A 57,671-nucleotide genomic window follows, 5' to 3' on the forward strand; every position below is an offset into this window, starting at 1 on the left:
TTTAGTGTCGAGTGTAAAGTGTCGAATTTTAGTGTCGAGGTTAGAGTGCAGAGTGTCGAATTTTTTCAGTTTTGACTTTTTCTATTCGACATTCTATACTCTGCATTCGACAATTTTTAGTGTCGAGTGTAAAGTGTCGAATTTTAGTGTCGAGGTTAGAGTGCAGAGTGTCGAATTTTTTCAGTTTTGACTTTTTCTATTCGACATTCTACACTCTGCATTCGACAATTTTTAGTGTCGAGTGTAAAGTGCAGAGTGTCGAATTTTTTCAGTTTTGACTTTTTCTATTCTACATTCTACACTCTCCATTCGACAATTTTTAGTGTCGAGGTTAGAGTGCAGAGTGTCGAATTTTTTCAGTTTTGACTTTTTCTATTCGACATTCTACACTCTCCATTCGACATTTCATAAATGTCCCTCCGTCACTGACCAGCCTCCGTCAACGGCGAGGACTTGGCCTGTTGTAAAAAGAGCATAATCAGATAAAAAATAGAGAGCAGCGCCATCTAAATCAGCGGGTTGCCCGTTGCGGCCGCCGTCGAGGGGTTGTTTGGTTTTAATAAAATCCATGATGAGCGTGTTTTGAGAAGCACGCTGGCTCATGGGGGTTTCCACCAATGCGGGGGCAAGCACGTTGACGCGTATGTTGTCTTTGGCGTAATAGGCCGCAATGGATGTACTAAAGCCGATAATGGCTGATTTGGTCGCCGCATAAGCGTGGGTGGTAAAGTAGGTAGGCGAAGGTGAAAAACCGAGCACCGAACCCACATTCAGGATAGAACCACCCGTTTTTTGGGCTAAAAACTGACGTATCGCTGCTTGGTTGGAAAGCATGAGCGAGGTAAGGTTCAACTCAAACGTTTTGTTCCAACCCTCCAACGTAAGCTCGTGCAAGGGGCCATCGCCAAACTTTCGTCCACTTCCTCCAGCCACATGGTACAGTCCATCAAAGCGCCCGAAGGTATGAATCGCTTGGGCAATGGCGTGGGGAGCCGTACTTTCGTGCGTGGCATCAGCCGAAATGACCACCGCCGAAGGCCCCAATTGCCGTTGGGCTTCTGCACAGCTTTCGGGGTTACGACCAACGACGACCACTTGGGCGCCGTGCCGAACAAACGCACTCGCGGCCGAAAGCCCAATGCCCGTGGTACCGCCAATGACGACAATTGTTTTCTGGTCGAGCCATTTTTCCGTAACCATGCCTAATTTTGCGTTATTGTACTGTTAACTTATTATAAAGAGTTGAATGGTTAGTTTTCTAATCAAACATTCGTCGAAAACTTAAAAGAACTTGGTAACACAAACGCGATTTGAGGAGGAAGTGAGGGCTTTTTTGTCTTTTCAACAAGACCAAGAGCTACCCATTTTTGGGGAAAGGTTTTCCTGTCCAGTGCTTTATTATCCTGAACGTTTACTGGCGATTCACCTCATTTCGTTGGAAAAAACAAACCTACTTTTACCCGATACTTTTGTACAATTGAGCGATGCTTTGGCAGCGGAAGGCATCAAAGTAATTCATTTGTGGGAAGATGTGTGGTATTCCAAAAAAGCTGTGGTTCAGTCGAGGCTGCGGGCGGCGTTTGGTATTTCTCAACGCATTCCTGCCCGACTTACAAAGGTTCGCCGAATTGATAAACCTACCTTAGAGTGGTTTATGGACGTTCATCACTTGCAAGTTTCTACCAATGCGAAGTTTAAATACGGTCTTTTTTTGCCTAAAAATTACCAGCGCATTTTAAAAGATGACAGTCCTGCAACACCGTTTTTGACCCAACAAATGACGATTCAAGGAGAAGCTTTGGTGGCTGTGGCTTCGTTTAGCGGGGGAAAAAATATCCTAAGAGAAGGGAAAACGTTCCGCTCATTTGAGTTGATTCGTTTTGCCAATCATCTTGACTGCACGGTGGTAGGGGGATTGGATAAATTGCTGAAAGCTTTTGTGACCGAACTACAACCCGACGATATTATGACTTACGCCGACCGCGATTGGTCCGACGGTAGAAGTTACGAACGATTAGGTTTTGAACGAATGGGAGCGACACCTTCGCATACTTTTTGGGTCAATCCTGACACCTGGGAACGACACTATGCCGAGCGACTTTTGCCCGACGACATTGGAGTTCATTGGGTAAAAGTATATAACTCAGGGAATTGGAAGTTTTTGAAAAAAATGATTTGATATTTTTCTCGCAGATGTTCTGTGGGTAAAAAACTGTGCTAAATTTTTTATGCCAACGCATGGCCTTTGAGTGGGTTATTTAACGTATTTTTAGGTGTTTATCTAAACCCCTAGAATTCTCCTTTTTTGTTATGAAACGACTGCTACTCTTTTGCCTTGTACTGCTTCAATTTCAGGCCATTGCCCAGCTAAAGTTTGCCCGCTTATTTTCAAATCACGTGGTGCTTCAACGCCAAAAACCAATTCCTGTTTGGGGGTGGGCCAAGCCTAAGGAAAAAGTCACGGTGACGTTGGCTAACCAAAAACTTTTGGCTACAGCCGATGACGCAGGAAAATGGAGCGTAAAATTCAAACCCATGGAAGCAGGCGGCCCTCATCGGTTGGTGGCTACTACGCTGACGGGCAAAGCCGAAGTAGAGGATGTGTTGATGGGGGAGGTGTGGTTGTGCTCGGGGCAGTCAAACATGGAATGGCCCGTCAAACAAGCCGATAATTTTCGCCAAGAGAAGAAAAATGCCAATTTTCCCCAAATACGCCATTTTTACGTAGAACATAACGTAACGATGGACATTCAAACTGACCTTGCCTCGGGCGAGTGGAAGGTGAGTGACGAAGAAAACGTGGGCAATTTTACGGCTGTCGGGTTCTTTTTTGCCAGAGAATTAGCCCAAAAGCTGAACGTACCCATCGGCTTGCTTCATTCGTCGTGGGGAGGTTCGCAAATCGAAGGGTGGATTAGCAAAGAAGCCATGCAAACCAACGATGAACTGAAACCCTACGCCAATGCCCTCCCCAAAACGTGGGAAGAAGCCGATGCACAACTCGACCGCCAAACGCGCAAACAGTTGCTAGGCAGTGAGGCGGAGGTTACGATGGCGGATGAAAAAAAATATACCGAAGCGGGATACGATTTCTCGAAATGGCGCTCGGCGGGAAGTCCTTTGGGGGCGTGGGATTGGAAAGGAATTTGGATGTTTAGGGGCAAAGGGTTTATGGCCAAAACCATCGACATCCCTGAAGACATGGTAGGACAAACCACGACGTTGGGGTTGGGCATTCAAGATAGTTTCAACGAAATGTACATCAATGGCAAGCTGGTCTATGCAGGTATGATGCAAGGAGTCCGCAAAATAGCCCTTCCTGCCGATGCGTGGAAAGCTGGCGCCAATCGGCTTGTCATAAAATTTGGGAATATGGTTGAGCATCCGTGGTATGGTTTGGGGGTAAATGGCACGCCTGACGATTTGTTTGTTAGCTCCAAAACCGCCAAAGTAAGCATTGCTTCCGATTGGTATCTTTTGCCTTCTTTTGCCGAACCTCATACGTATAACCACAGTTGCAACAACGTCGGGACGACGATTTATAACGCCATGATTGCACCGCTCATTCCGTTTGGCATTCGGGGGGCACTTTGGTACCAAGGCGAGTCGAATGCGGGGCGGGCGTACCAATACCGACAGTCGTTTTCGTTGATGATTGATGATTGGCGGCAGCGGTGGGACGACGATTTCTCGTTTTATTTTGTACAATTATCAAGCTACGGTGGCTACCAAAACAGCAACAACGGAAGCAATTGGGCCGAGCTTCGTGAAGCACAAACCCTCGCACTTTCACTTCCCAAAACGGGTATGGCCGTAACGATTGACGTTGGAAACCCGAAAGATATTCACCCGACCAACAAACAAGATGTAGGCCACCGCCTGGCGCTTAATGCCTTGAAAATGGATTTTGGGCAAGATATTTTGCATACTGGACCCGTGTATGATTCGGTAAAGTTTGACGAAGACAAGGCCGTTGTTTCTTTCAAAAACGTGGGGGAAGGTCTGATGGTAAAAGATAAGTTTGGGTACGTCAAAGGCTTTGAGATTGCGGGAGAAGATAAAGTGTTTCATTATGCCAAAGCCGAAATCATCGGCGATAAAGTAGAGGTGTATCATCCCAAAGGTGTGAAACCTATTGCGGTGCGTTACGCTTGGGCTGACGCTCCCGAAGACGCCAATTTGTTCAACCTAGAAGGGCTCCCCGCAGGGCCTTTCCGCACCGACGATTGGAAAAGTAAAACCGAAGGGCAGAAATTTCAATGATAAACGCGGGGCGAACATACCGAAATTCGTTATTCGCCCCGCGTTATTCCAACAACCTCCGATGGTAATTGACCTGCCCCAAATGATAACCAAGGTGAGTCGCTAAGTGGATGAAAAAGTACTCAGTGGTGGTTTTGGTTTCCAACACAAGTTGCGGGTATTCGGCTTGATAGTCTTCGTCGGTGAGGGTAGCCAACGATGTTCTGATGACGTCAATGGTGGCGTCGATGTCGTTGATAATTGTTTCTCTGGCTACGTTTTTGGCGCTAAATTCCAACGGACGGTTGCGAACGTAGCCCGTTTTTCCAATTTCAGCTCCAATGTACGTATTGAGATTGCCAATGAGGTGCAGCGCCAAATTTCCCGCCGAATTTGAAATCTGCTCAGCGACTTTCCAGATATTTTCTTCGTTTTTGTAGGCCAAAAGCTCCGCCTTCAGTCGGCGTAAATCCCGCTCAAAAAGCGCTGTTAATGTTGTTGAAAGCATATCGGTATATGGTTTTGTGGTTTGGTCGGGTTTTGAGAAACCCTTTGCACGTTTTATAAGTCTTCACGGGGTTATAAGTAACCCCTGTTTCGGTTGTGAGCAACCGAAAACACACTTCGAGAGCAACCGAAAGCACATTTGGGCGTTTGCCCTTTGCCCCTTCCTACTTTCCACTTCACGGGGTTATAAGTAACCCCTGTTTCGGTTGTGAGCAACCGAAAACACACTTCGAGAGCAACCGAAAACACATTTGGGCGTTTGCCCCTTTGCCTCTTTGCTTTTTGCCCCTTTGCCTCTTGCTATCTTGCCCCTTGCTACTTTCCACTTCGTTTAAAATACACATAAGCACCGCCGCCTAAGGCCAAAAATACCAAACCTGCGATGGCTTGTTCGGGCTTTTCGATCAATGTATTGACTACCACAAACGCCGACATGGCCATAAAAACCAACGGTGTGATGGGGTAGGCCAACGTACTGTAATTGCGGGAAAGTTTACGCTTGCGAAAAGAAAAAATAGTAGCCGCCGTCAAGAAGAAAAAGGCCGTATCAACAAACACAACGTAAGTGATGAGGTTAGAGAACGTTTTCCAAAAGATAAGCAGCAAAATCGTCCAAAACGACTGAAAAATAATGGCCCAGAAAGGTGTTTGGAAACGGGGGTGAATTTGGGCAAATTGCTTAAAAAATAGCCCATCTTCGGCCATCGCAAAGTAAATACGGGGAGCGGTAAGAATATAAATGCCAATCGTGCCGAGTACCGAAAGTACAATGAGAAAAGAAATAAACTTCGCGCCTAAGCCCCACACGGTCGAAATAGCTTCCGAGGCGACGCCCGTTGACGCTGCTATTTTTTCGATGGGGAGGAGTTTAAGGTAGGCTACGTTGATGGTGACGTAGGCCAAACACACAATGCCGATGCCGAGCAACATCGCCCTGGGTACCACGCGGTCGGCGTCTTTTACTTCGGCCGCAATGAAGGTTGCGTGCTGATAGCCGCCGTACGAAAAAGAAACCCCAATAAGGGCCAGTCCAAACGACGAGACAAGGGGTAATTGGTAGGAATTGGTGGTCCAAGTAAAATCAAAAAGACTGAAGTCTTGAGTGGCCATCAAAAAACCAATAAAGACCACGATGGCAATACCGATAAGTTTGGCAGAGGTAAAAACCGACGCAAAAAAACTTCCCCATTTGACCCCCAGCACATTCATAATGGTCAGCAGCGTGATGGTCAGAACGGCCACAATGAGCTGCGAACTTTCTGAAATCGGAATGAGCTCATTAAGGTAAGAAGTAAACACCAACGAAAGGGCCGCCAACGACCCCGTATTGATGACCAGTAGCATCGACCAGCCGTATAAAAATGCAGGGAGGTCGCCAAACGCTTCCTTGAGAAAAACGTAAAACCCGCCTGCTTTTTGGAAGGAAGATGAAATTTCGGCGAAGGTAAGCGCCCCACAAAGTGCTACGAAGCCTCCCACTACCCAAACGCCCAACATCCAGCCTGTGGTGGGTAAATAACCCGCAATTTCGGACGGTGTACGAAAAACGCCCGAGCCTATACTCGACCCGACGGCAATCATGGTAAGACTAAAAAGTGTGATTTGTTTTTGTAGTTGTTGAGACATGGGTCTAAAGGTTTGTTTCGCTGCTTTTGACGCAGTCACTCATCTAAGGAATCATTGCTAAAAAACTACTATGAGACTCATTAAGGGGTTTTTAATTCAGAATTAATGACAAATTAATCTTTCAGCCGCAGTTTTGCCTCGAATCTTTTTAGACCAAAATGAGGCGTACACTGTTCATCGCAGCTTTTTTGCTGCCTTTTTATTGTTTTGCCCAAGACGCTCTTCGGCTTTCACTCAAGCAAGTCGATAGTCTTTTTTTACAAAATAATCTCATTCTTCTTTCGGAGCGATTTAGGATAGAAGCCAGCAAAGCAGCTGTCATTCAAGCCCGTTTGTGGGATAACCCGACCCTTTCTACGGAATGGAATGCCTATAATCCTGATAAAAAACGGGTGTTGGACGTGGCCAAAGGCGGACAAAAAATCGTGTCGATTGAGCAAGTGTTGCTAACGGCGGGTAAGCGTAGTAAACAAGTGGCCTTGGCCATCGAAAATGCCCAAATGACCGAATACGAATTTTTGGACTTGCTTCGTACGCTCAAATTTGAGTTGAGGAGCAGTTTTTTTGAAGTGTTTTTTCTTCAAAATACCCTCAATCGTTACCAGCTTCAAATCAATACGTTACAGACGACGGTCACTGCTTTTGAAGAACAGTACGAAAAAAACAACGTTTCCTTGCGGGAGTTACTTCGTCTCAAAGCCCTTCTATTTCAGCTTAATAACGACAAAACTGAACTTCTTTTTCAAATTGCGGAGAAGCAAAAAGGGTTGAAAACACTGCTCAATACCAACCTTCAGGTTGTGCCATTGGTGAACGAAGTGGAGCTGAATCGCTATTTCCTTAATAGCTATACGGTGACCGCGCTAAGTGAGTTGGCACTTCAAAACCGAGGCGATGTCAAAGTCGTGGAATCGCTCAAGCGGCAGGCTGAGTTAAACTATACGCTCCAGAAATCATTGGCGGTGCCAAACCTCCGTTTGGGGGCGGTGTATGACCAATCGGGCAGTTATGTGAATCATTATACGGGCATCACCCTTGGGGCTGATTTGCCTTTTTTCAATAAAAACCAAGGGAATATCAAAACGGCAAAAAGCCTGATTGAGTACCAAAAAGGAGTGCAAAGCCAGAAAACCAACGCAGTTTCTAACGAAGTAGCTGAGGCATTTCAGAAGGTGCGCTACGTCGAAAACATGGTGCAAAGTGTGGATAGTAAATTCACCGACCAATTTGAACAACTCAACAAAGGTGTCGTCGAAAACTTCCAAAAACGCAACCTTACGCTGCTCGAATTTATCGACCTCATCGAAACGTATAGTGAGAGCGTTAAGGAATTGAACCGCCTTAAAGCCGACCGAATAGGGGCATACGAAGAACTTAATTTTACTGTAGGACAAGAACTTTTCAACTAAGAAAAATGAATAAAGCTATCATAGGAGTACTGGTGCTGGTGGGTGCTGTTGTGCTCGTTTCGTGCGGAGAGAAAAAAGAAGCTACGGAAGAAAAAAAGGCATTTTCATTGTCGGATACGATGATGAAACGCATTGAGTTGGCCGATGCGGGCATAGCGCCTGTTCGTAGCGAACTGACACTGGTAGGAAAAATCAGTGCCGACGAAAACCGCGTCATTAAGGTCTATCCGTTGGTGGGTGGAAATGTGGAGTCGGCTACTGTCGAACTCGGCGATTATGTCCGTAAAGGCCAAGTGTTAGCCACAATTCGGTCGGGGGAAGTGGCTGATTTTGAGCGACAAATGATTCAGGCGCAGTCAGAAGTGTTGGTGGCAGAAAAAAACTTAAAAGCTGCTGAAGAATTGTTTGAAAGCAAACTCAACTCGCAACGGGAGGTCAATGTTGCCAAAAAAGAAGTTGAAAATGCCCAAGCAGAATTGAACCGCATCAAGGAAGTTTTTCGCATTTATGGCCTTGGAAAAAGTACGCATTACATCGTAAAAGCACCGATTGACGGTTTCGTGATTAGCAAAAATATCAACCCAGGAATGCAGCTTCGTTCCGACAATGCCGAGCAGATTTTTACTGTGGGTCAAATCAGCGAAGTGTGGGTAATGGCCAACGTAAACGAAAGCGATATTCCCAAAGTGAAGTTAGGGATGATGGCTGACATTCAGACGATTAGTTATAAAGATGAACTCTTTCATGGTAAAGTAGATAAAATCTACAATGTGCTTGATCCCGATACTAAAAGTATGAAAGTGCGCATCCGACTCGACAACAAAGGGTACAAACTCAAGCCCGAAATGCACGCCACGGTGTCGCTCAAGTTTGACGAAGGAGGGAGTATGATGGCCATTCCAGCCAGTGCAGTCATTTTTGACCGTAGTAAAAATTGGGTGATGGTGTTTAAGAGTCGCACCCAAATCGAAACCCGTGAAGTGACTGTTTACAAAATGCTAAACAACGTGGCTTATGTACAGGCAGGGCTGAAAGAAGGGGAGAAGGTTATTTCAAAAAATCAATTATTAGTGTACGACGCACTGAACGACTAAATTATGAATAAATTCATTCGAGGAATTGTAGGTTTTTCACTCAAAAACCGCTTTTTCGTCTTTTTTATGACGGGTATTTTGGTCATTTCAGGTGTGGTAAGTTATCTCAATACACCGCTTGAAGCATTTCCCGACGTAACCAATACGCAAATCATTGTAGTAACAGAATGGAACGGACGAAGCGCCGAAGAAATCGAGCGTTTTGTGACGGTACCAATCGAAGTTGCCATGAACTCCGTGCAGCGAAAAACCAACGTACGCAGTGTGACAATGTTTGGGCTGAGTATCATCAAAATCATTTTTGAAGACGACGTAGAAGACTTTTTTGCCCGACAACAGGTGAATAATCAACTCCGAACGGTATCGCTGCCCGACGGCGTTGACCCCGAAGTGCAGCCGCCTTACGGGCCTACGGGGGAAATTTTTCGCTATACGTTAGAAAGCAAAGACCGTGATAGCCGCGAGTTGTTGACCCTCCAAAATTGGGTGGTAGATCGTCAGCTCCGAAGTGTGCCAGGCGTAGCCGACGTGGTGGCGTTTGGGGGGCGCGAAAAAATGTACGAAATCCAAGTAAATCCTACGCAACTCGCCAAATACGACATTACGCCGCTCGAAGTCTATGAAGCCGTGACCAAAAGCAACGTCAACGTGGGGGGCGATGTGATTGAGAAAAACGGTCAGGCGTACGTGGTGCGCGGGATTGGGTTGCTCAATTCGATTCCCGACATTGAAAATATCATTGTCGAATACGTGGATGATAACCCTGTTTTGGTTAAAAACGTGGCCGACGTCAGAGAGTCGAACCTCCCTCGCGTGGGGCAAGTAGGCTTAAACGACAACGACGACGTGGTGGAGGGGATTGTGGTGCAGCGCAAAGGCGAAAACCCCAGCGAAGTGCTAACGCGGGTGAAGGAAAAAATTGAGGAATTGAATACCAAAATTCTGCCTCCTGACGTCAAAATGGTCACTTTTTACGACCGCGACAACCTCATTACGTACTGTACCAACACCGTACTGCATAACTTATTTGAGGGAATTATATTCGTTACGGTCATCGTGTTTTTGTTTATGGCCGACTGGCGTACCACCATCATTGTGTCCATTATCATCCCGTTGGCGCTGCTGTTTGCCTTTATGTGTTTGCGGCTCAAGGGAATGTCGGCCAACTTACTCTCGATGGGGGCGGTTGACTTTGGTATTATCATCGACGGTGCGGTGGTGATGGTGGAGGGAATGTTTGTGTCGCTCGACCACCTTGCCCACAAAAAAGGCATGGAGCGGTTTAATAAACTGGCCAAATTAGGGTTGATTAAGAAAACGGGCGGAGAGCTTGGGAAGGCTGTGTTTTTCTCCAAACTGATCATTATCACGGCCTTAATTCCCATTTTTAGCTTCCAAAAAGTAGAAGGGAAAATGTTTAGCCCGTTGGCCTATACCCTTGGCTTTGCGTTGTTGGGGGCGTTGCTTTACACCCTTACGCTGGTGCCCGTGTTGTGTTCGTTTTTATTACGGAAAAACGTTCGGGAGAAGAACAACCCAATTGTCAACTTCTTCGACCGTGTTGTTTCTAAAGGATTCGAGTGGTGTTACCGAAGCAAAAAAATGAGCGTTTTGGCGGCCATGATTTTCTTGGGAACGACCTTGTTTTCGGCAAAATGGCTCGGTACCGAGTTTTTACCCCAACTTAATGAAGGTGCACTGTGGGTAACGGCCGAGTTGCCCATGAGTTATTCGCAGAACGAAAGTGTGAAAATAGCGAAAGTCTTGCGCGAAAAAGTGGCCAAACACAAAGAAGTACGGCAGGTGCTTTCGCAAGAAGGGCGCTCCAACGACGGCACCGACCCCAACGGTTTTAACTTTCTCCAGTTTCAAGTCGATTTGAAGCCAAAAGAAGAGTTAGGAGGTAAAACAATTGACCAAATTATCGAAGAATTGAACGATGATTTGTCTGAAATACAAGGGATTACTTTTAATTATTCGCAGCCGATTATCGACAACGTCGCCGAAGCAGCTGCGGGGATAAAAGCCTCGAACGCCATCAAAATTTATGGCGATGATTTGGATAAATTGGATGAGTTGGCCGATGAGGTTTTAGGAAAGATAAAGGACGTTCCTGGCGTAAAAGACGCGGGTATCTTGCGCAATACGGGCCAGCCCGAAATGAGTGTGATTCTGCACGACCACAAAATGGCCATGTACGGCGTCAGCACTGCCGATGCCCAAGCGGTGATAGAAATGGCGATTGGCGGAAAAACGGGTTCTATTTTGTACGAAGGCGAGCGTAAGTTTGACATTCGTTTGCGTTACCAAGAACCGTATCGCCGAACCGAAGACGACATTCTTCGCTTGATGGTACCGACCTTGAAAGGCAACAAAATTCCGTTGAAAGAAATCGCTTCGCTGCGTAAAGTCACAGGGCCTGCGTTTGTCTATCGAGAAAATAATAAGCGGTTTATCGGCGTAAAATTCTCGGTACGTGAGCGCGATTTGGGAAGCACCATTGCCGAAGCCCAAAGCAAAGTTGCGCCCATCTTGAAAGCATTGCCCAAAGGGTACTCGATTGACTGGACGGGGGAGTTTGAAAACCAAGTGCGTGCGACTCACCGCCTTGGACAAGTAGTGCCGATTAGTATTGTGGCCATTTTTGTCCTTTTATTTATCACTTTTGGCAACGCCAAAGACGCGGGGCTCGTATTGGTCAATGTACCGTTTGCGTTGATTGGGGGAATTTTGGCCTTGCACGTTACGCACATGAACTTCGGTATTTCGGCGGGGGTTGGGTTCATTGCCTTGTTTGGGATTTGTGTCCAAAATGGGGTGATTCTGATTTCGGTATTTAGCAAAAATACCTCCGAACGAATGCCGCTCGACAAAGCGATTCGAGAAGGTGTAAAATCGAGGATTAGGCCCGTTGTGATGACGGCGATGATGGCGGCCATTGGGTTGCTACCAGCGGCGGTATCGACGGGGATTGGCTCCGAAACCCAGAAACCCCTGGCCATTGTGGTCATTGGTGGGCTCATCACCGCTACTGTTCTGACTTTGCTGATATTCCCGATTATTTATCGGTTTTTCTATCGACATCACGTACATACCATCAAAGATTTAGAATAATGAAACTCAAGACACGTTCAGGCTATATGCTCATTGGTTTGCTGTTAAGTAGCCTAGTTGCTTTTGCCCAAAACAGAACCGATTTTCAGGTATGGCCTGGCGTGTCTTTAGAATTGGATTTGCCTAAAAAGTGGCTAGTAACGGTGCAATACCGAAGCCGATTTATTGATAACGCAACTTATTACAAAGGCTCGTATCTGTTTGGTGCTGTGGAGTATGAGTTTAATAAACACTTGAAGGCCATCACTAACTACCGCCTGGCGCTGGTCGATGAAGGTGTGTATCATCGGTACTTTCTAGGAGTGTCGGCCAAGGCAAAAGTAGGTGACTTTACGTTGATGGTACGCCCCGCTATTCAGTACCAAAGCCAGCGTTTTACGGGCGATGATGAAATTCGGACGGATACCGATACCTACTTTCGTCCGCGTTTTACGGTTAAGTACAAACTGAATAAAAAATGGGATGTTTATACGTACTCGGAGCCGTTTTTTGCCATTACCAACAAGGGTACCAAAATTGATAACATTCAAAGTTCCATTGGCCTCAAGTACGAATACCTCAAAAACCAACGTCTGAATCCCTATTTCATTTGGCAACCCGATTATTCGCACAAAAAATACCAGCTGACCAACTACATTGCGGGATTAGACATGGAGTTTTCGCTCAAGCCGTTTAAATACTTCAAGAAAAAGAAAAAAGCAGCGGACAAAAAATCACCGTCGAAATCGCATCCTCAAGGCCAATGGCCACCCAATTAGGCAAAGTATCGCTACGCAACGGCGTTTTTATTGAGCGTGAGGTATTCAGACGGCGACACGTTGTACTTGGCTTTGAACGCCCTGGCAAAATAATTGGGGTTAGAAAACCCGACCGAATACGCGATTTGGGCTATTTTCATGTCGTTTTTTTGTAAAAGCGACAGCGCCTTTTTAAGCTTCAAAGACCTGACGTACTCGACGGGGCTTTCGCCCGTGATGTTCAACACCTTGGCGTATAGTGTACTTCGACTGACAAACATGGCTTTGCTCAATTCCTCAATCGAAAGGTTGGGGTTCTCGATGTTCTCTTCGACGTAGCGCGTAAATTTCAACAAAAACTTTTCGTCTTCCGATTCTACCTCTATTTCGGGCGTTTCTAGCTGAATGTGTTTGCTGTAGGTGTTTTTTAGCAAGCTGTTCAAACTGAGCAAGTTCTCGATTTTGATGCTCAACAAATGGAAGCTAAAGGGCTTGGTCAAATAGTCACTTGCTCCCGCTTCGAGCCCTTTTAGCTGCTCGTTTTCTTCCGACAAAACCGTCAGCATAATCACAGGAATGTGTTTGGTTCGGGTGTCATTTTTGATTTTTCGAACCATTTCCACCCCATCAACCCCTGGCATATTGACATCGCTAATGATGACCTGAGGGTGGTTGGCCAGCGCTTTTTGCCAACCTTGCCGTCCGTCAGATGCTTCGATAATTTTATATTTGGTTTTCAAACTTTGCACCAAATAGGCCCTCAAGTCGTCGTCGTCATCAACGATTAAAACAACGGGTTTCTCCAATTTTGGTGGCTCTTTTTTGGCAAAACTTTCTACCGAGTCCAGTTCTTCTTTGGGTAGGTGCAACGGGGTCGATTGCTCAAAAGTAATGGGAGTCAGCGGAAGGGTAATGATAAACGCACTACCAACGCCCTCTTCGCTTTCCACTTTGATGGCGCCTCCGTGAAGTTTAACAAATTCTTGGGCGATAGACAGCCCAATGCCACTGCCCTGATTGAGAATATCGGCGTGGTTGTTGGCCTGAAAAAAGCGCTCAAAAATCTTGTCTCGGATGTCGGCGGGTAGCCCAATGCCCGTATCCCGTAAAATCATTTTTACGCCCGCCTCGCCGTCGCCAGTGATTTGAAGACTTACGTTTCCGCCATCGTTCGTAAATTTGATGGCGTTGGAGAGTAGGTTAATCAGGATGCGTTCGAGTTTGTCCTTGTCGAATGACGTATTGTAATTGTTGAAGGCACTTACAAAATGTAAGGCAATGTTTTTTCTTACAGCGATGTACTTAAAAGCATCTACAATTTCCTGAATAAACGTCACCAAATCTCCTTCGGTTTTGTGCAGGGTAAGTTCATTGGCTTCAATTCTCCTGAAATCCAACAACTGATTGACCAAATTCAGTAATCTTTTGGCGTTTCGGCTGATTAAATTCAACATTTCGAGTTTTTCAGTACTGTTTTCCTGAAACATCAAATTTTCGATGGGATTCAAAACGAGCGTAAGCGGCGTTTTTAACTCGTGGCTTAGGTTGGTTAAGAACTTGATTTTGATTTTCTCAAGCTCCATTTTTTGTTCGGCGTCGTGGCGTTCTTTTTCAATCAAATGCTTCATTTCTAGGCGTTCTTGCTTTCGCATGAAGTCATTTTTTAGCTTTTGAATGGAGCTTCTTCTAATAGCCCAAATCGCAAGGAGTGTCAGCAGAAAATAGCAAAAATAGGCGTAGTAAGTACTCCAAAAAGGCGGCTTTACGGTGATATTGATGATTTTTTCGGGCGTTTCCCACGAGCCATCTTCGCTGTGGGCTTTGAGCCTAAAGACGTACTCTCCTGGATCTAAATTGGTATAAACAGCGGTGTTTTTGGTACCAACTTCGTTCCATTCTTTGTCAAATCCATCAAGTTTGTACGAATACCTGTTTTCGTGCGGGACGGTATAATTTAAGGCAATAAAATCGAGGGAAAAGTTTTGTTTATAGCTCAAAACCATCTCTTTGGCCGTTAGAATAGGCTCCGTTATTTCGGCGTTTTCAGTCGCATTTACGTGCTTATTATTGATTTTTAAGACCGTTGTGACCAAAGGAGGAGTATTTTTTCTCTGAAAAATATCGGCAGATTTGAAGTAATTGAAGCCGTTGAGTCCTCCAAAAAACAACGTTTTATCGGCCGTGATAAAACCAGAGCCAATATTGAAAGTGCTTTGTTGGATGCCGTTGTAAGGCGTGAAATTTTTAAATATTTTTTTTGCGATATCAAAAGAGCTGATTCCCTTGTTGGTACTGACCCAGAGTTTCCCTTTTTCGTCTTCTACAATTTTATAAATAACATCATTTGACAACGAAAAACTTTCGTCGAATCGCTCAAACGATTTAGTATCAGGTTTGTATAAACACAGTCCGCCGCCCAAACAGCCCACCCATACCCTGCCCATTTTGTCGCAGTGAATGGTCTGAACTCGGTCGATTGGAAGGCCGCTGTTGCCATAATTGAGCACTTGAAAACGATTTTCAAGGGGAAAGAAAACGGCAATCCCCGTTCCGTTTGACCCAAACCAAACGTTGCCCGATTTGTCTTGTTCGATGGCAGTGACGAAGTTATTGAGGGGAAATTTGGTGCCCGAAAGCCCGAAAATCTTTTCATGGCCTTCTATTTGACGCGTAGCAGGGTCGTAGCGAACCACCCCAATCCCGTTGGTACCCATCCAGACTTTGCCGTCGTTAGCGGTTTTAAAACAATTGACTGGTACATCTTTGGTATCGCTATTACTTCTTGAAACATGAAAGTACGTAGAAGCGCCCGTGGCGAGATTCACATTGTACAAACCACCTTGGTACGTGCCTACCCAGAGGGTGTTTCCACTTGTTTCGAGGGCAATCACAGACGATACATTGGCCTGTTGCTGGGCTAATCTAAAGGGTTTAATTTGCCCCGTTTTTCGGTTGAAAATATTGATTCCCGTTCCTTCCGTTCCGATAAAAATATCGCCCGAAGGGCTTTCAGCAAAGCACATGACCGAGCTGCCCGTTAGTCCGTTGGGGTCAAATTGTTTAAAAGGTTTATGATTAAAAAAGGCGAGATTGGTGTCGTATTTATTGATTCCGCCTTGGTAAATGGACACCCAATAGATGCCAGTATCGTCAATATAAACATCCCGCACCGACCGCCCCACGATACTTGGGGTAAAACTTGATTGTTCGATAAAGGTACTTTTTACGCGGGTTACGTTGCCCGTTTTGGGGTTTAGAATGTCGAGGTTACTTTCGGTGCCTACCCAGAGTTGTCCTTCTTTGTCGAACGCCACTTTGTGGATGTGGTTATTGGAAAGGGTATTGGCATCGTTGGCATCTGATTTGTAAGTGGTAAAACTATTTTTTGACCCCTTCATCACATTCAGCCCATCTTTGGTGGTACCTACCCATAGTTGCCCATTTTTATCTTCCGTAATGCAGGTAATAAGATTGCCCGAAATGGCATCGGGGCGGTTTGGGTCGCTGAGAAATCGGGTGAATTGGTCGTTTTTGTGGGTATAAAGGTGCAGCCCATTGTCGGTGCCCACCCACATGGCGTGGCGGCTGTCCTCAAAAATACACCTGATAATGTTTGAATTTAGCTTGGTGCGCTTGGTAGGGTCGGCTTTTAAAGCCTTGATGGTTTTGGTATCGGGGTCAAAAATAAAAAGTCCAGCGTAGGTGCCTACCCATATTTTGCCAGTGTGGTCGGCACATAGGCTGATAATCCAACCTAATTTTGAAAAATCATAATTGATGAAAGAATCGAGATTAAGGTTATAAACCGACAGGGTGATGTTGGTGGCCAACCAGATTTTACCCGCTTTGTCTTGGGTCATTGCCACGACGGGCCCGCGGCCAATGCTCGTACTGTCGCGGTCGTTGTGGTGATAGGCAACGAAGTTTTGGCCATCAAACCGATTGAGCCCATCCTCCGTTCCGAACCACATAAAGCCATGTTTGTCTTTGAGAATGGCATTGACGGAATTGGACGTTAGGCCATTTTTACTACTAAAATTAATGAATTTATACTCCTTCTGTTGCCCACGTAGCAAGTGGACAAGGCCCAAAAAGACGAATAAAAGGAAAAGCTTCTTCATGTTCATACCTAATGAAAGCAATCCCCCATCATTTTTTACATGTGGGGGATTGAAAAAGACGTCGTACTTTGACGATTACTTCATATTGGCCTTAACCGATTCCGCCACTTGCGAATAGGCTAATTTTCTCACGTATTGTTGGGTCCAAAGTCCTACGGGATCGTCGGCCCTCCAGCTTGAACTGGCGGGACTATCCAACGGACTCCAAATGGTGATACCGTAGCGTTGGGCGGCTGGGATAATCTCAAAGTACTTATCAATCACGTACTTGTACATTTCGGCTTGTGCCTTGTAATGTTCTTGAGTGGCTGCCGCCGTTTTTACGCCCGCCATACCAATATCTAATTCCGAAATTTTAATCAATTTGCCCGTACCAGCCAATAGCTTAAACATCTCCGTAATCTTGGTTTTGTCCGAGTTGATGTCGATGTGCATTTGGGTTCCGATACCGTCCACTTTTGCCCCTTTACTTTCGATGTACTTCACATACTCGATGATTCCTTTGCACTTATCCAAATTGTACTCTAGGTTGTAATCGTTAATGAAAAGAATATCGGTAGGATTGCCGTATTTTCTTGCCAATTGAAAGGCCGTTACGGCATAATCTTTACCCATGTAATCTTGCCAATAAAATTCGTCACCTTTGAGGGTTTTACCTACGCCCGTTTTTAATTCAAATGGTTTGCCGTCGTCCATTGGTTCATTTACCACATCCCACGCTTTTACGTAAGGTTTGGCTACAGTCATCATGCCCGACATCCATTTATCCAAAGCGCTGGTAATGAGTGTTTTCTTTAGTTCAGGTGTTTTTTCCTTTGTCTGAACACTTCCAGTTGCATTGTACTTTGTCAAAGAGAGGTTATCGAAATAATAATTCGTGGCCGTTTTGCCAAGATTAAAAGCAATGGCGCCACAGGTAGCCATGTCAGCGGTAACGGTAATCTCTTTGGTATAAGTCGTCCAAGTAGGCGTAGCGGCAATCGTTCCAAAAAAGTCCCAGTGTTTGTACGCACCGGGCGTCACGTGGGCTTGCGTTGGGTAAGAGGTGGCCACATCGGCCTTCACGTCCATTTTGAGGATGTATTTTTCTCCCAACACGGCCGCAGGAGCAAATCGTACGAAAAATTGCGCTTCCCAGTCGTTGGCGCGCACGCTGGCATTGGTGATTTTCAAAGCCCTACCCACTCCGTTGGCACCTTGGCCAGCGGCAGTGTAGGATATAACGGCATTGGCGTTACTCTGGAAATTAGTGGCGGCGTCGGTTTCAAAATCAGCGCCAGTGATTAAATCCCAACCTGGCCCCGTTGATGACAGAATATCAGGGGCAATGACACTCTTCAAATAAGTCGCATTTTGGTTGGCGTGCCAGCAGAGCGTATGTCCATAGACCGATGTTCCTGCGGCTTTGGCGGTTTCCAACAGTTTGCCCACGTTGTCGAGGGCTAAATTACCGTTTGACTGCACAACAGCCCCGTGTTTCATTTCGTAGCCAAGGACAATTTCATCGAAATTTTTATTAGCCAACCGATACATCACGTTTTTGTTGTTGTAATCGGCCAAAGAAAGGGCAACTCCCAACTTAAAATTTGGATGGGCACTGCGGTTGATGTAGGATTTTAATGCGGGATAAGCATCAATATTCTCCTGAATTGCCACACTTTCGGGCTTGTTGACGTTGAATTCAACGGGCTCAAAAGTGGTACATGAGGCTGCTACACAGGTGGTAACTCCCAGTACGAGTTTATGTATTTTTTTCATAAGATTACTGTTCTAATGGGCTCAAAAGTTATTTTGCCACGGGTGTAAAAGTTTCCAATGCCACCGTGCGGTCGCGCATCACGAGGGTGTCGGTGGTGGCTACTTTCATACCTGCCATGGTAATTTCATATTTGAGGTACAATGCATCGCGGTCTTTGCTACCCCAGCTGTTTTTTTCGCCTTTTTTGACAAAAGTGCCGCTTCCACTTGCGGTATAGCTGGTCGAGGCCGACGTAATGGTGCATTTGTTTTCTCCCTCAAATCGCATCAAGAGCGTAACATTGACGTTTTTGCCGTCTTTGTCTTTGATGACCACAGGAAATTCAAGCTCACTCATCGACTTGGTTGAGAGCTTATTTACTTCGTCTTTTTCAACAAACTGCGCGTGGCGAACGATGGTCTGGTTTACGCTTCCCGTCACAACGTCCGTGCCGCGTCGGAGGTAGTTGCCATGCCAAGGGTTGACGTATTTGATGGCATACAAAACAAAATTCTTGGTGCGAAGAATAGAGTCCGCATCGGTTTGGGTGATTTTCAACGGAATAACGTAGGTGTTTTTGATGGATTTTGGGTCAGCAAAAAACGCATCGGTTAGCTGCACGTCCACCCCGCCTGACAATGCTCCTTTTGGAATAATAATTTGATCGGAAGCCAACGTGAAATAGTTGGCTGGCATGGCAAGAATTTCGTCTTTGCCCGCCCCAAACAATAGCCCATTTTTTAGCAAGGAGTTGTCAACCGCTATTTTGACCGATATGTTTTTTCGGCTTTCATAAACACCACCAGTTGCCGCAAAAATTTGGCATTTACGCTGGTTGTCTAAGTCGGTATTGACGTAGGTGTCTTCGCCAAAAGTGATGGTTCGTACGGGATATTGGTAGGCAAAATAGACGTTTTGGAATTTGTAATCAGGAAAAATCTTTTCCTGATTACAAGAGGCAAGCCCAGCGGTGAACAGTACCAGTATTAAAACAAATCTCTTCATAAATTTAAAAATTTTGTCAATGATAAAAGAATCGTTGATGATTAGTTCCAGCCTTCGTTTTGTTCAAGTGCGGAGTATTTCAAGATTTCTGAGTACGGAACGGGGCCGTATTTCATGTGGGTTTTAAACACTCGGTCTTGGACGGCGGGCAAGATGGTATAAACACCATTTTGAATGCTTACGCCCTTGGCGGGTTCGGTAAGCTGGAGGTTCCAACGGCGCAAATCCCAGAATCTAAACCCTTCAAAACAAAGCTCAAGGCGGCGTTCATCCCGAATCAGCTGACGCATGGTTTCTTTGCTGGCTTTGGCACTTTCCAAATAAGGGTCGTTGTTGGTAAGACCGATGCCCGCTCTTCTACGAATCGCTCGGATGACATCGTAGGCCGAGTAGGTGTTGGCACCTGTACCCGTAGGGCCAAAGGCTTCGTTGGCGGCTTCGGCGTAGGCCAAGGCGATTTCGGTGTAGCGAATGTGCGGTTTGTAGTGGCGTTGGTTGCTGGCAGAAGTAGGGTTTAGGTTGACATCCTGACGAAGCAGTTTGCGTAAATAATACCCCGTTCTGGTGGAGGTTTCTACCCGATTGAGGGCGTCGTTGGTGGTGCCGTTCGCTGTGGTGTTAATGGCCGTGTTGTTGACGCCCGCCGTTGCTCCATTGACCAAAATAAACATTCTCAAACGAGGGTCGCGGTTGGTGTAAGGGTCGGCAGGGTTATAGCCACTGAGGGGGTTGCTAATGGGGTAGCCGTTGAGCATCGGGAACGCATCTACCAAATTTTGGGTAGGGTTGATGCGCCCGTTGCCGAATAGAGTAGGAGGGAAATTGGCTTGTTCTAAATCTCTGTTTTCACCCCAGTTGTTGCGCCAGATGATTTCTGGTGGATTTGCTCCGTCTTTTAGGTTGCCGATTTCGGTGGTATTCGAGTACCAAGTGAGACCGCTGGCGGCGGCGCTTGGAATGGCACTGAGGCCACCGCTCAGGTTTAATACTGCCGCTGCGGCATTGGCTGCGTCTGTCCATTTGATGGCATTCCCATTGTTGAAAGCAGGGCTTGCGGCCAACAAAGCGGTTTGTGCTCTTACGGCTTTGGCGATGCGTCCCGTAAACAAACCACTGAAGGTAACGCCAAAGGCACGGTTGTACTGTTCGAGCGTTACTTTGCCGTACTTGGCGGGTATCTGTGCTTCTTGTCCCAACGTAATGTCGCGATAATCAAGTGGAAGCTTAATGTCAGCACTGTCCAAATCCTGATAAATTTGCTTGAGACAATCTTCAAAAGAAGCCCGTGGCAAGTTGTAATTATCGCTGGTGGTTTGCACTTTGGTCAAAATGGGAACACCAAGCATTTGCCCACCCACACCTTTGCCTGCGTGTGTTTGCAAGAGATGATACATCAGCAACGCACGGAGTCCGTAGGCTTCTCCCTTGATTCGGGTCGAAAACAACTTATTTGCCACGGGGTCGGTTACCCATTGTACCTTATCGACTTCCCCGAGGGTGATGTTGAGGTATTGAATACCCGCAAAGCAGTTAGTCCATTGGTTGGCGGGGTTGTTGTTGGCCGTCCATTGTCCCGTTGCCATTTTCAGGTACGCGTTGTTTTGGTCATTACTAACGGCATCGTCGGTAGCAACGTCATTGAACGACCACGAGTTGGTAGGAATCCTGTTGTAGCCATTGAGCAAAATACCAAATGGAAATCTCGAATCACTTGGTAAGTACGCACTGGCGTCTAGTTGCCTATTATTCTCAATGGCAGGTTCTAGAAGGTCTTGGCATCCTGTCAATAAAACAGTTGCACAAACCAGTAACTTTCCTATTCCTTTATTGATACAGAACATAGTGTAACAGTCAAAAATGAAGTTTTAATAATTTAGAACTGGGCTTTTATCCCAAGGTTGAACAAGCGTGTTTGTGGGGCGTTGCCTACGTTCATTTCCATGATTTTACGATTCTCAGAAACGGTCAGCAGGCTAAAGCCATTGGCATACACACCTAACTCACGCACAAACGAGTTCATTTTGAGCAGATCTGTCAAGTCGTAGGTGATTTGTACTTTTGTCAGGTCAAAACGGTTGGTTTTGTACATCCAGAAATCAGACGAGCGGAAGTTGTTATCGCTGTTTAAGGTGGTTAATCTTGGGTAAGTGGCCGTCGCTTTTGTCTCTTCGGTCCATCTTCCTCTGACCACGTCTGAGTACTTATCTTCCCCATCCACCCAGAAATAAGAGCTGTTACGCATGGCATTTCCGCCAAAACGGCCCGTACAAAGGGCAAAAAACGTTAGCTTTTTCCACTGCGCCGTCAGGTTTACCCCCAACGTAAGGGGAGAACCAAACCAGCCGCCTTTGCCAAGGTAAACCTCATCGCGGGTGTCGATGATGCCATCTCCATTTTGGTCTTTGTATTTAATGTCACCTGGTTTTACTTGGCCAAACGTTTGGGTAGGAGAGTTCACAATCTCATCTTGGTTTTGGAACATCCCTAAGCTTTGTAAGCCCCACATGGTATCAAGGGGTTTACCTTGGCGGTTTTGGTACGAGTTTTCGTACAATTCTGCTCTTTTGCTGGCGATAGCTTCATAATACGTCCCATTGACGCCCATTGTCCACTGTACTTCCCCGTATTTTTTGTTCAAACTTGCGCCAAAATCAAAGCCAACCCGCTTGTCGTCATTGTAGTTGACAAAAGGAATAAACGATGACACTGGCCAGCCTGTGGTAAAGTAGCTTGGAAACAAAACAGAGGCTTGAATAATATTTCCAGAGAGTTTGTTGATGAAGAACGAACCATTGAGTGTCAAGAGTTTTTTGAAAAATGTCCCCTCAAATCCAAGGGTGATTTCTTCTCTTTTGGGAAACTTCATGTTGGGGTTATCTCCTCTTCGCGACTCGGTCGCCTGAATACCCGTACCGTCTTTCCAGCCATACCACGAGCCTGCGCCTGTATAAACGCCTTGGTACAAAAAGTAGTTTTGGATGTCAAGGTCGGTGTGCAAAATGCTGGCCGAGGCCGTCAGTTTTAAGTCATCAATGACGCTGGAGTTGCGCAAGAAATCTTCTTGGCTTACTCGCCAGCCCAAAGCAACCGACGGCGAGAGTGCTTGGCGATTGCTTGGGGGGAGTTTGGCCGAATGGATGTAGGCCGCGCTCAGGTCTAAATAGTACTTGTGCTTAAAGTTATAGCTGGCCAAGAAACCCAAGTTGGCATTGCTTGTACGGTGATAAATGGCCGACTCCGACTGCTGGAACCCATTGGCCAACAAAATCGCCGACAAATGATGGTTGCCGTTGAAGGTACGGTCGTAATTGAACTGACCTGAGAGAGCAATCGTTTGGCGGTAGCGGTTGCCTGACACGTTTTGGGTACCAGAGCGTGCGTCTTGGTTATAAACAGTTAGGTTGCTAATGAGGTCAGTACCGCTGTATTTATTCCAAGTAGGGGCGTAGGTAGCATACGAATAGTTGTATGATAACGTGTATTCTGTGGCATAATCAACGGCAAAAGCTGACTTGAAACTAAGCCCTTTCAATACGTTTCTGAGGTCGGCCTTGATTCCTGTGTTGAACTGAAATTGTCGGTTTGCGTATTGGTTATTTCCACCCGAATAAATCGTGGCGATGGGGTTGGTTTGGTCTAATTGTGTACCACCAAGTAAATATTTTCCATCAATAATGTTGTTGCTGTTTTGAACAAATACCTGAGAAGCAGCGTCTTCTTTTTCAATCAAATCAATGGGAATCAAGGGAGAGAAACGATTGGGGCGAACCGTGGTGGCGCTGTTCCAAAAGTTAGCGTTTACGCCACGTCCCGTAAAGAAAATAGCCGTAGCATCGGCGTTTACGCTGATAAACTCGTTCAACTTGATGTCGATATTTCCACGGAAATTGAGGCGGTCAGAGTTGTTGTTGTTTTTCGCTTCGCCAAAGTTTAAGAGAGAACCTGAAGTGGCATATCCTAAGTTGGTATAATACTTCACGCGCTCGTTTCCACCCGAAATCTCCGCCGTTGCATCGTAGCTACCGTAGGCATTTTTGAGGTATTCGGGCGAGTAAAAATCAATGTTAGGATAACGGTACTTGCTTAGCCCCGAAGCGTGATTGTAGATGTCTAACTCAGAGTACAAGTTGGTGAGCCCATCGTTTCGGCGTGCTTCGTTGTAGAGGGTCATGTATTCGGCCGAGCCCAAATAGCGTGGAAAAGCTTTGGGTGTGTTGACGCCGCTGTTGACCCGCAAGTCAAATTTGTTTTGACCGATTCCCCCTCGTTTCGTAATGACGTTAATCACGCCTTTGGCGGCGCGGCTACCGTACAAGGCAACTGCGTTGGCACCTTTCAAAAACACGATTTGGTCAATCTCGGTAGGGGCTACGTTGCCAGTTTCGCGAGGAACGCCATCAATCATAAACAAGTAACTGCCCATGCCCCAGTTACTATTGCCGTTGAAACCTGGAATAAGCGCTTCCATGTCGGCAAGGGTATAGGTAAAATAATTTTTAGCAAGCAGTTCTTGCACGTTGACCGAGGCTACGCCGCCGAGCAAGTCCTTTTTATCGACATCCCGAAAAGCAACGCGAACTTGTTCGTTGACTTCTTCGGGCGTCATCACGATTTCACCGATTGGCCCCGTTGAGGTAATGTATTTGGTTTTAAAACCTGGGGCAACGATGGAGAGCATTTCGTTTTTGGGTACTTCGAGGGTGAACGTACCCGAGGCGTCGGTCACAGTAGCTTTCCCGATTTCATCGGAGCTTTTTACCACAGCACCACTGATGGGCTGTTTGTTAGTGCCAACGATGGTGGCTTTGATTTTAATAGGCGCCGTGTTTTGCCCCATGACATTGGCTTTGGGTAAAGCCAACAGGAGACACAAGCCCAAAAATATTTTTATAAACTTCATTGCTTATTCGTTTATCAATTGATTATCTCGTTTTGGGAAGTCGCAAACCTTTTACCAACCAGGGTTTTGAGGGAATTCCAAATACAAATTCACGTCGTTTACCTTGAGTGGCAACCAGTTGTGTTTTTCGGTGAACCTGCGTTCGAGGATAACACTTTCACGGATGTTCAAGACACGGTTATCTTTCGGGTCTTTGGTAGGGTCTAACACTGTTGCTCGGTCAAATTCAATTGATTTTTTGAGCGTATAAGGGCTTTTGGCAATTAAGAGCCAACGGCGGAGGTCATTGAAACGGTGACCTTCAAAGGCAAGCTCCACGGCGCGCTCGCGGCGAAGTTCTTCCATGTATTTGTCCAACGAACCCAAGAATTGGGCATCTACACGACCTACACCAGCGCGTTCTCTGATGACATTGATGGCATCGACGGAGGTTTTGCTGTAGTTTGTTGATTTACCCGCCGACGAGCCGTAGCCCTGAGCCGCAGCTTCGGCATACATCAAATAAATATCAGCTAAACGCATGTAGGGTAGGTGAACGTGCAAGCTTTTGTCATAGCCGTAGCCTTGGTCGTATTTGTTGGCCGTACGTGGTACAAATTTGAACAACAAGTAGCCCGTGCGGCTTCCCGTGGCGATGTCGCGGTAGGAGCCACCCGTGTGTAAGTTGGCGTAGCGGTTGTTAGCTTCGCTGGCGTTAGGAATGCTCCCTGCGACCATTCGGACACCGTCAAAAACAATGTCATTGTAGAAACGTGGGTCGCGGCCTCTCCAAGGGTATTCAGGGTTATAACCCGACTCGGCGTCGGCTTTTGTGATGTCCTTGATAGGCAAGCCATTGGCCATTCCGTAGTAGTTGACGTAATTGGACGTTGGCAAAAATTTTACATCACCTTCGCTGATAATCAGCGGGCTGTACTGCTTACTTGTTCCCCAGTTTGAGCTATTGGCACCATAGTAAGGGCCACGGAAGATGGCCTCCGTTGCACCTGGGATTTGCCAGTTTTGGCCTGTGGTGTAGAAGTTGGTATAGAATTGAGCAAAAGGCACTAATTTATGCGGTGCTTCGCCACTTTCGCACAACTTGAGTAATTCGCCAAATGCTTCGGCTGCTTTTTTGCAATAATCAGCATTGTACGAAGTACCGCCACCCGACACCGAATTCATCAATGGGCTACCTGCCCAGAGGTAATTTTTGCCCAAATAACCCAGCGCCATGATTTTGTTGATGCGCAATTGGTTTTTGCCCAACGTTCTTTTTCCTGCGGTTGTATTGTCCCAGTCGGTAGGCAATAAGTTGGCAGCTTCTCTGAAATCAGCGGCGGCTTTGTCGGCACATTCGCTGTATTTGAGGCGAGGGAGGGTTAGTTTTTCGTCTCCAGGAAGCACTTTGTCGATGTAAGGAAGCCCGCCAAAGTACTGCATAAACATAAAATGATACCAGCCACGGAAAAACAACAATTGTCCTTTGATGAGGTCTTTTTCTTCTTGGGTGGCGTCGGTCAACTTATCCAAATTAGCGAGTCCTAAATTGGCTTTGCGGATGCCATACCAACCCAACCCCCAAAGCGATTTTGTAAAGCGATCGTCGTTGGTTGAGTTGTTGTTGCGGTCCATCCAGCCCGCTTGCCAGCCGTCAAAATTGCGCTGCCAGCCCCAGAAATCACCGTTTTCGATTTTTACCCCAAAGTGAAAGTTTTGGGCTGTCGATTGGATTTCGTCCTCACCCCAGTTCCATGAGTTGGTCCAGTAGCCATTAGAAAAATCGGGAATGGTATGATAAAGCTCTTCGGTAAAACCTTGGAAATTGATAAAGTTTTTAAACGCATCTTTTTCAGATACAAGCGATTGTGGGTCACGATCCAAAAAATGTGAGCATGAAGTAACCCCAAAAGTGAGGGAACAAACTGCCGCTACGCAGAAAAGTTTTATTCTCTTTTTCATGGTTGATTTATTAGAAAGTAATGTTTAAACCTAAATTAAATCTCTTCACTGTAGGATAAGCTCCTTGCGACGCCCAGCCTGTTCCAGCGAAATTGGACTCTCTATCGTCAGGCATTTTGCTCCAAGCAATGAGGTTGTTTCCGTTGAGATAGATTCTGAGGCTGTTCAGTCCAAGCTTCCGACTACGTTCTGGCGTGAAGTTGTAGGCGATTTCTGCATTTTTTAAGCGCAAATACGAGCCATCAAACATATACTGGTTGCCTCGGTAGTCGCCAAAAGGCGTGGTAAGCCAGCGTGGGATGGGGGTTCCTGTCGGGTTTTGAGGTGACCAATATTCTCCTTCATGATAGACAGTCGTGCTTTGTGAGCCCAAACTTGTGAACACCACTTGGCGGGTTGTATTGTTGACCGCATAGAACTGAACAAACGCCGAGAACCCTTTCCAGTCCAAACCAAAAGTGGCATTGTAGGTGTTTTGTGGCCAGCCAGTATGTCCGTAAGGAATTCGGTCTTGAGAATCAATCACCCCGTCGCCATTGTAATCGACTAAGTAGTAATTTCCCAACAATTTCTGATTGTCATTCACATTGTGCATGGTACTGCCATAAAGCTGGTCCCAAGTGTTGTACAAGCCCTTGCTCACGTAAGAATAAGCTTGGTCGATTTGCATTCCCTCTGGTTTTTGGTAGTCGGGTAGCAATTCTGGCGTAGCGCGTTCAAGGATTTTATTTTCAGTGTGGGTCATGTTGAGATCGGCCCACAAACGTGTTTTGCCAAGATTTTTATTAAAATGAAGCTCGATTTCGTAACCATTGGCTTTTACAGCACCTAAGTTGGCAACTGGAGGGGCGGCGCCAAAGTAACTTGGGACGTCTGACCGACCTGTCAAGAGGATTTTACTTCTGTTGTCTTGGAAATAATCAGCTTTCCCTTTGACAAAACCCTTGAAAAGCTCGAAATCTAAGCCAAGATTGTATTTTTCAGATTCTTCCCATTGTACGGTAGGGTTCCCGACGGTGGACTGAGAATACCACGTATAAGGGCTTTGCTCAGCACCTTCCCCGTTTACCCCGAGTCTTGATTTTCCGCCATAAGCCCATTGTTCTAAGTAAGGCCAGCGAACGCCCAAGTTATCAAAACCTGTTTGGCCATACGACAACCGAAGTTTAAGCGAGTTGACAAAGCGAATTGGCTTCATAAATTGCTCGTTTGAGATAACCCAGTTGGCACCTCCAGAAGAGAAAAAGGCAAAACGATAGTCTTTCGCAAACTGCTCAGAGCCATTGTAGGCACCATTGTACTCGATGGTGTATCTATTGTGGAAGTTGTAGGTGGTTCTAAATACCCAGTCTTCGCGGTAAGATGGAATGGTGTTACCACTGGCAAAGACGTTTCTGTTGGTCAAAGCCATCAAGTTAATGTTGTGCTTGCCAGCAATGGTTTTGTTGTAATTCAGTTGGAGCTGATAAAACAAACGGCGTTGGCTGGCGCCAATACTTCCAGCGGCGGGCGACCATTTGATACCTTCCTGAAAATCAAAACCAGTGATGCCATCCACGGCTTGTTGGTACGTAGCTACGCCCGTTTCGGGGTTAATCCACTTGCGTTGGGTGTTGTTGTAAAGGTCATTTACCCCACGATTCGACTCAACAAAGGTGTTGTCCAATGATACTGTTCCTGCCGCCCTCAACCCTTTGACAAGCATGTCTAGGTCTTGTTCGAGGGTAAAGTCGGTTGTAATACGGGCGGTAGTTTGGTACTGAACACCGCCAATCGCAAGGCTCAAAGCGGAGTTTTCAGCCCTTGCTTGGTTGGGAGCATAAAAACCCCATGAGCCATCGGCATATTTGGGCAAAAACAAGTCAGGAGCAGCATTGTAGGCATCAATCCAAGGGCCATATTCGCTACCTGTGAACCCCCAAGGGCTTTTTCTGACGCCATACGAACCCGAGAGGTTGGTTTTTAATACCGTGCTTTTTGTCAACTGAAAATCTAAGTTGCTACGTACGTTGAGGCGGTTGAAGCCAAAACCCTGTTGGTAGCCACGGCGGTTGTCATACACTTTAAACAAATCAGCCTCTTGCAAGAAGTCGGCGCTGGTGAAGTACTTGACCAAATTGGTTCCCCCGCTGATGTTCAGGTTGGCATTGTTAGAAATCGCATGAGATTTAAACAACGCTTCCTCCCAATTGACGTTAGGGTAGCGTTCGGCTTCTTCTAGGTTGGCAGGATTGCGGTATTTGCCAAGGATGGCTTCTGGTAAGTAGTTTCTCCATCCCTCAGGACGCGTAGCGAGCTCGTATTCGATGGCCTCGTTTCTGATTCTTAACGCATCGTAGGCGTCGTACTTTTTGGGCAATTTGGACGCCGCTTTCACGATGGTGTTGACGGTAGCTCTGATGGAAGCCTTGCCCGTTTGCCCCCGCTTGGTCGTAATCAAAATAACCCCGTTGGCACCTCTCGAACCAAAAACGGCAGTAGCCGAGGCATCTTTCAAGACGGTGATGGTTTCAACCGAACTGATGTCCACGCTTGTCATAGGACGCTCCACGCCATCGACCAGGATGAGGGGTTCAGAGTTGTTCCAAGAACTACGACCACGAATGAGAATCTGCGGGTCTTCTGCCCCAGGAAGTCCTGTACTGGCATTGGTGATAAGTCCAGGGACGTTACCCGTCAATGCCGCACCAATACTTGATACCCCTCCCGCGCGTTCAAGCTCTTTGTTGGTGGTTTGAGTAACGGATGCTACAACGCCTTCTTTGCGCTGCCGTCCGTAACCAACTACCACGACTTCGTTTAGTTCTGACAGTGACTCTTCCAGTACGACGTTGATGGTTGTTTTAGCTCCAACCACGACCTCTTTGGTTTTGTAACCAACATAACTTACAACCAATGTTTGATTGGGCGGACAAGTGATGGAAAACTCGCCCGAAGCATCGGTGTTTACTCCTCGGGTGGTTCCCTTGAGGACAATCGTAGCGCCAGGGATGGTTTCTCCCGTGTTGGACTTCACCGTCCCTTTTACTGTTTGGGCTTTTGTCGTTTGTGCTCTCAACGACAAGCCCGAAAACCCAATCAAAAGCGATACACACCAGATGACCAGGCACAGCTTTTTCTGAGTGGTGGAAATGTAGAAGTTAATGTTTCTCATAAATCAATGAAAACATAATTTATTTGATAAATAATATGATATTACTGCTGCAAAGAAAGGGGGTGACTCAAAAATAGAGTAGCACAAATCACCAAATAAGCGCTACAAATGTTCAGTCATCTTAGAAAGTGTCAATTTTACACGATTATTATTCAAGAAGGCTTGCCCGAACCCGAAGAATGAAGAAGAATGGGGGAGGTAAGAGGGGGTAATCTGGGTTCTTTCAGAGGGAAAACACGGAATAAACGTTTGACCTTTTAGTGATTTTCAATCCCAAAAGAATATATTTACTAGCGTTTTTGCTTACTCTGTTATTGATATATGTCTATTATGAACCGTTCGGATAGCGAGATTCTCGAAAAACTAACTCGGCTGATTGAAAATAATGTAAGCAATTCCGAACTTTCGTTAGAGGCGGTTTATAAAGAATTAGGAGTTAGTAAAACGCGCCTTCACCGCATTGTTAAAGAAAAAACCCAACTCTCTACGACGCTTTATATTAGGAGTATTCGTCTTGACAAAGCCAAGGCGCTGCTTGATTCTTCCAATTTGCGTATCACCGAAATCGCGGGTTTGGTAGGTATAGATAGCCCCCAAAATTTTAGCAAGTATTTTATTCAAGCCTATGGCATTAGCCCTACGGAATACCGAAAAAGTAAAAATGATTTACCGATTCCGCAGGAAGTAGAGGCGGTAGAAGAAGAGGTTTTGTTGCTTGAAGAAACGCTGACGCCGCCGAGTAGCCCCATGACGCGTCGGAATTGGGTCGTTGTTGGCCTAATAATAATGGTGCTCGTGGCGGGCGGGGTGTTTTGGGGAATGTTAAAATCTTCGACGGCCAACGCTTCCGACGATTACATGCCGTATTTTGACAATTCCGTTGCCATTTTGCCTTTCAAAAGTCTTAACCAAGATCCCGCTTTGGCAGATGGTATCCTGAACGGCCTGCATTCATCGCTTTCGTTGATTGAAAACCTAAAAGTGATTGCCCAAGGTTCAACAAATCAGTACCGTGATACCAACAAACCCAATGGGCAGATTGGGAAAGAACTGGGGGTGGTGTATCTATTAAAAGGAACGGTCAAGGAGCAGAACAACGCCATCGAAATAGGACTGACGCTGATACGCGCGCAGGACGAACATCAAGTTTGGAGTCAACAATTCAAAGGGGATTTGTCCCAACTTTTCCGATTGAAGAATGAGATGATACAAGGCATTGTGGCGCAATTGAAACAAAAAATTTCGCCCGCGCTTTTGCAAGAATTGGAACGCGTACCTACGCAAAATCAGGAAGCTTATCAGGAGTTTTTGCTCGGACGTACCTTATGCCTGACCCGTACCAAAGAAAAATTGCTCGAAAGTATTCTTCGTTTTGACAAGGCGTTGGCCTTAGACTCCACCTTTGCCGAAGCTCAAGCTTACAAAGCGAGTGCGTGCTTGTTTTTAGGAAATATGGGGTATCGGGAGCTACAGCCATCAATGGAGCTGGCCGAAGAGCAAGCGCTCAAAGCCATTCAGTTGGATGAACACAACAGCACAGCCTATGCCACATTGGGCAATATTTACCGCGGGCGGTTTAGGTGGAAACAAGCCAAAACGGCCTACGAAATCTCTCTCAAATATCGCCCTAACGATGCCCAAACCATCTACTGGTACAGTCTGTTATTGCGCTCCATGGGCCAACTGAGCGAAGCCCTGCGGTATAGCACCAAGGCCGTTTCGTTAGATCCATTGTATCCCGTGATTCTCTCTGGTCATATCTGGAATTGTGCGTATGCCAATCGTGACGATTTAGCTCAAAAAGCCCTTGCCGATGGAAAATTGATTTTTGATGACTCCTTTGTGTATTACATGGCGAGAGGTGAGTATGAGCTGCACCACAACCGGTTCGACAAAGCCCTGAAGGAGTTTACGAAAATGGAACAACTCAATCCAAACATGAAGTACGGGAATGTGAGCAGTGCTTTCTGCGCGGCCAGGTTGGGAAATTCAGCCCCTACTCGTACGTTGTTGAATAAAATGGGTAACCAAGCGCAGGATTTTGTCAGTAAATCCATGCTTTATGCTGGCTTAGGTCAAAAAGACAGCAGTTTAATTTGTTTGGAAAAGGCAGCTTCGATGGGGCGTGTCTCTTCCGAGATTTTAGTGACTCCCATGTACAGAGCCATTCGCAAAGAGCCCCGCTTCCAGGCCGTGCTCAAACAATTCGGACTGCCCGCCTCTGCGACTGTTCAATAATCCCGAATTTTTCTATTACTGGCTTTTGCCCGCTTCCAATATAGCCTTTGGAACAATACACTAAGCTTTTGGAACAATACACTAAGTTTTCGGAACAATACACCAACTATTTTTCTTCCCTTACCCCTACTTTTGCTTTATCAGTAAACGCATTGTTTCTGCGTATTCCGTCCTCAAATCAACTAGGCTAACAATCCCCTCAACCATGACGTTAAGAAGGCTCTTCAGTGCGCTGTTGGCGGGATTGCTTTGCTTGAGTTGTACACATGACGAAAGCACTGCCCAAGCCAACAATGTACAGTTGGTCAAATGAAAACCAAAAAATCAGCCGTCTCTCTATTTACCACCCTGCACACCCATAAATCTCATGTCTCACATTTACCCAACCATGACTCATTTTTACGCATCTATTTTAGGATTGGCCCGTATGTCGGGCTTCCCATCGGTTTTTAGCAGTTACTTTCTGATGGTGCTGGTAGGTAACAGCCTGATTAGCCAAACCGGCTACGGCCAATGCCCAACCTTTAGTATCTCGGCTACCACCAGTAGCCCCAACGGCACCACTGCCACCTGGACAGCTCCGGGGCCCTACCTCATCCGTATTACGGCCAAAGGCGCAAAAGGCGGGGATGGTTCTAATAGTAGCGGTGGTGCCGGTGCTACGATTACGGGGGAGTTTAGCGTGACGGCGGGGCAGGTGCTGGAGCTGATAGCCGGTGCGCCCGGTCGTAATGCTATTGGTCCTGTTGCTGGTGGTGGTGGTGGTGGTGGTTCAGCGGTTCGCTTTCAAAACGGCGCATTGCTGCTTGTAGCCGGTGGTGGTGGTGGTGGTGGTGGTCTTTCTGGCGTTGGTGGCGGTGGTGCAAGTGGGCCTACCGGTACCTCTGCTATTGGTGGTGGTGGTGGTATTAATTCGGGTGTTTCTGATTTTAATGGTAGTGGTGGTGCCGGTGATAGTGGTGGTGGTAATGGTGGTGGTGGTGCCGGTGGTGGTGGTGGTGCCGGTGATGGTGGTGGTCCTAGTAGTGGTGGTGGTGGTGGTGGTGGATATAGTGGAGGTAGTAATGGTATTGATGGTATTAGTGGTGGTGCTGGTGGCGGCTCCTACAACGCGGGCACCAACCAAAGCAACGCCGCCGGGGCCAATGCTGCCGGTGGGGAAGTGGTGATTGAATGTTTGGGGCTGGCAACACCAACTCTTAGTATCGATGATGTCAGCCAATTGGAGGGCAACGCCGGAAATACTATTTATACTTTTACGGTTAGCCTTGATCAACCTGCACATGCAGGTGGTGTGACCTTTGATATTGCTACGGCTAATAATACAGCCACTACAGCTGATAATGATTATACGGCCAAATCATTGACAAGTCAGACGATTCCACAAGGTAGTTCGACATACACCTTTACAGTGTCTGTCAATGGTGATTTAAAATTTGAGTCAGACGAATCTTTTTTTGTCAATATTACCCATGTAACGGGGGCAAACGTTACGGATGCCCAAGGTGTTGGAACAATCAGGAATGATGATGCGGCTTGCTCAAGTAGTAGTACGGTCACCACTGGTACTACCTTTTGTAACGAAGGCGGCATTACAATCAATGATAATGGGGAGGCTACGCCTTATCCCTCCTGCATTTCTGTATCGGGCCTAACGGGTACGATTGAGAAAGTAACAATTACGCTAAAAAACTTAACGCACACCGCGCCTGATGACATTGACTTACTACTGTACTCTCCGACTGGTCAAAAATATGTTTTTATGTCTGATGTCGGCGGTACGAATGCCGTCACAAACCTTGATTTGATTTTCGACTCAAGTGCAGGAAGTGCATTACCGAACAACACGACATTGGCCAGCGGAACTTTCAGACCGACCGATTTTGAGGTAGGTACCGATGTTTTCCCTGCCCCTGCTCAGGCGGGCCCTTATACCTCCGCGAGCACCACATCTTTGGGAATACTTTTTAATAATAGTAATCCAAATGGCACTTGGTATTTGTATGCAGTAGATGATGCCGCTACTAATACAGGAAGTATTGGAGGCTGGTGTTTGAACTTTACCATGAGTTGTACTCCCCCCAATATCACTGCCCCTACCGTCACCCAACCGACTTGCGCCAACCCCAAAGGCACGATTGTTGTCAACGCCACAGGAACGGGCACAATAGAATACAGTATAAACAATGGGGATACTTGGAGTACCAATGCCACTTTCAGTAACCTAGCTGCGGGAACTTATAACATCAAAGCACGTATTCAAGGCAGCAACCCTACCTGTGCGACGACTTACGGAAGCAACCCCGTCGAACTTACTTCGCCTCCCAATGTCACTGCTGGTACACTCTCGTCAAATGTAGCAAGCATCTGTCAGGGGGGAAGTGTGGACCTGACACAGGTAGGACAAACAGGTACCAGCACTTTTGTTATTTTCCAAAATAATGCAGCAATCGGCTCTTATGCCTCCATAGAGCAAGCAGAAGCATTTTTTGCCACTGCTGCCCCCAATCAGTATTGTGTCTATACCATAGCATATTTAGGGTTAAATAATGGCTGTGGTAATGTCGCTGGCTTCACGCTGGCACAAATCATTGATGCCTGTCTTGATGAGCAATGTTATGAAGTCGGAGTGCCAGTGTGTATAACGGTGAACCCTGTGGCAACTATCCAAGCTCCCACCGTCACCCAACCTTCTTGCGCCAATCCCAAAGGCACGATTGTTGTCAACGCTACAGGAACGGGTACAATAGAATACAGTATCAACAATGGGGATACTTGGAGTACCAATGCCACTTTCAGTAACCTAGCTGCGGGAAATTATAACATCAAAGCACGTATTCAAAGCAGCCCTACCTGCGCGACGACCTACGGTACCCCCATTGTGTTTTCTTCGCCGTTTTCTGCCACCGCTATCGATACCTGGACGGGTTGCGTATCTACTGATTGGGCGACGGCAGGCAACTGGCAAGACGGTAGCGTTCCTACGGCTACTGATGATGTAAATATCCCTAATGTAACAAACGATCCCGTTATTGGAGCGGGTACGGGTGCCGTGGCCAAGTCGGTGCTGGTCATGGGCGGAGCGGTACTGACGATAAATGCTACGGGAAGCCTTGCTATCAACGGCGCAGTATCACCGCGTCATGGATTAGACAACTATGGTACGTTGGACAATAGCGGTACCATCCGAGTAGGTAATACCAGCGCAGTTGGAGCCATCGGAATTGTGCATCGAAACGGCGGTACATTTAATAACAAATCAGAAGGCGCTATTTACATTGACCAAGCCGCGGGCAGTCAAGCATTTTATTCAAACGGCTTAATCAACAACGAAGCCCTTATCAAAATTGGCAGCAATGCAGCTGTTACTGGGGAGGGAATAAGACTAGAGGGTAATACGTTTAATAACAAAACAGGTGGCTCGATTTATATTGATTGGACGGGTAGCAATGCCATTTACCTAGTGAATTCGGGTACTGTGATGAATAATGAAGCCCTTATTGAAATCGGAAGCCAGAAGGATATTAGAGGAGTGGGGCTTCGAAGTGCAACTGGTTGCACGTTTACGAATAAAAGTGGGGGGGAGATACGTATCAATCGAATAGGTATTTTAAATACGAACGTCATAGGCGCTATTCGGAATGAGGGAACCTTCACCAACGATGCGGTGATTACCATTGGAAATATTGGACTTGTTCATGCACAAGACGGTATTCTGAATGCTGGAAACAGTTTTACAAATAGTGCCACAGGAATCATTTCTATTGCTAAACCTTGGGGCAATGGTATATGGAACAGTACGGGTACTTTCCAAAATGCGGGCAAAATCACGATTAGTAATGTGTTTAATGCTAGTGAAGGAAGTTTTAGCACGGGTATTCTGAGTACGACAGCTTTTACCAATACCACAGGTGCAAAAATCTACATTGACCAAGTGCAGAGCGGCATTGTTTCTACCCGTGCGTTTACCAATTCAGGTTTGATTCAGATGGGAGAAAATGGTCCTTTGACAGGTAGCGGTATAGCTAATGTACAAGGAGTTAATGCCGTGTTTAACAACAATGCAGGTGGAGACATCAGTATCAAACAAACGGCAGTAGATGGGGTGCAAAATGAGGCTGGTTCAATCTTTAACAATAATGCTTGTGCCAAGCTTACCATTTTTGATAATCTCAACAATGCGGGTACATTTACCAACACAGGACTGTTTACTGTTAATACTGCGCAAACGCATACCAATTCGGCATTGACCAATGATGGGGTCATTGAGTATCCACAAGGTAATTCAATACCAAACGTCACCAACAATGATATGATTGTAGCTCCAATGGCGGTTTGTGGAACAATAGGCACTTCTGCCCTTCAAATCGGTGGTGCCAATAACTTTACAGTGGGTAGTACGTGGTACAGCGACGCCCTGCTCACTACCCAAGCGGGCACGTATGACCAAGCATCCAATACATTCACATTGACTAATTTGGCACTGTCGGGTACTCAAACGATGTATTTCTCAGTCAACAATGCGAGTAACCCTTGTGCTAAGACGGTGTCGATTCAAGTGACGATGAAAGCACTGCCTACGGCGGCGATTACAGGTGGGGGTGTTGCTTGCAAAGATGGAGCTTCCCCTACGGTTATTTTTACGGGTAATGGGGGGGCAACACCTTATAAATTTACTTATAAAATCAACGATGGTGCTCCGCAAACGGTGACAACCACAAGTGGCAACAGCGCCACTGTAACAGCTCCGACGGGTGTATCTGGTTTGTTTACGTATAGTCTATTGAGTGTAGAAGAAAGTTCTACGCCTGCCTGTAGTCAAACTCAAACTGGTAGCGTGGAGGTGACAATTCAAGGCAAACCCACTATTACATTAACAACTCTTCAACAAACGCTCAACGAAGGCAACAGCCAAACCTTCTGCGACACGGATGCGAATCCAGTTAACGGTTTGCAGTTTAATGTTTCGAGTTCTTGCGTAGTGGGCAATCCCGTTTGGCGGGTACAAGTGGGCAGTGGTGCGTGGAGCGAGTGGATGACCAATTCACCAGTTTCCCAATTGTCCAATAACCAACCCTACCGCTACCAAGCGGCTTGTGATGCGAGTTGTGCTGTGACGTACACGAATCCGATTGAGTTGACGATTAATTATCGATCAACGGTACCACAAAATGTGTCTCTACTAGTGGATGGTGTGACGATAGCAGTGGGCGAGACCAAGGAAGTGTGCAGTTTGGTGAATATTCCACTTAGTTTTAATGCCAATTGTGGGGCAAATGAAGTGACCATTTATTCGGTGGACGGTGGCGAATACAGCGCGGGTGTACCCGTTGGCTTGGTGGATAATCAGTACCACAATTACCGCGTACGTTGTCGCCAATCAGGTGGAACGGTTTCCTGTGTGGAATCAGAATCTGGCGTGATGCGGTTAAAATTGGTAGTAATACCTTCGGCACCAACGGTATCGTTATCATCGACGGGCAGTTGCAACAGTGGTTCAAGCTTCAGTGGTCAATCGTCATGCGGAAGTTTGCGGACGGTTTGGTACAATGCCAGTACGAATGTGGCCTTGTCAAGTTTGCCTGCGAGCTTACCTTTGGAAACAATCTCATACTACGCTCGTTGTCAGACGGAAAATGGTTGTGTAAGTGAGAAGAGTAATGTAGTGACGTTCACAGTGACGCCAATTCACGTCGCGCCAGCGATTACGGTGAGTCAAGACATTGTCTGTACAGGTACAACGGTGAAAATTTCAGCCAACTGCCCCGCAGGTAGCCAAACGTTTTGGAACACGGGCGTAACGGCCTCAAGTTTTGAGGTAGCGTTCAGCAACGTGACGAAGCAGACGTATTGGGCAAAGTGTCTTTTTGAGGGCGGTTGTCAAAGTGCTGAAAGCGTTCGCAAGGACATTTATTGGAATGCTTTTGTGGTGACGTTAATCAACATCGGCGACTCTAAATCGGCAGTAAAACCAGCCAACGACAAATCATTGTGGAGTAGTCAATTCATCACGCGAGATGGTGGTCCTGAATTGGAACAAAGTACGCAAGTAAATCCGACTTTGTATTACGTAGAAAATGCCAACAAACAAGCGCCTCGTTACTGGACCATCAACGTAGAAGCGTGTGGATTAAATACCGATGGTTCGTTGACGTTTGATATGTTGGCGACGCCTGAAATGGGCATAATTCGTTCTTTCAACACGCACGAAAACAACGCGCCGTATTTCATGTATGCTAACCGTGAGGGCTGGACGGAGTTGTACGCCCAAAACCACCCTGCTTACGGCTTTTACCAAGATAATGGCGCAGGCGGTAACGTTTACGATGCAGGGTTACCAAAAGGTTTGTATAAACTAGGCATTCGTTATTGGGATCAAAAAGGTTGGGGCAGTATTTATCCCTCGACGCGGAAAGCACAAGGAAATGTGTTGGCCTACCAAGAATATTGGTTCAGAATCCAGTCGAAAGACGGCGTTGGCGTGGGCGCAGCGAGAGAAGGGGCAAATGGCAAGGAGCAAGAGGCAAAAAGCAAAGGGCAAGGAGCAAGGGTCGGACCGTCGCACGGCAAAGGGTCGGATAACGGACAACCGATAACTGATAACGGATCTTTCGCCACCGTTCTTCCCAACCCCGTCACGCATACGCTTCGCCTTCAAATCCAAAATAGCAAAGGGCAAGTGGTACAAGCGGCATTGAGCGATGCCGCAGGCCGTGAAATTTTGCGTCGCCAGTTTGTGCCCGAAACCAACACCCACCAAGAGGAGTTTGGGGTGAGTGCCTTACCGACGGGGATGTATTTCTTGAAGGTTTCGACGGCTGACCAGCAAGCGACGCTGAAAGTGGTGAAAGTGGAGTAGGTGACTTCTAATGCCCGAAGTACTATCCTATTAAAAATGCAAAAATGCCTTCAAGTCACTTGAAGGCATTTTTGCATTTTTAATGTATTGATTGTTAGGGTTTTGTGATTTGTGATGTTTTTGTGATGCGTCAATTTTGGTAAAAAATGGATTATAAACTAACCTTGCTAGATGAATTTTCTTAATGACATAAAATCTTTTATAAGCAGGCTGTGGTGGCTGTTTTTATGGCTGCTGGCGCTGCTTGCTTGCTTAGCAGTCTGGTGGTATTTCGAAGATAGAATCGAACGCTTAAAACAAAACCCTACTCCCTTTTCAACCCATTCACAAAGTAAGTTATGAAACTAACTCTTCAACTTTTTTTATTGATTCTGTGCGGGGCGCTTTCCTTGGGCAGCCATGCGCAAAGTGCACCTGAAGTACTCTATCTTCAAACGGTGCCGAGCGTTAGTGGGTGTGCTGGCTCGGAAGCTAATGATGTTGTTACCATTTGGTCAAATTCTCCCCAAAATTTGACGGTAACGCGTACTTTTTATACCAGTGCTGATTGTGGGGGAGAACCTAGTTCAGCTACTACCTTTGAGATAACCCCGCTTGGAATATCTACTCCTGTAAGGTTGAAAATAACTCTACCCCTAGGGATGAAAAGTTGCAAATTTAATGTAGTCTCACAAAGCAACCTAAGTACTTCAGCCTGTCTCCCCCTTACTGTCAATCCGGTTCCCTCCCGTCTCTACGTGAATGCCTCGGCGTCAGGTGCCAATACGGGTCTAACGTGGGCCGATGCTTTTACGGATCTTCAATCGGCACTCAGCTATCCTTGTAGTAGTAATTTAACGGAAATTTGGGTAGCAGGAGGTACTTACAAACCTACGGCTGATGCATCTGGCAATACGTCTCCCGCCAATCCCCGAACCAAAACCTTTGTGATGGTCAACGGTGTGGCTATTTATGGGGGGTTCAACGGCACAGAGACCCAGCTTACCGCCCGAAATTGGCGCAATAACCCCACGATTTTGAGTGGTAATATTGGTGATACTGGAATAGACACCGACAACAGCTATCGAGTAATCAACAATAACTTTACCTCGGGTTCACCGTTGGGAAATACGGCGATATTGGATGGCTTTATTGTAGAAAAAGGGTATGCAAACGGCGGTTTTCCGTTCAATTTGGGGGGGGGCATGTGGAATGCGTATGCTTCACCAAAAGTACAAAACTGCGTGTTTCGTAACAATTATGCGACGTCTGGCGGTGGGATGTTCAACGATAACTCCTCATCAAGCATTACGAACTGCCTGTTTCTCAACAACACGGTAACGACTGCGGGGGCTGGTATTTCCAACGGAGGTGGTACGGATATGGTGAAGGTGATAAACTGTACTTTTTATGGTAATGCAGGCCCGACGACTATTATCAACGAGAGGTCAGCGACTTCCATCAGCAACAGTATTGTTTGGGGAAACGGCGGCGGCATTTCTGGTGGTACGGTGACGTACTCGAACGTACAAGGAGGCGTGAGTGGAACGGGGAATGTCAATAGTGACCCGCGTTTTGAGAATGCGGTTGGAGGAGATTTTCGCTTGCAACAATGTTCTCCCGCGATAGATGCAGGCACGAATACCAATGCACCAGCCAGTGATTTTGCGGGAAATGCTCGCCCGTTTAATGCGACGGGGGTAAATAATACCGATATGGGTGCCTATGAGTACCAATCGTCGTACAGTGTGTGTAATTGCATCGGGAACAATGGCATTGTTTACGTTAATGCCTCGGCTTCGGGGAACAACAGTGGTCGTTCGTGGGCGGATGCTTACACCGATTTACAATCGGCACTTAATGGGGCTCGAAACTTCCCTTCGTGTGTATCTCAGATTTGGGTAGCGGCGGGGACGTACAAGCCGACGGCTGATGCTTCGGGCAATACGTCTCCCGCCGATGCCCGTATGAAAAGCTTTGTGATGGTTAACGGAGTGGCGATTTACGGCGGCTTCAACGGTACGGAGACGCAGCTTACCGCCCGAAATTGGCGCAGTAATCCCACGATTTTGAGTGGGAATATTGGTGATACTGGAATAGACACCGACAACAGCTACCGAGTGATTAACAATAACTTTACCTCGGGTTCACCTTTGGGAAATACGGCGATATTGGATGGGTTTATTGTAGAAAAAGGGTATGCGAACGGCGGTTTTCCACTTAGTTTGGGAGCAGGTATGTGGAATTCAAATGCCTCACCCAATATTCAGAACTGCGTGTTTCGGAATAATTATGCAGTATCTGGAGGTGGTATGTTCAATGATAACTCCTCATCAAGCATTACGAACTGCTTGTTTCTCAACAATACGGCAACAACCGCGGGCGCGGGTATTTCCAACGGTGGTGCTACAGACATGGTGAGGGTAGTAAATTGCACTTTCTATGGTAATGTAGGCACGACGACTATTAACAATCAGAGGTCAGCTACATCCATTAGTAACAGTATTATTTGGGGGAATGGAGGAGGGGTTTCGGGTGGTACGATAACTTATTCCAACGTACAGGGCGGTTCTGGTAATATCAGTAGTGACCCCCTTTTCGTGAATGCGGCTGGGGGTGATTTTCGCCTGCAGCAATGTTCTCCCGCGATAGATGCAGGCACCAATACCAATGCACCGACTACTGATTTTGAGGGAAATGCCCGTCCTTTTAATGCGACGGGAGTCAGCAATGCAGATATAGGGGCATTTGAGTATCAATCATCGTATGATGTTTGCACAGCTTGTACTAATATTACGGGCGAAGTATTTACTGTTTCTTCCCCCGGTCACAGCCGAACGGTTACTGTGGGCTATTGGAGAGCGTGTGGACTGTATAAAGTGAGAATTACCGCTAAAGGAGCAAAAGGAGGCAATAATGGCGGTGCAGGAGCAATAATGATTGGCGATTTTATTGTATCGTCCAGTCAGGTCCTGGAATCGGTTGCTGGCGCTCCTGGTGGAGATGGTAATAGAGGCGGCGGAGGAGGAGGGTCTGGTACTCGTATTCAAGGCGGTGTGCCCCTGATTATTGCAGGCGGCGGCGGAGGTAATTCTGGTGGAGGCTCAGGCCTTATAACTACCGGTAATGGTCAGGGCGGCAATTGGCTTGTTACCGGCGGCGGCGGCGGAGGAGGTCTTAACGGCAGTGGGTTTGGTGGGGCAATGGGCGGTGGTGCTGGCTTTAATGCGCTTGGCGGTATTGCTACCGGCAATGGCGGCGGAGGGTATGGCGGTGGTGGTGGCGGCACTGGTCTTCACGCCGGCGGCGGAGGTGGTCAGACGGGAGGAACGGCCATTACTCCAAGCAACGGCGGAGCATCGTATAATCTTGGCAGCAACCAAAACAACACTGCTGGAGCCAACAATGCGGGAGGTCAAGTCATTATTGAGTACCTCGGTGCGGCTTCGCTCTCCGCAACGGTTACGCCTACTTCACAATGTACTTTACCCGGCAGCCTCAGCATTGACCTCACGGGCGATCTTAACGGCAATACGTCAGGTGGGGTAGAATATGCCATCGTGGCGGGCAACAGCTTTACGGGTACGCCTACTTTTGCAGATATTACTGCTGACCCGTTCAATTTGACAAGTGGTACGGGTACGACAGAGGGTACTTATACGGTACGGGTTCGTCTCAAATACAATCCGACATTATATGTGGATAATACTTATAGCCTTCTTTCACCCACGACTATTACTCCTACGATAGGTACAGCTACCCCCACAACCTGCGGAGGTTCAGAGGGTAGCATTACGTTGAGTGGATTTTTGAACAATACCGTTTATTCGGTTACGTACAAAAAGAACAGTGTAGCAGTTTCGGCGGCTAATTTTACCTCCAACGGCAGTGGAGTGATTACCTTGACGGGTTTGGGGGCGGGAAATTATACAGAAATAGTGGCTACGTACGGAGGGTGCGTTAGTAATGCGGCGACAGCAACCCTTGAAGACCCCGCTCCACCGACAGCGACGATTGCGAGTAATAACAGCCCGATTTGTTCGGGGAACACTGCGACATTCAGCGTCAGCGGTACAACTGGCGCAACGTTGACTTATACATTAACGGGTCTGGCGGGTAATCAAACGTTGCTTTTGGATGGAACGACTCAGACGATTACGGCCAATAATGCGACGACAGATGTGATGCTCACACTCGTAAGCGTTACCAAAAACAATTGCCTTGTGAGTTTGACAGCGACCAGCACGGTGACGGTGAATCCATTGCCCACGGCGACGATTGCGAATAACAACAGCCCGATTTGTTCGGGGAACAATGCGACATTCAGCGTCAGCGGTACAACTGGCGCAACGCTGACTTACACGTTAACGGGGTTGACGGGTAATCAAACGTTGCTTTTGGATGGAACGACTCAGACGATTTTGGCCACCAATGCGACGGCAGATGCGACGCTCACGCTCGCAAGCGTTACCAAAAACAATTGCCTTGTGAGTTTGACGGCGACCAGCACGGTGACGGTGAATCCATTGCCCACGGCGACGATTGCGAATAATAACAGCCCGATTTGTTCGGGGAGCAATGCGACATTTAGCGTCAGCGGCACGACTGGCGCAACGCTGACTTATACATTAACGGGTCTGACGGGTAATCAAACGTTGCTTTTGGACGGCACGACACAGACGATTACGGCTCCGAATGCGACGGTAGATGTGACGCTTACTCTGGTAAGCGTTACCAAAAACAATTGTCTTGTGAGTTTGAACGCAACCAGCACGGTGACGGTGAATCCATCACCTACGGCGACGATTGCGAGTAACAACAGCCCGATTTGTTCGGGGAACAATGCGACATTTAGCGTCAGCGGCACAACTGGCGCAACGCTGACTTATACACTAACGGGTCTGACGGGCAATCAAACGTTGCTTTTGGACGGAACCACTCAGACGATTACGGCCAATAATGCGACGACAGATGTGATGCTCACACTCGTAAGCGTTACCAAAAACAATTGCCTTGTGAGTTTGACAGCGACCAGCACGGTGACGGTGAATCCATTGCCCACGGCCACGATTGGGAGTAACAACAGCCCGATTTGTTTGGGGAACACTGCGACATTCAGCGTCAGCGGTACAACTGGCGCAACGCTGACTTATACATTAACGGGGTTGACGGGTAATCAAACGTTGCTTTTGGACGGGACGACTCAGACGATTACGGCCAATAATGCGACGGCAGACGTGACGCTGACGCTCGTAAGTGTTACCAAAAACAGTTGCCTTGTGAGTTTGACAGCGACCAGCACGGTGGCAGTGAATCCATTGCCCACGGCGACGATTGCGAATAATAACAGCCCGATTTGTGCGGGGAACAATGCGACATTCAGCGTCAGCGGCACGACTGGCGCAACGCTGACTTATACATTAACGGGTCTGGCGGGTAATCAAACGTTGCTTTTGGACGGAACCACTCAGACCATTTCGGCCAATAATGCGACGGCAGACGTGACGCTCACGCTAGTAAACGTTACCAAGAATAATTGCCTTGTGAGTTTGAATGCGACCAGCACGGTGACGGTGAATCCATCACCTACGGCGACGATTGCGAGTAACAACAGCCCGATTTGTGCGGGGAACAATGCGACATTCAGCGTCAGCGGCACGACTGGCGCAACGCTGACTTACACGTTAACGGGTCTGACGGGTAATCAAACGTTGCTTTTGGACGGGACGACTCAGACGATTACGGCAACGAATGCGACGGCAGATGTGACGTTCACGCTGGTAAGCGTTACCAAGAATAATTGTCTTGTGAGCTTGAACGCAACCAGCACGGTGACGGTGAATCCATTGCCTACAGCGACGGTTGCGAATAATAACAGCCCGATTTGTGCGGGGAACAATGCGACATTCAGTGTCAACGGCACAACTGGCGCAACGCTGACTTATACATTAACGGGTCTGACGGGTAATCAAACGTTGCTTTTGGACGGAACCACTCAGACGATTACGGCTCCGAATGCGACGGCAGATGTGACGCTCACGCTAGTAAACGTTACCAAGAATAATTGCCTTGTGAGTTTGAATGCAACCAGCACGGTGACGGTGAATCCATCACCTACGGCGACGATTGCGGGAACAACAACTGTCTGCAAGAATGCTACTTCGCCCAAAATCACGTTCACGGGAGCGGGTGGCACAACGCCTTACACATTTACCTACAAAATCAACAACGGCTCAGAACAAACCATCGTCACGACTAGTAGCAGCAGCGTAAGCTTAGAAGCACCCACGGGTCAAGTGGGAATAGTTGAATACAGTTTAGTGAGTGTCAAAGATGGTTCATCAACGCTATGTAGCCGAGTCCAAACTGGCAGTGCAACGGTGACGGTTCAAGGCAAACCCACGATTACATTAACAACTCTTCAACAAACGCTCAACGAAGGCAACAGCCAAACCTTCTGTGACACGGATGCGAATCCTATTAACGGTTTACAGTTTACGGTTTCGGGTTCTTGTGTTTTGGGGTCGCCCGTTTGGCGGGTACAAGTGGGAAGCAATGGGTGGAGCGCATGGTCACCCAATGCTCCAGTTTCCCAGCCCTCCAATAACCAACCCTACCGCTACCAAGCGGCTTGTGATGCGAGTTGTGCTGTGACGTACACGAATCCGATTGAATTGACGATTAATTACCGTTCAACCGTACCTCAAAATGTAACAATGCTAGTGGACGGTGTGACGGTAGCCGTTGGCGAGACCAAGGAAGTGTGCAGTTTGGTGAATATACCACTTAGTTTTAATGCCAATTGTGGGGCAAATGAAGTGACGCTTTATTCGGTGGACGGTGGCGAATACAGCGCGGGTTTGCCCGTTGGTTTGGTGGATAATCAGTACCACAATTACCGCGTACGTTGTCGCCAATCAGGTGGAACGGTTTCTTGTGTAGAAAGTGAATCTGGAGTGATGCGGTTAAAATTGGTCGTAATTCCATCGGCACCGACGGTATCGTTATTATCGACGGGAAGCTGCAACAGTGGTTCAAGTTTCAGTGGTCAATCGTCATGCGGAAGTTTGCGGACGGTTTGGTACAATGCCAGCACAAATGTAGCCTTGCCAAGTTTGCCTGCGAGCTTACCTTTGGAAACAATCTCATACTACGCTCGTTGTCAGACGGAAAATGGCTGTGTGAGTGAAAAGAGCAATGTAGTGACATTCACCGTGACGCCTACTCATGTCGCGCCAACGATTACGGTGAGTCAAGACATTGTATGCACAGGAACAAGGGTGAGAATCTCGGCGAATTGCCCCGCAGGTAGCCAAACGTTCTGGAACACAGGCGTAACGGCCTCAAGTTTTGAGGTAGCGTTCAGCAACGTGACCAAGCAGACGTATTGGGCAAAGTGTCTTTTTGACGGCGGCTGTCAGAGCGCGGAAAGTATTCGCAAAGATGTTTACTGGAATGCGTTTGTGGTGACGTTAATCAACATTGGTGAATCTAAATCGGCAGTGAAGGTAAACGACCGGTCGGCATGGACAAGCCAATTCATCACCCGAGATGGTGGTCCTGAATTGGAACAAAGTACGCAAGTAAATCCGACTTTGTATTACGTAGAAAATGCCAATAAAATGGCACCACGTTATTGGACTATCAACGTAGAAGCCTGCGGATTAAATACGGACGGTTCGCTGACGTTTGACATGTTAGCGACGCCAGAAATGGGCGTAATTCGCTCGTTCAACACACACGAGAACAACGCGCCTTACTTCATGTACGCCAACCGTGAAGGCTGGACGGAATTGTATGCCCAAAACCATCCCGCCTACGGTTTTTACCAAGACAACGGCGCAGGAGGAAATTCGTACGATGCAGGTTTACCAAAAGGATTGTACAAGTTAGGCATTCGTTATTGGGATCAAAAAGGCTGGGGCAGCATTTACCCATCAACGCGTAAACCGCAAGGGAATGTCTTGGCTTACCAAGAATACTGGTTCAGAATTCAGTCGCGAGATGGCGTAGGCGTGGGAGCAGCGAGAGAAGGGGCAAATGGCAGTGGGCAAGAGGCAAAAAGCAAAGGGCAAGGAGCAAATGGGCAAGGGTCGGATAACGGAAAACAGATAACTGATAACGGAGCATTCGCCAATGTAATGCCCAACCCCGTTACGCATACGCTTCGTCTTAAAGTGCAAGACAGCAAGGGGCAAACGGTACAAACTGCATTGACCGATGTTTCGGGGCGTGAAGTTTTGAGCCGCCAATTTATTCCCGAAACCAACACCCACCAAGAGGAGTTTGGGGTGAGTGCGTTACCGACGGGGATGTATTTCTTGAAGGTGACGACGGCTAACCAGCAAGCGACGCTGAAAGTGGTGAAAGTGGAGTAACAGGGTTAGTACTGGTCAAAAATGGAATTGACAATCCATTTTTGACCAGTAATCTAATAAATGACGGATGATAGTAATGGGCCTTATTCTGGGAATCGCTCATCAAAATAGCCCACAAACTGCCAAATTTCGAGTATTTCGTTGATACCAACAGGATAGGGAGCATATCTTTCGTTGAGAGATTTTAGGACAAGTACGCCCTTGTCATCTAAGTAGTTAAATACCTTTTTTAGTACAACTCCTTCGTCGGAAGTGACAATCAGGCAAAGTGTGCCATTTTTTATACTGCCCCAGTTATCCATGTATTCTCCAAAAACAACGGAGCCGCTTCTGAGCGGTGGCATGGAATCACCCACGTAGGGAAAAGCCCTGTATTTACGGTCGCGTGATAAAAAAGGCATCTGGAAAACGGGAAGTTTTTGCACGTAATCAACATCGCCGTATCCTTGGGTATAACCACCCAAAGCCCTGACGGGCACAAATTCAATGTTTTCGCGGGTAGTACTATCTACGGTGGTGACCAAAACTCGGTCAGTTGTTTTGTGCCGAGCAACAGGTTTTATTTTTTGACTACAGTCTATTTGGAGAAAATCGTCAATGGAAATAGTAAAATAGGCGGCTAATTTTACCAAATCACCGAAATTGGGCTCAGAACGCCCTACTTCGTAAGCGGCAAGGGTAGATTTTTTGATACCAATTTCGTCGGCCAAACGCTGTTGAGAAAGTTTAGGTGCCAATTGATTACGTAACCAAACCAAATTTTGGGCAAAATAAGTAATTGATTTCATGTGTTGCTGTTTAAAATATATACGCAAAGTATAAATAAAATAGACAAAAATCAAATTTAATACTATCTTGAAAGTAGATGGATGATTTCAACGTTTCATAAGTCAGTTATCTCCGCCATGTTTACTAACTTTGGCCAGATGTCTTTCGCTTTTATGATGCTACGGAATAGAATTCAGGTATGGTTGTTGGTTTTGTGTCTAACCTTTTTGGGGTCGTTTGTAAGGGCGCAATCGCTGGACTTTCCACAACCTGAACTTTTTACCAATCAACAGGGCTTACCACAGGGATTTGTGTCGGGTATTGTACAGGATAAACAGGGATTTATCTGGATGGCTACCCACGATGGCCTCTGCCGATACGATGGTAACCGCTTAAAAATTTTCCGAGAACAGGGAGATATTACTGGAAAATCATCCATACCCTTTTCTAGTCTTTACTCTTTATTGCTTGATCATCAAGGACGTATATGGATTACGTCGGAACAAGGGGAGTTGGTTATGTTTGATCCTCTCACCGAAGTTTTTACCGACATCTTGAAACAACTGACGCACCTGAGGGTGCCCTATATAGGTGCCCGGCATTATTACCCCGACCGACAAAACAGGCTTTGGATGGCCTTTGAGAACAACGGATTGGTTTGTTATGACATGACAACTCGCCGTGCCCGCTGGTTTCAGCACCGCGATGATCAACCGCATTCCATAGGTTCAAATCACATACGTTCGGTATTTCAAGATCAGCAGGGGACGATTTGGGTTGGTACATCGGATGCAGGTTTGGAACGGTTCGACGAGAAGATGGGCTATTTTCATCATTATCGTCCAAACTCTCCGACACCGCTTGCATTGCCCGAACTGGCCATATATGGAATGGCCCAACGACCTTCGGGGGAGTTGCTATTGGGTACCCATCATTATGTCTGCCAATTCAACCCCAAAACAGGGCATTTTCAATCGCAACGATTGCCTAGCGATGATAAAGCGTCATTTGAAGATCACCACTTGTGGGGTATCCACTTTTTGACCGATAGTCGGGGAGAAGTTTATTTTGATCAACGGAACAGCCTGTTTCGCTTTACTGACTTGGCCAATATTCAGTTGGTGACCAATTTTACGTTAAAAACTGGTTTTTGTACCAGTCTGCTCATTGATCACTCAGATGTCCTCTGGGTCGGCACCAACGGTTCGGGTGTGCGCAAATACGATTTACGAACAAATAGCTTCCAAACGGCTCGTTATCAACGTGGTTTTCAGGAAGATGTGTTTGTTCAAGGGGTACATCTACCAGCCAATCAAGTCCGCTTGGGCCAAAACACAGACCCGTATAAGTTTCGCTATACGCTAGATCATCAGGGAGGTCTTTGGGCTAATAGTGGTACATCGACTATCTTTCATATCAATACCGCCACGCACAAGGAGCAGCGGGTTGACTTTCCCATTCCCTTTGTCCAAACAATTACGCCGATGGCGACCGATGCGCAGGGCCGTGTTTGGCTGCTACAATGGCAGAAAGAGGCCCATTACTTATGGTATTATGCGCCTGAAAAACGCCAGTGGATTCGTTCCGAGCATCATTTTAAGGTGGAGCCCCTTACTGAAATTATACAGATGGTGGCCGATAGACAGGCATTTTGGCTTGCCACGAAGGCTCATGGTTTGTATCGGTTCGACCGAAAAACGGGACAATTACGCACGTATGTTCACCAGCCCGACCAGCCTACTTCGCTCAGTAGCAATACACTTTATTGTTTAAGCGCAGACCCCGTAGATTCAAATCGGCTGTGGATTGGTACGTTTGGCAAAGGATTGTGTGCGTTCGACAAGCGGTCGGGGCAGTGTCGGCGGATTACGGAGCAGGATGGTTTGCCCAACAATGTAATCTATTCTGCCCTTCCTGATCAATACGGAAATCTGTGGATTGGCACCAACAAAGGGCTATGCCGAATGAACCGTAAAACCTTTCAGACCCGAAATTACACCACTGAAGACGGGTTGCTGGCCAATGAATTTAACCGCTTTCATTACCTTCTCCTGCCCAATGGACAAGTCATCATGGGAGGGGTAGAAGGGATAACGTCGTTTTGGCCAGCTAAATTACGGGATGATTCATTTCAGCCCAAAGTGGAACTAACCGAGTTGTATGTCAATAATCGGTTGGTTGAGCCCAACCCTCAGTCTTTTCTTAAGTCGCCTATTCATGCCATTCACGAACTTACATTACCCTATAATCAGAATTTTTTGACGGTATATTTCGCCGCTTTGCAATTCAACTTGCCAGGCAAAAACCACTATCGCTACAAGCTGGAAGGCGTGGAAGATGATTGGGTGGAAACGAGTCAGCCGCAGGCCATTTACACCACGCTGGCACCAGGCCGCTACACGCTGCTGGTCAATGCGTCCAATACGTCGGGTATTTGGAGTCCCTACGTGCGCCGATTGACCGTTATCATCACCCCTCCTTTCTGGACTACTTGGTGGGCTTATGTGCTGTATGTACTGGTGGTGGCGGGTAGTCTCTGGTACGGTATTCGGTTACGACTAAACCAATTGCAATTGCGGCAGTCGGTAGCGCTTCGTCAGCAGGAAGCGCGGCAATTGCGTGAACTCGACGAAATAAGGTCTCGTTTTTTTACCAACGTAACGCATGATTTTCGTACTCCGCTGACCCTGATTCTATCCCCAATGGCTGGCTTGATTCAAGAATTGGCGGGTACGCCCTACGTCAAGCGCTTGGAGTCGATTAGCCGCAATGCCAAGCAGTTATTATCCCTGATTAATCAATTGTTGGATGCCGCCAAACTCGACGCTAACGTGCTGACGGTTCAGGAAGTACAAGGGGATATCGACCAGTTTGTAGAGCAGACCGTCGGCTTGTTTCAGGAAGAAGCCATCCAAAAAGGCATCGTCTTGTCAGTTTCGTCGGCGGTTGGTGGTACCTATTGGTTTGATGAAGAAAAGCTGGGGCGGATTATTGCCAATCTGGTGGGGAATGCGTTGAAGTTTACGCCAAAGGGAGGACAAGTGACGGTTTCGTTGTATGCTTCTACCGATTTGGAACTGGTGGTGTCGGATACGGGGGTGGGCATTGCGGCCGATAAATTGCCGTTGGTTTTTGACCGTTTTTTTCAGCAGTCGCCTGAGGTAGCGCTGGATAACCAAGGAGAGGGGTTTAGTCCTGACACTCGGATGGGTACTGGCATTGGGCTGGCGTTGGTGAAAGAATTGGTCCAATTGCAGCAAGGGCACATTGCCGTGGAAAGCACCCTTGGCCAAGGCACAACCTTTCGGGTAACGCTCCCTTACCGACGGGCTGACCAACGTTTGGTTGCAGAGGTGGTGGAAGAGCCCATTACGGAGGAGCCATCACTGGCCGATTTGCCGATGTTATACGAAAGTCATAGCGAGCCTCCGCATCTGCTGTTGGTAGAAGATAATGCGGAACTGGCAGATTTTATTGTGGATAGTTTGCCCGCCTTTTACCGCATCAGTCGGGCGGTTAATGGAGCCGATGGGTTTGAAAAAGCATTGGCGGACTTGCCCGATTTAATTATCAGCGACGTGATGATGCCCGTGATGGATGGCTATACGTTTTGTCAAAAAATCAAGGAAGAAGAGCAGACCAACCACATTCCAGTCATTATGCTAACGGCAAAAGTCACTTTTGAAAATCGTCTGGAAGGTCTTACGCGGGGAGCTGACGATTACTTGACCAAGCCATTTCACGTGCAAGAGTTGACGTTGCGTGTTCACAATCTGCTCGAACGCCAGCGTCGGTTCCGTGAGCGGATGCGGCAAGAGTTGGCACGGCCTGCGGCCTCCAAGCCCGACCAACCCAACGAAACGCAGGCTACAGAGCCAGTGGAGCTTGATTCATTTCTGGAAAAACTATACGCCATCGTCGAAGAAAAATTGGACGATTCGTCGTTGAGTGTGGAGCAATTGGCCGAACAACTCAATTTGAGTCGCAGCTCGTTGCACCGTAAAGTAAAAGCGCTAACGGGTCTGGCTACGGGTGACATCATCCGTATCTATCGACTCAAACGCGCTACTCAATTTCTACAACAGGGGTATAATAGCTCCGAAACGGCCTACTGCGTCGGCTTTGACAGCCCTCAGTATTTTGCAAAGTGTTTTCGGGAACAGTATCAAATGACTCCCAGCGAATTTGCCCGATTGGGCTAAATGCCCCTAAAAAGCGTGTTTTGGGGCACTCTGCAACCTCAGTTACCACATTTGCAACCTGATTTACCATCCTTTTTTGGGCTTGGTCAGACCTTTGTGTCCGAAAAACGGGTCTTTTATTTACCTCCTTTGCAACAGGTTTTATACCAACGTGGATGGCAGTTATGAAGAGCCCTGTCTCAATGAGAAACTCTAAATTAATTGCAGGTGAATTCCATGTTGAAACCAAGCCTCTCACATCGTGTAGTCACGATTGATTTTATTCGGGGACTAGCCCTGTTGGGTATTTTGTTGATTAACGTACAGACCTATGCGTTGTTTGCCTTGCTCCGTCCCGAGCAAGTATATAAGCTGGGGTTAGACCAGCCAGATACCTACGCGCCCGCCCAATTTTTCGTTCAGTTGTTGATAAAAGGGCAATTTTATACGATTTACAGTTTTCTTTTTGGGCTGGGTTTTTACCTGATGAGCAAAAAGAATACCCACGCGGGACTGGATACAAATCGGTTTTTCAAACGACGTTTATGGGTGCTGTTGGCTTTGGGGTTGCTTCATGCCTTTATATTCTGGTTTGGCGACGTCCTGCACAAGTATGCGTTGCTAGGGTTTACGTTGCTTTATTTTAGTAAAAAGTCGGTTGCCGTGTTGGGCAAATGGGTCATTGGACTGGCTGTTTTGGGGGTCGTGCTTCAGACTGTACAGACCCTGGCGTTTCCCTCTACGCCATCTGAGCAAGCGGCCAGTCAGCAACAGTTCGATGCGGTCGTCATGCAGGTAGTCGCTACGTGGCAAAAGGGGTCGGTTTGGGAGGTGATGAGCCTGCAAAGTTTGGGGGTGGTGATGCTGCATGTCATGGCTTTCAAGCACGGTTTTGCTGGTTACTTGCACTACGAGATGATGTTTTTATTGGGCTTGATGGCAGGAAAACTACAACTGTTTAGCCGACTGGCCGAAGTTAAAAATCAATTTTTACGAACGGCTTTTTGGCTATTTCCAATGGGGCTGATGTTAAAAGCGGTCGCCAGCTTGCCCGTTTTGGGAGTTCACCTGCCTATGGTCAACTCTTTGCCCTACGAACCCTTGATTTTTTCACTGGCCGACTTTCTGGGAACTCCTTTGTTGACGGTAGTCTATCTGATTGAACTCGCGATGCTTTTTAACCAATACCCCAATCGTGTTTTCGGTTGGATTGCCAATGCGGGTCGGTTGGGTCTGACCAATTATCTGATGCAAACCCTGTTGTGCATGGGACTTTTTTACGGCTATGGCCTAGGCTTGTCGGGGCGGCTGACCCTGCTCGAATCGCTGGTTGTCGCGGTCGGTATCTATGTTTGTCAAGTTAGCTACAGCAACCTCTGGCTGAAGTATTACCGACAAGGGCCTTTGGAATGGCTTTGGCGAAAGCTCACCTATACCCAAAAACGGCCAGAAGCCATTTCCTGAAAACCCGTAAATGAAGGTTTAATCGACGTATGCGATTACGGCATACCAAAAATAGTTTGCTTAAAATCAATTAATTATGAAAAAAAGTGTCTTAATTTTTGCTCTGTGGGCTAGTCTGCTTGGAATTGCCCATGCGGCCACCTTTACGGTGAGCAACACCAATGACAGTGGCGCAGGTTCTCTTCGCCAAGCCATTCTTAGTGCCAATGCAGATGCAAGTGCAACGGCGGCTACCCCGCACCAGATTAATTTTACGGTAGCCAATGGGTCCACCATCACGGTCATTAGTCCCTTTTTGGTGATTACGAATCATATTAGCATCAATGGTTTAGGCGTAGCAAATCTGACAATTAGCGGAGGTGGCACCTCACGTATTTTTTGGATACAAAATGGTACCATTACCATTCAAAACCTTACCCTGGCCAATGGCTACGCCAAAGGGGGGGATGGTAATGCAGGAGGTATGGGTGCGGGTGGAGCTATTTTTATGCACGAAGGTAAAGAAGGGGGCACTGGTAGTATTCAATTACGTTTAATCAATGTGAACCTTAGCAACAACCGAGCAGTGGGAGGCAATGGTACAGGTTCAGTAGATGGTGGTGGTGGTGGTATGGGTGGTAATGGCGGTGCTTTTCCTGTTGACCTCGGCGGGAGTACGTTTCATTACGGTGGTGCAGGTGGTGTGTTGGGAAATGGGTATGCTGCTGGAGGTAGTGTGACCAATGGCGGAGACAATATTGGTGGTACCAATGGTGGAATCTCTATATTTGGCAACGGTGGAAATCGTGGTACAGGTGGTGGTCCTGGTGGTTTTGGCGGCGGCGGTGGTGGTGGCACTACAGGTGGCGCTGGTGGTTTTGGTGGCGGTGGTGGTAGTGGCACAGGCGGTGGTTCTGGTGGTTTTGGTGGCGGTGGTGGTAGGGGTAATATAGGTGCGAGCGGTGGTTTTGGTGGCGGCGGTGGCAGGGGTAATATAGGAGCAGGAGCGAGCGGCGGTTTTGGTGGCGGTAATAATGGCGGTGGAGGTATGGGTGCTGGTGGGGCTATTTTTGTGGCAAGTGGCAGTTTGAGTTTAACGGACGTCAATTTTACCAATAATAATGCAACCAGAGGAAATAATGGTGCCAAAGGTTATGGCGGGGCATTTTTTGTATTCAACAAGACCGATAATGGCGGAAATGCTGCTCCTGGCACGACTAATGAGCCCGTAGTTAATATGTGTAATGTAACCTTTAGCGGCAATACCGCCGATGACGACAACAGTACTTATACCAATAATGACAACGTTTATGCCAGTAATACTTCCAGTCTCAGCCCTACTGGCTATATCAGTAGTAACGCAACGACTATTTGTGCAGGAGGTAGCATTCAACTTAGTTTCACTTCCCCTTCGGGCACGGGGCCTTTTGCGATAACAGTCAATGGGGTGACCTACAATAATGTTGTAAGCGGTTCGGTATTTGCGAACCTCACAGAAAGTGTTCATTTTACGGGTACTACCCATTTTAACCTCACTCAAATCAGGGATGCCAATAATTGTGTCATCAGCGGTTTGGCGCAAACTACCACGGTTGATGTCAATAATGTAAGCGCAGGCAGTATTTCTGGTGATCAGACTATTTGCGCAGCGGGTGATCCTAGTAATTTTAGCTCAACGACCAATGGGTCAGGGTCTGGTACGATTTCCTACCGCTGGGAGAAGAGTACCACCAATTGCAGTAGTGGTTTTTCGACCATCGCGGATGCAACAGCATCAACATACGATCCGCCTGCACCATTAAGCCAAACGACGTACTATCGACGTGTGACTATTTCTACGTTAAATGGGGTCGCTTGTGAAGCCAATAGTAACTGTGTGACAGTGGTCATTAATAATGTAAGTGGAGGTGATGTTGCTGGTAATCAGGTAGCTTGTCGTGGCGGTGACCCAACACCGCTTACTTCTACTAATCTCGGTTCGGGCAGTGGTACGATTACTTATCGCTGGTTAAGTAGTACAGTGGATTGCTTTTCTGGATTGACCCCTATCATGGGCGCAACGAGTGCAGATTATGACCCACCCGTTGGTATTACTCGAACCACTTATTTTCGTCGGGTTACCATTTCTACGTTAAATGGGGTTGCTTGTGAAGCGATTGCCCCAGATTGTATAGTCATTGTAGTGCTTAATCCACAGGGAGGAACGATTGCTGGCGATGAGACGATTTGCTCAGGGGGTGACCCAGTTGCTTTTACCAGTAGTGTTGCTGGTTCGAGTAATGCAGGTACCATTACCTACCGTTGGGAAAGCAGTACGACGAATTGTAGTAGCGGCTTTAGCTCAATTATGGGTGCAACAGGAGAGACGTATGATTCACCTGCCGGTTTAAGTCAAACGACTTATTTTCGGCGAGTAACGATTGCCACTTTCAATGGTACAGCCAGTGGTACCTGCGAAGCGGCGAGTAATTGTGTAACCGTCACGGTAGCAAACAACACGGTAAGTGGGGGTGCTGTTGCTGGTGATCAGGTAGCTTGTCATGGCGGTGACCCAATAACACTTACTTCTACGAGTCTCGGTTCGGGCAGTGGTACGATTACTTATCGCTGGTTAAGTGGCACAGTGGATTGCGTTTCTGGATTGACCCCTATCATGGGCGCAACGAGTGCCGACTATGACCCACCCGTTGGTATTACTCAAACCACTTTTTTTCGTCGGACTACCATTTCTACGTTAAATGGGGTTGCTTGTGAAGCGATTGCCCCAAATTGTATAGTCATTGTGGTGCTTAATCCACAGGGAGGAACGATTGCCGGTGGTGGTGAGACGCTTTGTTCAGGGGGTGATCCAGCGGCTTTTACCAGTAGTGTTGCTGGTTCGAGCAATGGGGGAACCATTACCTACCGTTGGGAAAGTAGTACGACGAATTGTAGTAGCGGCTTTAGCTCAATTATGGGTGCAACAGAAGAGACGTATAATCCACCTGCTGGTATAAGCCAAACGACTTATTTTCGGCGAGTAACGATTACTACCTTCAATGGGGTAGCCAATGGTACCTGCGAAGCGGTGAGTAATTGTGTAACCGTTACGGTAGCCTCGGTAAGCGCAGGCGGCATTTCTGGTGATCAGACTATTTGCGCAGCGGGTGATCCCGATAATTTTACCTCAACGACCAATGGGTCAGGGGCTGGTACGATTTCCTACCGCTGGGAGAAGAGTACCACCAATTGCAGTAGTGGTTTTTCGACCATCGCGGATGCAACAGCATCAACATACGATCCGCCTGCACCATTAAGCCAAGCGACTTACTATCGACGTGTGACTATTTCTACGTTAAATGGGGTCGCTTGTGAAGCCATTAGTAACTGTGTGACAGTGACCGTAGGCGATAACCAAGCCCCAACAATTACCTGCCCCGCCAACATCAGCGTTAGCAATGATGCAGGTCAATGCTCCGCGGTGGTAACATACACGGCCCCCGTAGGCAGTGACAACTGTTCAGGTGCGACAACAACACAAACGGCAGGCTTGGCTTCTGGGGCAGCTTTCCCAGTTGGAATCACGACCAATACGTTTGAAGTAACGGCGGCGAACGGCCAAAAGACAAGTTGTTCATTCACCGTAACGGTTACCGATACGGAAGCCCCTAAGATTACCTGTCCTGCCAACATCAGTGTCAGCAACGACGCGGGTCAATGCTCCGCGGTGGTGACATACACCGCCCCCGTAGGCAGCGATAACTGTTCAGGTGCGACAACGGCACAAACGGCAGGATTGGCTTCTGGTGCAGCTTTCCCCGTAGGAATCACGACAAACACCTTTGAAGTAACGGCGTCAAACGGCCAAAAGACAAGTTGTTCATTCACCGTAACGGTCACCGACGCAGAAGCACCTAAGATTACCTGTCCCGCCAACATCAGTGTCAGTAACGACGCGGGTCAATGCTCCGCGGTAGTAACATACACGGCCCCCGTAGGCAGTGATAACTGTTCAGGTGCGACAACGGCACAAACGGCAGGCTTGGCTTCTGGCGCGGCTTTCCCCGTTGGCACAACGACAAACACCTTTGAAGTAACGGCGGCAAATGGCCAAAAGACAAGTTGTTCATTCACCGTAACGGTCACTGATACGGAAGCGCCCAAAATTACTTGTCCCCAGAATATTAGTGTCAGCAACGACGCAGGTCAATGCTCCGCGGTGGTAACATACACGGCCCCCGTAGGCAGCGACAACTGT

General features: G+C 47.2%; 23 protein-coding genes (1 of these 23 only partly in view). 12 read left to right on the plus strand and 11 right to left on the minus strand.

Translation table 11 applies throughout. The features are described 5' to 3' along the window. Positions 1–405: 405 nt before the first annotated feature. Positions 406–1,200, minus strand: a complete 795-nt coding sequence (locus FHS57_RS11510) for an SDR family NAD(P)-dependent oxidoreductase (protein ID WP_183973675.1) — start codon at positions 1,198–1,200, stop codon at positions 406–408. Between the two features lie 91 nt (positions 1,201–1,291). Between FHS57_RS11510 and FHS57_RS11515 the strand changes: the two genes are divergently transcribed. Then, positions 1,292–2,179, plus strand: a complete 888-nt coding sequence (locus FHS57_RS11515) for a hypothetical protein (RefSeq protein ID WP_183973677.1) — start codon at positions 1,292–1,294, stop codon at positions 2,177–2,179. Positions 2,180–2,310: 131 nt separating this feature from the next. Continuing rightward, complete coding sequence (locus FHS57_RS11520; protein WP_183973678.1) at positions 2,311–4,263, plus strand: sialate O-acetylesterase; 1,953 nt, start codon at positions 2,311–2,313, stop codon at positions 4,261–4,263. Between the two features lie 43 nt (positions 4,264–4,306). Here the strand turns inward: FHS57_RS11520 and FHS57_RS11525 are convergent, their stop codons facing one another. After that, a complete protein-coding gene (locus tag FHS57_RS11525; protein WP_183973680.1) occupies positions 4,307–4,750 on the minus strand; it encodes a DUF1572 family protein in 444 nt (147 codons plus the stop codon). 314 nt (positions 4,751–5,064) lie between these two features. Continuing rightward, positions 5,065–6,375 carry an APC family permease gene (locus FHS57_RS11530; RefSeq protein WP_183973682.1) on the minus strand — a complete coding sequence of 437 codons (1,311 nt, stop codon included), beginning with the start codon at positions 6,373–6,375 and terminating at the stop codon, positions 5,065–5,067. A gap of 158 nt (positions 6,376–6,533) precedes the next feature. Between FHS57_RS11530 and FHS57_RS11535 the strand changes: the two genes are divergently transcribed. From FHS57_RS11535 to FHS57_RS11550, 4 genes are read left to right on the plus strand one after another with little or no spacing between them, the layout of a single operon-like run. Beyond that, a complete protein-coding gene (locus FHS57_RS11535) occupies positions 6,534–7,784 on the plus strand; it encodes a TolC family protein (protein ID WP_183973684.1) in 1,251 nt (416 codons plus the stop codon). Between the two features lie 5 nt (positions 7,785–7,789). Continuing rightward, positions 7,790–8,878: an efflux RND transporter periplasmic adaptor subunit gene (locus FHS57_RS11540; RefSeq protein WP_183973686.1), complete on the plus strand. Its 1,089-nt coding sequence runs from the start codon at positions 7,790–7,792 to the stop codon at positions 8,876–8,878. Positions 8,879–8,881: 3 nt separating this feature from the next. Beyond that, on the plus strand, positions 8,882–11,992 hold the full coding sequence (locus tag FHS57_RS11545) for an efflux RND transporter permease subunit (RefSeq protein WP_183973688.1): 3,111 nt from the start codon (positions 8,882–8,884) through the stop codon (positions 11,990–11,992). Further along, positions 11,992–12,750 carry a DUF2490 domain-containing protein gene (locus tag FHS57_RS11550; protein WP_183973690.1) on the plus strand — a complete coding sequence of 253 codons (759 nt, stop codon included), beginning with the start codon at positions 11,992–11,994 and terminating at the stop codon, positions 12,748–12,750. The genes FHS57_RS11545 and FHS57_RS11550 overlap by 1 nt, the downstream gene beginning before the upstream one ends. 11 nt (positions 12,751–12,761) lie before the next feature. Here FHS57_RS11550 and FHS57_RS11555 read toward each other — a convergent pair whose 3' ends face one another. The 7 genes from FHS57_RS11555 to FHS57_RS11585 form a co-directional block, all read right to left on the minus strand. After that, on the minus strand, positions 12,762–16,850 hold the full coding sequence (locus FHS57_RS11555; RefSeq protein ID WP_183973692.1) for a hybrid sensor histidine kinase/response regulator transcription factor: 4,089 nt from the start codon (positions 16,848–16,850) through the stop codon (positions 12,762–12,764). 75 nt (positions 16,851–16,925) lie between these two features. Next, the gene (locus tag FHS57_RS11560) at positions 16,926–18,608 is read right to left on the minus strand and encodes an endo-1,4-beta-xylanase (protein WP_183973694.1); all 1,683 of its coding nucleotides are present in this window, start codon (positions 18,606–18,608) and stop codon (positions 16,926–16,928) included. 28 nt (positions 18,609–18,636) lie between these two features. Further along, positions 18,637–19,593 carry a DUF5627 domain-containing protein gene (locus FHS57_RS11565; protein WP_183973696.1) on the minus strand — a complete coding sequence of 319 codons (957 nt, stop codon included), beginning with the start codon at positions 19,591–19,593 and terminating at the stop codon, positions 18,637–18,639. A gap of 41 nt (positions 19,594–19,634) precedes the next feature. Then, positions 19,635–21,434 carry a RagB/SusD family nutrient uptake outer membrane protein gene (locus tag FHS57_RS11570; RefSeq protein WP_183973698.1) on the minus strand — a complete coding sequence of 600 codons (1,800 nt, stop codon included), beginning with the start codon at positions 21,432–21,434 and terminating at the stop codon, positions 19,635–19,637. A 32-nt stretch (positions 21,435–21,466) separates the two neighbouring features. Further along, positions 21,467–24,493: a SusC/RagA family TonB-linked outer membrane protein gene (locus FHS57_RS11575; protein ID WP_183973707.1), complete on the minus strand. Its 3,027-nt coding sequence runs from the start codon at positions 24,491–24,493 to the stop codon at positions 21,467–21,469. A gap of 51 nt (positions 24,494–24,544) precedes the next feature. Continuing rightward, positions 24,545–26,434, minus strand: a complete 1,890-nt coding sequence (locus FHS57_RS11580; protein WP_183973709.1) for a RagB/SusD family nutrient uptake outer membrane protein — start codon at positions 26,432–26,434, stop codon at positions 24,545–24,547. Positions 26,435–26,444: 10 nt separating this feature from the next. Continuing rightward, a complete protein-coding gene (locus FHS57_RS11585; protein ID WP_183973711.1) occupies positions 26,445–29,588 on the minus strand; it encodes a SusC/RagA family TonB-linked outer membrane protein in 3,144 nt (1,047 codons plus the stop codon). A gap of 321 nt (positions 29,589–29,909) precedes the next feature. Between FHS57_RS11585 and FHS57_RS11590 the strand changes: the two genes are divergently transcribed. The 3 genes from FHS57_RS11590 to FHS57_RS11600 all read left to right on the plus strand — a co-directional run bounded on the left by FHS57_RS11590 (position 29,910) and on the right by FHS57_RS11600 (position 47,042). Beyond that, positions 29,910–31,826, plus strand: a complete 1,917-nt coding sequence (locus FHS57_RS11590; RefSeq protein WP_221225609.1) for a helix-turn-helix domain-containing protein — start codon at positions 29,910–29,912, stop codon at positions 31,824–31,826. Between the two features lie 367 nt (positions 31,827–32,193). Beyond that, positions 32,194–38,685, plus strand: coding sequence for a T9SS type A sorting domain-containing protein (locus FHS57_RS11595; protein ID WP_183973715.1), 6,492 nt, complete (start codon positions 32,194–32,196; stop codon positions 38,683–38,685). Positions 38,686–39,023: 338 nt separating this feature from the next. Then, on the plus strand, positions 39,024–47,042 hold the full coding sequence (locus FHS57_RS11600) for a choice-of-anchor Q domain-containing protein (RefSeq protein ID WP_183973717.1): 8,019 nt from the start codon (positions 39,024–39,026) through the stop codon (positions 47,040–47,042). 83 nt (positions 47,043–47,125) lie between these two features. On the opposite strand, the gene FHS57_RS11605 is transcribed toward FHS57_RS11600, so the two are convergent. Further along, positions 47,126–47,830, minus strand: coding sequence for an XRE family transcriptional regulator (locus FHS57_RS11605; RefSeq protein ID WP_183973719.1), 705 nt, complete (start codon positions 47,828–47,830; stop codon positions 47,126–47,128). Between the two features lie 138 nt (positions 47,831–47,968). Between FHS57_RS11605 and FHS57_RS11610 the strand changes: the two genes are divergently transcribed. The 3 genes from FHS57_RS11610 to FHS57_RS11620 form a co-directional block, all read left to right on the plus strand. Next, positions 47,969–52,012, plus strand: coding sequence for a hybrid sensor histidine kinase/response regulator transcription factor (locus FHS57_RS11610; protein ID WP_183973721.1), 4,044 nt, complete (start codon positions 47,969–47,971; stop codon positions 52,010–52,012). A gap of 216 nt (positions 52,013–52,228) precedes the next feature. Beyond that, positions 52,229–53,455: a DUF418 domain-containing protein gene (locus FHS57_RS11615; protein ID WP_183973722.1), complete on the plus strand. Its 1,227-nt coding sequence runs from the start codon at positions 52,229–52,231 to the stop codon at positions 53,453–53,455. A 76-nt stretch (positions 53,456–53,531) separates the two neighbouring features. Next, positions 53,532–57,671: the beginning of an HYR domain-containing protein gene (locus FHS57_RS11620; protein ID WP_183973723.1), read on the plus strand. It continues 4,305 nt past the right edge of the window; the window shows 4,140 of its 8,445 coding nt (coding positions 1–4,140); it begins with the start codon at positions 53,532–53,534; its stop codon lies beyond the right edge, outside the window.

Source organism: Runella defluvii, from assembly GCF_014195535.1.
GTDB lineage: Bacteria > Bacteroidota > Bacteroidia > Cytophagales > Spirosomataceae > Runella > Runella defluvii.

What these genes read in the sequence shown, in the direction of transcription:
- FHS57_RS11590 (WP_221225609.1), top strand. Translation starts at nt 29,910, where the DNA reads ATGTCTATTATGAACCGTTCGGATAGCGAGATTCTCGAAAAACTAACT.
- FHS57_RS11510 (WP_183973675.1), bottom strand. Translation starts at nt 1,200, where the DNA reads ATGGTTACGGAAAAATGGCTCGACCAGAAAACAATTGTCGTCATTGGC.
- FHS57_RS11580 (WP_183973709.1), bottom strand. Translation starts at nt 26,434, where the DNA reads ATGAAAAAGAGAATAAAACTTTTCTGCGTAGCGGCAGTTTGTTCCCTC.
- FHS57_RS11545 (WP_183973688.1), top strand. Translation starts at nt 8,882, where the DNA reads ATGAATAAATTCATTCGAGGAATTGTAGGTTTTTCACTCAAAAACCGC.
- FHS57_RS11530 (WP_183973682.1), bottom strand. Translation starts at nt 6,375, where the DNA reads ATGTCTCAACAACTACAAAAACAAATCACACTTTTTAGTCTTACCATG.
- FHS57_RS11595 (WP_183973715.1), top strand. Translation starts at nt 32,194, where the DNA reads ATGTCTCACATTTACCCAACCATGACTCATTTTTACGCATCTATTTTA.
- FHS57_RS11585 (WP_183973711.1), bottom strand. Translation starts at nt 29,588, where the DNA reads ATGAGAAACATTAACTTCTACATTTCCACCACTCAGAAAAAGCTGTGC.
- FHS57_RS11555 (WP_183973692.1), bottom strand. Translation starts at nt 16,850, where the DNA reads ATGAAGAAGCTTTTCCTTTTATTCGTCTTTTTGGGCCTTGTCCACTTG.
- FHS57_RS11540 (WP_183973686.1), top strand. Translation starts at nt 7,790, where the DNA reads ATGAATAAAGCTATCATAGGAGTACTGGTGCTGGTGGGTGCTGTTGTG.
- FHS57_RS11605 (WP_183973719.1), bottom strand. Translation starts at nt 47,830, where the DNA reads ATGAAATCAATTACTTATTTTGCCCAAAATTTGGTTTGGTTACGTAAT.
- FHS57_RS11570 (WP_183973698.1), bottom strand. Translation starts at nt 21,434, where the DNA reads ATGTTCTGTATCAATAAAGGAATAGGAAAGTTACTGGTTTGTGCAACT.
- FHS57_RS11610 (WP_183973721.1), top strand. Translation starts at nt 47,969, where the DNA reads ATGTCTTTCGCTTTTATGATGCTACGGAATAGAATTCAGGTATGGTTG.
- FHS57_RS11550 (WP_183973690.1), top strand. Translation starts at nt 11,992, where the DNA reads ATGAAACTCAAGACACGTTCAGGCTATATGCTCATTGGTTTGCTGTTA.
- FHS57_RS11575 (WP_183973707.1), bottom strand. Translation starts at nt 24,493, where the DNA reads ATGAAGTTTATAAAAATATTTTTGGGCTTGTGTCTCCTGTTGGCTTTA.
- FHS57_RS11600 (WP_183973717.1), top strand. Translation starts at nt 39,024, where the DNA reads ATGAAACTAACTCTTCAACTTTTTTTATTGATTCTGTGCGGGGCGCTT.
- FHS57_RS11560 (WP_183973694.1), bottom strand. Translation starts at nt 18,608, where the DNA reads ATGAAAAAAATACATAAACTCGTACTGGGAGTTACCACCTGTGTAGCA.
- FHS57_RS11535 (WP_183973684.1), top strand. Translation starts at nt 6,534, where the DNA reads ATGAGGCGTACACTGTTCATCGCAGCTTTTTTGCTGCCTTTTTATTGT.
- FHS57_RS11520 (WP_183973678.1), top strand. Translation starts at nt 2,311, where the DNA reads ATGAAACGACTGCTACTCTTTTGCCTTGTACTGCTTCAATTTCAGGCC.
- FHS57_RS11525 (WP_183973680.1), bottom strand. Translation starts at nt 4,750, where the DNA reads ATGCTTTCAACAACATTAACAGCGCTTTTTGAGCGGGATTTACGCCGA.
- FHS57_RS11565 (WP_183973696.1), bottom strand. Translation starts at nt 19,593, where the DNA reads ATGAAGAGATTTGTTTTAATACTGGTACTGTTCACCGCTGGGCTTGCC.
- FHS57_RS11615 (WP_183973722.1), top strand. Translation starts at nt 52,229, where the DNA reads ATGTTGAAACCAAGCCTCTCACATCGTGTAGTCACGATTGATTTTATT.